The following is a 57,671-nucleotide window of genomic DNA, read 5'->3' as shown; positions in this document are numbered from 1 at the left end:
CGGCGAAGCGGGGGAGACGGTGCTCGTCGCCCACTGCTACGGCGCCTACCCCGCGCTCGGCGCCGCCGACCGCGAGCCCGGCCGCCTGGCCCGCCTCGTGTACGTGGACGCCGGCCTGCCCGCCGACGGCGCCTCCGTCCTGGACGCGCTGCCCGACCCGGCCGTGCCGGACCGGCTGCGGCGCCGCGCCCAGGAGCACGGCGACGGCTGGCGGCTGCCGCCCCCGGTGTTCGAGGAGACCGACATCTGGGGCAGCCTGGACGGCATCTCCCCGGAAGGACTGGACCGGCTGGCCCGCTTCGCCGCGCCCCAGCCGCTGGCCACCCTCACCCAGCCGATCCGGCTGACCGGCACCACGGCCGCGCTCCCCGCCACCGGCATCTTCTGCACCAAGAACGTCACCAGCACCGCGGCGCTCCGTGCCCTGGTGGACTCCGGCGACCCGCGCTTCGCCGCGTTCACCGACCCCCGGTACGGCTTCTTCGACCTCGACACCGGGCACTGGCCCATGCTGTCCTGCCCCGGCGAGCTGGCCGACCTGCTGCTGCGTGCGGCGGCGGACGAGGGGGAACGGCTCGGGGCGCCCGCCTGAGGCGCGTCCGCCTGAGCGTGTCCGTCTGAGGCGTGTCCGTCTGAGGCGCGTCCGGCCGGAGCACGCCCGGCCGGGGACGTACCCGCCCGGGGACGTACCCGCCCGGGGCGGCGCGGACCCGTCCCGTGCGCCCCGGCATGATGGGGACATGAACAACCGACCCGTACTCGTCTACGACGGGGACTGCGGCTTCTGCACCACCTGCGTGCGCTTCGCCGAACGCCGTATCCGCCCCCGCTGCACCGTCTCGGCCTGGCAGTTCACCGACCTGGAAGCGCTCGGCGTCACCCAGGAGCGGGCCGAGCACGAGGTGCTGTGGATCACCCCGGCGGGGTCCGTGTACGGCGGCGCGCAGGCGGTCGCCAAGCTGCTGATGAGCGCACGCGGCCGCTGGTCCGTCCCCGGCGCGCTGCTGACCCTGCCGCCGTTCCGCCAGGCCGCCCACACCGTGTACCGCCTGGTCGCCGACCACCGTCACCGCATGCCCGGCGGCACCGCGGCCTGCTCGCTCCCCGCTCACCTCAGGCCCTGACCGCCCCCGCCGTCGCCCCGGCCACCGTCGCCCGCACCCTTGTCTGACGGCCCGTCAGCCCACACCATGACCCCCAGCCGCCGACGACGGACCGTCGGCCGAGCGCCCGGGGGTGGACGCGGACGTGGACAGCACTACGGGAAGCGGCACACACGGAGACGACGGGGTGCGGGTGCTGCCCGAAGGGAAGCTGGCCTACGGCATCCAGCTCCCCGTCCAGTCGCAGAGCACCCTGTACACGGAACCGTGGGAGGCCGGGGCCGGCCCCGCCGACCTGGTGGAGATCGCCCGCACCGCCGACCGCCACGGCTTCGCCTACATCGCCTGCTGCGAGCACATCGGCATACCGCGCCGACTGGCCGCGGCCATGAGCACGGTCTGGTACGACCCGGTCGCCACCCTCGCCTACCTGGCGGCGGCCACCACCCGCGTACGGCTCCTCAGCCACATCGCCCTGGCCGCCATCAAGCACCCGCTGCTCAGCGCCAAGCAGTACGCGACCCTCGACCACCTCTCGGGCGGGCGGCTGATCCTCGGGGTCGGCGCCGGACACGTACCGGAGGAGTTCGACGCCCTCGGCGTGGACTTCACGCGGCGCGGCGCCCTGCTGGACGAGGCCATCGACGCGCTGAAGGCGGCGCTGGGCTCGGAAGAGTTCCCCTCCTACCAAGGGAAACGATTCGCCTTCACCGGTCTGGGGCAGCGCCCGCGCCCCGTACAGGCGCCCCGTCCGCCGGTCTGGGTGGGCGGCTCGTCGCCCGCCGCCCTCCGCAGAGCCGCCGTACGCGGCGACGGCTGGCTGCCGCAGGGCGACCGCAGGGACCAGCTCCCGGCGCAGCTCGCGAAGCTGCGGCGGCTGCGGGCCGAAGCCGGGATCGGCACGCCCGCCGAGGCCGGCGCCATCACCGAGCCGCTGTACGTCGGCGAGCCCGCGTGGGACACCGGCCGGCGCACCCTCACCGGGTCGCCCGAGCGGCTGGCGGAGTCCCTGCGCGAGTACCGGGCGATGGGGGTGCGGCAGATCCAGGTCCGGTTCCGCAGCCGGAGCCGTACCGAACTGACCGACCAGATGGCGGCGTTCGCCACTGGCGTGGCCCCGCACCTCGACAGCTGAGACGTACGGCGCTTCCGGAGGGACCGGTGCACATGGGGAAGCTGGACGGCCGAGTCGTCATCATTACCGGCGCCGCACGCGGCCAGGGCGAGCAGGAGGCGCGGCTCTTCGTCGCGGAGGGCGCCCGCGTGGTGCTGGGCGACGTGCTGGACGGCCCGGGGGAGGCGCTGGCGGAGCTGGGGGACGGCGCCCGGTACGTACACCTGGACGTGCGCCGGGAAGCGGACTGGGAGGCCGCGGTCCGGGCCGCCGGTGAGGCGTTCGGCACGGTCGACGGGCTGGTCAACAATGCCGGCATCCTGCGCTTCAACGAGCTGGCCGCCACCCCGCTCGCCGAGTTCCAGGAGGTGGTGCAGGTCAACCAGGTCGGCACGTTCCTCGGGATGCGGGCGGCGGTCCCGGAGCTGACGGCGGCCGGCGGCGGCACCGTCGTGAACACCGCCTCGTACGCCGCGCTCTCCGGCATGGCGTACCTGACCGCGTACGCGGCGTCCAAGGCCGCGGTGGTCGGCATGACGCGGGTGGCGGCGATGGAGCTGGCGGGCCGGGGCATCCGGGTCAACGCGATGTGCCCGGGGGCCGTCGACACCCCGATGGCGCGTCCGGAGCGGGGGCCGGCGGACACGGCGGACGCCTCCGACACCTCCACCGACTCCGCTCCGGACCTTGCGGCGTTCTACGCGAAGACCGTCCCCCTCGGGCGGATCGGTCAGCCGGAGGAGGTCGCCCGGCTGGCGCTGTTCCTGTCGTGCGCGGACTCCTCGTACATCACGGGCCAGCCGTTCGTCATCGACGGTGGCCGGCTGTCCGGCATCAGCCTGTACTGAGACGCGTACGCCCTTCCCGCGCCCGTACCTGATGGGCCGTCAGGTATTGACGGCCCGGGAGCCCGGTGCGAGAGTCGGACTCGATCTGACGGGGCGTCAGGTGGTGGCGCCAGGGCGGACGAGGGACGGTGAACCCCCTTGGAATTCGGGCTGTTCGTTCAGGGATATGTGCCCGCCGCGCGGGCGAAGGCCGACCCTCAGGCGGAGCACCACGCGCTGATGGAGGAGACCGAGTACGTCATCGAGGCCGACCGGGCCGGGTTCAAGTACGCGTGGGCCTCCGAGCACCACTTCCTGGAGGAGTACTCCCACCTCTCCGCCAACGACGTCTACCTGGGCTACCTCGCCCACGCCACCGAGCGCATCCACCTCGGCTCCGGCATCTTCAACCCGCTCGCCCCCGTCAACCACCCCGTCAAGGTCGCCGAGAAGGCCGCCATGCTCGACCACCTCTCCGGGGGCCGCTTCGAGTTCGGCACCGGGCGCGGCGCGGGCAGCCACGAGATCCTCGGGTTCATGCCGGGTGTCACCGACATGAACCACACCAAGGAGCTGTGGGAAGAGACCATCGCCGAGTTCCCGAAGATGTGGCTCCAGGACGAGTACCAGGGGTTCCAGGGGAAGCACTGGCAGCTGCCGCCGCGCAAGGTGCTGCCCAAGCCGTACGGGACCGCGCACCCGCCGATGTGGTACGCGGCCGGCTCCCCCGCCTCGTACGCGATGGCGGGGAAGAAGGGCCTGGGCGTACTGGGCTTCAGCGTGCAGAAGGTCGCCGACATGGAGTGGGTCGTCGAGTCGTACAAGAAGGCCGTCGAACAGGCCGAACCGGTCGGCGCGTACGTCAACGACAACGTCATGGTGACCTCCACCGCCATCTGCGCCGACACCCACCGGAAGGCCGTCGAGATCGCGGTGGGCGGCGGGCTCAACTACCTCCAGTCGCTGCTGTTCCGCTACCACGACACGTTCCCGCGCCCGGAGGGCATCCCGGAGTGGCCCGAGCTGCTGCCCGAGTACACCGAGGAGATCATCGAGCTGCTGATCGCCGAGGAGCTGATGATCTGCGGCGACCCCGACGAGGTGTTCCGCCAGTGCAAGCGCTGGGAACAGGCCGGCGCCGACCAGCTCTCCTTCGGCCTGCCCATCGGCGTCTCGCCCGAGGACACCCGCACCACCATCCGGCTGATCGGCGAGCACGTGATCCCGAAGATCGACACGGACCCGGTGCACCGGACGGCCCGCTTCCGGCAGAGCGCCGCCTGACCAAGGCCGTTCCGAGCGAAAGGGACTCCCCGGGGATGCTCGACCACCTGATCAAGGGCGCCACCGTCGTCGACGGCACCGGCGCCCCCGCGTACCAGGCCGACCTCGCCGTCCAGCACGGCCGGATCACCGCCGTCGGCCGGATCACCGACCCCGCCACGACCACCGAGGACGCCCACGGCCTCGTCCTGACGCCCGGCTTCGTCGACCCGCACACCCACTACGACGCCCAGCTCTTCTGGGACCCGTACGCCACCCCCTCCATGCACCACGGCGTCACCACCGTCGCGGGCGGCAACTGCGGCTTCACCCTCGCCCCGCTCAACCCGGACCGCCCCGGCGACGCCGACTACACCCGCCGCATGATGAGCCGCGTCGAGGGCATGTCGCTGGCGGCACTGGAGCAGGGCGCGCCGTGGAACTGGTCCACCTTCGGCGAATACCTGGACGCCCTGGACGGCCGGACCGCCGTCAACGCGGGCTTCATGGTCGGCCACTGCGCGCTGCGCCGCCACGTCATGGGCCCGGACGCCATCGGCGGACAGCCCACGGACGCCCAGCTGGACGCCATGCTCCGACTCTTCCACGAGGCCATGGACGCGGGTGCCTGGGGCCTGTCCACCACCCAGTCCTCGACCCACGCCGACGGTGACGGACAGCCGGTCGCCTCCCGCCACGCCCGCCCCGCCGAACTCCTCGCCCTCTCCCGCGCGGTCGCCGACCACGAGGGCACCCAGCTGGAGGCGATCGTCGCCGGCTGCCTCGACCGGTTCGCGGACGAGGAGATCGACCTGCTCGTCGAGATGTCGGCCGCCGCCGGGCGCCCGCTGAACTGGAACGTGCTGACCATCGACGCGGCCGTACCCGAACGCGTCCCCCGCCAACTGGAGGCGAGCGAACGCGCCCGTAAGGCGGGCGGCCGGATCGTCGCCCTCACCATGCCGATCCTCACCCCCATGAACATGTCGTTGGGCACCTTCTGCGCCCTCAACCTCATCCCCGGCTGGGGCGACATCCTCGCGCTGCCCGTACCGGAGCGCATCGCCCGGCTGCGCGACCCCGCCGTACGGGAGGAGATGCTGCGGCGCGCGGCGAGCAAGGAGGCGGGCGTCTTCCGGCGGCTGGCCGACTTCGCCCGGTACGTCATCGGCGACACGTACACCGCCGCGAACCAGGGACTCTCCGGCCGGGTGGTCGGCGACATCGCCGCCGAACGCGGCCAGGAGCCCTTCCACACCCTGGTCGAGATCTGCGCCGAGGACGGGCTGCGCACCGTCCTGTGGCCGATGCCGACCGACAACGACCCGGACAGCTGGGCACTGCGGCAGCGCACCTGGCAGCACGAGGACGTGATGCTGGGCGGCTCCGACGCGGGCGCCCACCTGGACCGCATGTGCGGCGCCCCGTACACGACCCGCTTCCTCGGCGACTGCCTGCGCGGCCGGAAGCTGGCCGGGCTGGAGGAGGCCGTACGGATGCTGACCGACGACCCGGCCCGGCTCTTCGGGCTGCGCGGCCGTGGCCGGATCGCCGTCGGCCACCACGCCGACCTGGTCCTCTTCGACCCCGAGCGGATCGACGCCGGACCGGCCCGGCTGGTGCACGACCTGCCGGGGGACAGCCCGCGACTGGACTCGGAGGCGGCCGGGATCGTGAGCGTACGGGTCAATGGCGTCGAGACGGTCCGGGACGGCGCGGTGACCGGGGCGGTGCCGGGGAAGGTCCTGCGATCGGGCCGGGACACCGAGACGGTGCGTACGCGGTGAGTACATCCTCTGGTGTGTCCCCCGAACGGCTGCTGATCGGCGGCACGTGGACCGCACCCGACCACGGCCATGACGAGGTGACCGATCCGGCGACCGAGGAGACCGTCGGGCTGGCGGCGGAGGCGAGCCGCGACCAGGCGTACGAGGCGGCCCGCGCGGCGCGCGAGGCGTTTGGGCCCTGGTCGCGCACGGCGCCCGAGACCCGCGCGCGGGTCCTGGAGCGCGCCGCCGAGATCCTGGCGCGCGACATCGGCCCGTACACCCGGCTCGCGCAGGCGGAGACCGGTGCGACGACCGGCACCGCCCGCGCGATGCAGGTAGGCGTCGCCATCGCCCGCCTGAAGCGGTACGCGCGCGGAGCGCTGGAGCCGGTGGAAACCCCCCTGCCGCCGCAGATCAACGAGGCGGGCCCCTTCGGGAAGGCCGCTGTCCTCGGCGCGCTCGCGGTGCGCCGCCCCGTCGGCGTCGTCACCTGCATCACCTCCTACAACAACCCCTGGGCCAACCCGGCCGGCAAGATCGCCCCCGCCCTGGCCATGGGCAACACGGTCGTCGTCAAGCCCGCCCCGCAGGACCCGCTCTCCGTCCACCGCCTGGCCGAGGCGCTCCAGGAAGCCCTGGACGAGGCCGGTGCGCCACCGGGCGTCGTCAATCTCGTGACGGGCAAGGACCCGGCGGTCGGCGAGGCCACGGTCGACTCCCCGGACGTGGACATGGTGAGCTTCACCGGCTCCACGGCCGTCGGGCAGCGCATCGCCGAAGTGTGCGGACGCGGCATGAAACGCCAGCTCATGGAGCTGGGCGGCAAGGGCGCCGCGCTGGTCTTCGACGACGCCGACCTGGACGCGGCGGTGGCCGGCATCGGCACCACGTACTCCTTCTACAGCGGTCAGATCTGTACGGCGCCGACGCGGGTGCTGGCCCAGCGCGGCATCCACGACCGGCTGGTGGAGCGGCTGGCCGCGTACGCGACACGCCTGAAGGTCGGCGACCCGGCTGCGGCGGACACGGCCGTCGGCCCGGTGATCTCCGCCGCACACCGCGACCGCGTCGAGTCGTACGTCGAACTGGGCCGGAAGGAGGGCGCCCGGCTGATCACGGGCGGCGATCGCCCGCCCCTCCCACGCGGCTTCTACGTGGCCCCCACCCTCTTCACCGACTGCACCCCCACCATGCGGGTGGCCCGCGAGGAGATCTTCGGCCCGGTGATCGTCGTCCTCCCTTTCACCGACGAGGAGGAGGCCGTCGCCCTCGCCAACGACAGCGACTACGGCCTGCTGGACTACGTGTGGTCCGGGGACGTGGCGCGCGCGTTCCGGGTGGCGGGGCGGCTGCGGGCGGGCGGGGTCGGCGTGAACACGGTCGGGCGGAACATGGAAGCGCCGTTCGGCGGCTTCAAGCGGAGCGGGGTGGGGCGCGATGTCGGCTCGTACGCGCTGCACGCGTACAGCGAGACGCAGGCGGTGGTGTGGCCGGGGTGAGGCCGGAGCGAGACGGCGCGGGAAAATTTTGAAACGGGACGAACCGGACGGGGCTGCGGTTCCCGCAGTCCGGAACTCGACCGTACGACCTTCAAGTTACCGCCCGTAACGCGCGGCACGCCTTGCAAACATCGCCCAAAAGCCGGTCCGACCCCACCCTCGTGAGGATTCCACGGCTCCCCAAGGGTGGATCTTCAGCCCCCCGATGCGGAAACAGCAGCCCTTAACGTCCTGTTCATGGTTCAGGTAGACCCCCGGCTCCCGGCCGGAGACACGGTAACGAGGGCCGCCGGTACGGCTGGTGGTGCCGCCGGTGGTGGCGCCGGCGGGACCCGCGGCAAGGGCCTGAGCGGCAACTCCGTGGGACTCCTCGGCAGCGCCGTCATCGGCGTCTCCACCGTCGCCCCCGTCTACTGCCTGACCTCGACCCTCGGCCCCACCGTCGGCGAGGTCGGCCTCCAGATGCCGGCCGTCTTCCTCGCGGGCTTCCTGCCGATGCTGCTGGTCGCCTTCGCCTACCGCGAGCTGAACAAGGCCGTCCCCGACTGCGGTACGTCCTTCACCTGGTCGGTGAAGGCGTTCGGCCCGCGCATCGGCTGGATGTGCGGCTGGGGACTGGTGATCGCGACGATCATCGTCCTCTCCAACCTGGCCGGCGTCGCCACGTCCTTCTTCTGGCTCCTGCTCGGCGAACTCACCGGCAGCGACGCCATCGCCGCCCTGGACGGCAACAAGGCCGCGCACGTCCTGACGTGCCTGGCCTTCATCGCCCTCGCCACCGCCGTCAGCTACCGCGGCATGACCGCCACAAAAGGCGTCCAGTATGCCCTCGTCGGCCTCCAACTGGCCGTCCTCGCCCTCTTCGTGGCCATGGCCTTCACCCAGGCGGGCTCCGGCGACTTCCCCGGCTCCCTCCCCTTCTCCCTCACCTGGCTGAACCCTTTCTCCATCCAGTCCTTCTCCGCCTTCACCGCGGGCCTGTCCCTCTCGATCTTCATGTTCTGGGGCTGGGACGCCTGCCTGACCGTCAACGAGGAAACCGCCGGCAGCGCCAAGACCCCAGGCCGCGCCGCCCTCCTCGCCATGATCGTCCTCATCGGCTCCTACCTGCTGACCGCCGTGGCAGCCCAGATGTTCTCCGGCGTCGGCACCGAAGGCCCCGGCCTGGGCAACCCCGACACCGCCGACAACGTCTTCGCCGCCCTCGCCACCCCCGTCATGGGCCCGGTCCTCGGCGTACTCCTCTTCGTCGCCGTCCTCGCCTCCGCCGCCGCCAGCCTCCAGACCACCTTCATCCCGGTGGCCCGCACGGTCCTGGCGATGAGCGCGTACGAGGCGCTGCCGCCGTCCTTCGCCCGCATCCACCCGCGCTTCCGCTCCCCGGGCCGCGCCACCGTCGCGGCGGGCGTCGCCACCGGCGTCTTCTACGCGGGCATGACCTTCCTGTCCCAGAACGTCCTCGTCGACACCATCTACGCCCTCGGCCTCATGATCTGCTTCTACTACGCGATCACGGCCTTCGCCTGCGCCTGGTACTTCCGCCGCGAACTGCGCCGCTCCGCCCGCGACCTGCTCTTCAAGGGCGTCTTCCCGGTGCTCGGCGGCGTGCTCCTCACCGCCGTCTTCACCAAGACCCTCATCGACATGTGGAACCCGGCCTACGGCTCCGGCAGCTCCGTCCTCGGCGTCGGCTCGGTCTTCGTCATCGGCGTCGGCCTGCTGCTGCTCGGCTTCGTCCTCATGCTGGTGATGCGGCGGCGCAGCCCCGCGTTCTTCCGGGGCGAGGTGCTGACGCGGTCGACGCCGGCGATGGTGGTGGAGGAGTAGGACGAAGCCGTCCCGCTGCCTTCGCACGAAGGCAGCGGGACGGCCGGGCCTGTTGCCGCTCAGCCTCTGGGCAGGGTGTGCCACCCGGAGGCGCACTTGTACGTGGACCCGCCCTTGGTGGTGCACTCCTGCACCTGGATCTTGACCACATTGGCGGCGAAGGTCCACGTGGTGCTCTTGGAACCGCCCGAGACGCTCAGGTTCTCCGCACGCGTCCCGCCGTCGTTGTAGCGGGCCTTGAGGTACACACGGGCGCCGTACGCGTCGCCGGGCTTGGAGTCCTTGATGTTGACCTTGACGAAGACCCGGGACTGGGCGTCGACCGACCCCCAGGCATGAGCGCCACCGATGTCCCCGGCCGTGTACTGGGCGTTCCACCCGACCGCCGCGTGGGCCGTGCCACCCGTGACCCCCACCAGCAGCGCCGCCCCCGCGGCGACGACGCCGGCACCTCGCACCACACTCTTCCCACTCTTCCTGCTCTGTCTCATGTGCTCGACCACGTGTACTCCTCGGTCTCGGTCGGATCGACGGTGCGTGATCACCCGGCAGGCGCGGCACGGCCTTGCACCCGCCCGGCCCCGGTGACGCACGTACGGCAGGACCACGAACACCATCCGGGCCCTCCGGCCACGGCGGACGGCTCTCGGACCAACCACCTGATCGCCGCGGCGGGACGAGACTGCGGGCCCGCCGGCCGGTGGGTCAACGGGGCGGGCTGTCCGGGACAGGCCGGATCGTGTCCGGGACAGGGTGGGGTATGTCCGGCCTGGTCAGGGGTGGTGTCCGAGCTTGCTGGGACGGGACGGGGCAGGACGGACGACGGGACGCGGGGCTCCGCTCAAGCCTTCATCGTCGCGACCTCCCGCACCCGTTTCCCCAGGGCGCGCACGGCTCGCGCGCGGTGGTGGGTGCGGAGGCGGGCGCGCAGCGTCGCGAAGTGGGCGTCGCCGCGGGCGGAGGAGATTTCCGTGTAGTCGTCGAGGAAGCGGTGCCAGGTCGCGCAGGCCGCGTCGAGGTGGCCCAGTTCGAACTGGCGCTGCGCGAGGAGAGCATGGGAGTGGACGCGGCCCTGCCGTTCCTGGCGGGGCTGGGATTTCAGAGAGCTGTTCAGGGCCTTGACCGAGCCGGGCAGGTCCTTGAACTCGTAGAGCACGTGCGAGACGTGGAAGAGGTACGCCGACGCGTCGTACCCGCCGATCGACTCGCGCCGGGAGTCCGCCTTGGAGAGCGCGGCCTCCGCCTCCCGGAGCCGGGTGATCGCCGTGTGCCGGTCCCCGGTCATCGAAGCGGCGTGTGCCTGCTGCCCGCGCAGAAAGGCCACCAGGCGCGGCCCGGCCGAGGGGGCGGCGGCCGCTGCCGAGTCCGCCAGCTCCAGCGCTTTCGCGCCGTAACCGAGACTGGACGCCTGGAGAGACATGCCGCGCAGCGTGCGGCAGTACGTGAGGTGGTCCTTCGCCTCACCGGCCAGGTGCAGGGCCTTGACGTAGTAACGCTGCCCGAGGCCGTGCGCCCGCTCGTACATCGCCATCCAGCCGGTGAGGTACGTCAGGTCGGAGGCCGCCGCGAGCAGGTCGTCGTGCACCTGCTCCGACGCGGGGGCCCTCAGCCACGGCCCCACCGAGTTCACCAGGAACGCCGCTGCCATCGGCCGCGCGTGACCGCCTCCGAACTCGTCGAGGATGTCCGCCACCCGGTCCGTCACCGCCCGGACCGTCTCGACCTGCGCCGGCCCGACCCGACTGGTCCGCCCTGGACGCGCTGTCGCCTCGGCCCGCCCCGAGAGATCGGCGAAGAGCGGCACAGCCAGGGCGGCCGAGTAGAGACCGGCCTGGAGGACGCTCCTGCGGGACGGGTCCATGTCGTCGCGGCTCAGATCGAGGAGTTCTTCGACCGTTGAGCTGCCGCCCGGTGCCGTACCGCCCGGCCTGGTGGGGAAACCGGCTTCGGCGTGGGTGACGGGACGTCCGAGGCGCCTGGCCAGGGCTTCCAGGACGACGGGCCGGGCCTGGGGCCTCGGCGTGGTGCCGGAGAGCCAGTGGGCGACGGCCGACTGCTCGTACCGGAGGGTGAGCCCCGCTTCCGCCCCCGCACGGTTCACCGCGTTGGCGAACTGCTGCTCGGTCCACGCGGCCTGCCGGATCAGGAGCGCGAGACTGGTGTTCGGTGTGCGCCGACTGGTCGCCATGCTCAACTCCTGGCGGCATTCATGACTTTCATGTCCCTGCCCGCCTCTCACGGTACCCGCGCGGGCGCCGCGCAGAGTTGTCTCTGTGCACGGACAGGGCACCACGCACGAGGTGGCCCGGTACCCAGGTGACGAGGAAGCAGCGGTGAGGGACATGGAGCCACGGGAGCAGGCGGGTGCGGCGTCGGCGGGAGTCGACTTCGAGGCGGCGCGCCGCACCATCGGCGTGATCAGGGAGCAGGTGCGGAGCTGCTCGGCGAGGGAGGACACGGCACGGCTGATGGGTGAGGCGCGGGACATTCTGTCCCAGCTGATCCCCCTGGTCGACGAGCATGTAGGGCGGCTGCCCCGCACATCGCTGGAGTGGGACCGGGGCTGCGACACGGTCGCGCGCGCCCGTACGGCACTGACCTGGACTCATACAGGCAACAGCATTTCGTACCTCGGCTACGTCGCCCACGTTGCCGATCACCTGCTGAGCTACTTCCCGGACCGGAGGCCCGGGGAGGGAGCGTGACGCCCGATGTCAGCCCCGCCCCAAGAAGATCGGATTCGTCATGGCCGCCATCGGGCCCGGCACCCCTGGTGTCGTCGCCGGATGCCGCACCTCGGCGCGTACATAGGCGGCGTTCGCCGGAGTGGTCTGCCACGTCGTGGCTTGCGTGGCGGGGGCCGTGAAGCGCTGGCCCTGGTCGGTGAGGAGGCGGAGGGTGCTGCCGGGTGGGGCGCCGGGTACGGCGAGGTGGAGGGTGACCAGGGTTGAGGGGGATACGGGGAGGCGGCCGCCGATGGTGGCGTGTTCGCCCTTGGGGCCGGTGGCGGTGAAGGTGAGGGAGAGCGCGGACGACTCGGCGAGGTAGGCACGGCCTGCGCGAATGCCGTCGAGGATGGCGGTGCGCGAGAGGTCGTCGGCGAGGACGACGGTCTGGGGGAGGCCGATGACGTCCGGGTCGCGGTGCGCGTCGCTGTGGCCGACGGCGGGGAGGAAGCGGCCCCGGCCGTGGGTGTGCGCCACGAGGGCGTTGTCCCATTCGGCGATGGCCACCTCGTCGTCGAGGGTGAAGGGGCCGTTCCAGACCTCGACCGCGTCCGCCTCCGCGTAGCCGAACTTCCAGTTGCAGCCGATGCAGGTGGCGTGCGGGTGGGCCGGGATGACGAGGCCGCCCGCACGGTGGATGCGCCGGGCGAAGCGGCCGAAGACGGCGTCGCGGGCCCGGTAGCGCCAGTCGATGAAGACGCCGGGGTCGGTGCCCATCGCCACCACGTGGCCGTTGCGGGTGGTGACCTCCTCGCCGGTGAGGATGAGCAGATCGTCGCCCCACAGGCCCTCCCAGGCCCGGTGCGAGGAAGTGGTGTTGTGCTCGGTGGTGGTGATGAAGTCCAGGCCGGCGGTGCGGGCGAGGGCGGCGATCTGGGCGGGGGTGCGCTTGCCGTCGGAGTGGACGGAGTGGAGGTGGCTGTCGCCCCGGTACCAGGAACGGCCGCGGCCCTTGGCGCGTTGGGGTGGGTAGGAGGGCACGGGCGGGGCGGAAGGGGGCCCGTATCGGAGGGTGATGGTCACTTCGTAGGTGAGGCCCTGCGTGGCGACGGTGTACGGGCCGAGGGCGATGTGCCAGGTGCCGGGGTTGAGGGGGCCGGGCAGGTAACCGGGCGTGGCGTCGTCGGCGCGCAGGAAGAACTCCGTACGGGCGCCGCCCGACCAGCCGCGGAAGCCGCGTCCGCCGAGGTCCGTGCCGCGTTCGTCGAAGATGCCGATGTCGCAGGCGTTGCCCGCGGTGCCGGGCGGGGTGGCGGGGCGGTCGTAGGTGTAGGAGACGGCGATCTCGCGTACGCCGTCGGGGATTTCGACGGGGAGGTGGACGTAGTCGGGGGCGCCGGTGGGGAGGTGCCCGGTGATCTTGCGCGTCGCCGTACGGTGGGCCTCGCCGGTCCGGCCGCCGTCGCGGCCCGGCCCGCCGCCGTTCTCGTCGGCCGCAGCGAAGCTCACACCGTTCAACGTAAGCGCCGCGGCGGCTCCCGTCACCAGGAGGGCGCGGCGTCCGGGCGAGCCGCTGGTTCTGTCGTCGTCGCACATGAGGCATCACTCCCGGGCAGGCGTGGCGAAACCGGCGTACGGAAACTCTCGTATTGAGCCGTGAACGGGCGGACAAGGGAAGGGGGCCGGACAGAGACGCTCTCGTGTGGCGCCCCACGTGGCGCGTTCCGTCGTCGCGTCACCGGCGCCTCATGGACGCTGCCCCTTCCCGGGGGTAGGAAGGGAGCACTGCCGACGCGGAGGTACGCCCAGTATGCGGATCTCGACCACCATCTTCCTGACCGACGAGACCGTCCGGCCCGACCGGCTGGCCCGGGAGCTGGAGCAGCGCGGGTTCGCCGGGCTCTACCTCCCCGAACACACCCACATCCCGGCGAGTCGCGACACGCTCGCCCCCATGGGTGAGCCGCTGCCCCGCGAGTACGGGCGCACACTCGACCCGTTCGTGGCCCTCGGGCAGGCCGCCGCCGTCACCGAACGGCTGACGGTCGCCACCGGCGTCACCCTCGTCGCCCAGCACGACCCGATCACCCTGGCCAAGCAGGTCGCCACGCTGGACTTCCTCTCGGGCGGGCGGTTCACGCTCGGGGTCGGGTACGGCTGGAACGTGGAGGAGGCGGCGGACCACGGCGTCGAGTGGTCCTCGCGGCGCGCGCTGGTGCGGGAGCGGATGCTGCTGATGCGCGCCCTGTGGGCGGAGGAGCCGACGGCGTACGAGGGCCGGTTCGCCTCCGTACGGGCCAGCCTGGCGCACCCGAAGCCGGTCAAGGGTGCGCCGCGCACGCTGCTCGGCGGAGCACCGGGGCCGCGGCTCTTCGCGGGCATCGCGGAGTTCGCGGACGGCTGGCTGCCGATCGGTGGCGCGGGGCTTGCGGAGGCACTGCCGGCCCTGCGGCAGGCGTGGACGGACGCAGGTCGGGACGGCGCGCCGGTGGTGGTGCCGTACGCGGTGCAGCCGTCGGCGGGGAAGCTGGCGCGGCTGCGTGACCTGGGGCTGGAGGAGGTCGTGGTGGGGCTGCCGTCGGCGGGGGAGGCGGAGGTGCTGCGGACGCTGGACGAGTATGCGCAGTATCTGTGAGAGGGATGGCTGGTCACTCGGTGAGGGACGGCAGGCGTCCGGCGGGGAACGGCAGGCGTCCGGCGAGGGATGGCAAGGCGTCCGGCGAAGGGGCTGGGCCAGGTGAGAGGCGGCGGGCCCCGGCCCGCTGAGCCTCCGCGCGCGGTCGTACCGCCCCCGCCCAGGCTGCCCGCCCGCAGCCCGGAGGGAACCTCCGTCTGACGTGATCAGTGGCACACCGGCGCAGGCCATCCGGTCGGCGGCACTGTCGGTGGTCGCTCGTATGCTCGTTGGATGACTAGCAGCGCGCAGGTACCCGGGCAGGGGACGGACCGGGTGGCGGTCCCCACCGGCACGCCCTCCTCCGCCACCGCCCCCACCGCCAACGCCATGCGCCGCGCCCTCAAGCGCGCCCGTGACGGCGTCGCGCTCGACGCCGGGGAGGCCGCGGTGCTGCTCCAGGCGCGCGGCGACGACCTGCGGGACCTGTGTGCGTCCGCGGCCCGGGTGCGCGACGCCGGCCTGGCGGCCGCCGGGCGGCCCGGTGTCATCACGTACTCCAAAAGCGTGTTCATCCCGCTCACCCGTCTGTGCCGCGACAAGTGCCACTACTGCACGTTCGTCACCGTCCCCGGCAAGCTGCGCCGCGCCGGCCACGGCATGTTCATGTCCCCGGACGAGGTGCTGGACATCGCCCGCCGCGGCGCCGAACTGGGCTGTAAGGAAGCGCTGATCACGCTCGGCGACAAGCCCGAGGACCGCTGGCCCGAGGCGCGCGAGTGGCTGGAGGCCGAGGGGTACGACTCCACGATCGCGTACGTACGGTCCATCGCGATCCGCATCCTGGAGGAGACGGGGCTGCTGCCCCACCTGAACCCCGGCGTGCTGTCCTGGACGGACTTCCAGACGCTCAAGCCGGTCGCCCCGTCGATGGGCATGATGCTGGAGACCACCGCCGAGCGCCTGTGGAGCGAGCCCGGCGGCCCGCACCACGGCTCCCCGGACAAGGAGCCGGCCGTCCGGCTGCGCGTCCTGGAGGACGCCGGACGTTCCAACGTGCCGTTCACGTCCGGCCTGCTCATCGGCATCGGCGAGACGTACGAGGAGCGCGCCGAGTCGCTGTTCGCGCTCCGCAAGGTGCAGCGCGCGTACCACGGCATCCAGGAAGTCATCGTGCAGAACTTCCGCGCCAAGCCGGACACGGCCATGCGCGGCATGCCGGACGCCGAACTGGAGGACCTGGCCGCCACCGTGGCCGTCGCCCGGCACATCCTGGGCCCGGCCGGCTGCCTCCAGGCGCCGCCCAACCTCGTCGACTCCGAGTACGCGCTGCTCATCGACGCGGGCATCGACGACTGGGGCGGCGTCTCCCCGGTGACGATCGATCATGTCAACCCCGAGCTGCCCTGGCCGCGGATCGAGGAGCTGGCCGAGAAGTCCGCCGCCGCGGGCTTCGAGCTGCGCGAGCGGCTCGCCGTCTACCCGGAGTACGTCCAGCGCGGCGAGCCCTGGCTCGACCCGCGCCTGCTGCCGCACGTACGGGCCCTGGCCGACCCGGAGACCGGCCTGGCCCGCCCGGACGCGAAGGTCGAGGGCCGCCCCTGGCAGGAGCCCGACGAGGGCTTCTCGATGAGCTCCACGGGCCGTACGGACCTGCACCGCACCATCGACACGGACGGCCGCACCACCGACCGGCGCAACGACTTCGACGAGGTGTACGGCGACTGGGACGCGCTGCGCGAGGCCGCCGCCCCCGGCATGGCGCCCGAGCGCATCGACACGGACGTCCGGGCCGCCCTCGCGCAGGCCGCCGACGACCCCACCAAGCTCACCGACGCCGAGGCGCTGGCCCTGCTGCACGCCGACGGCCCGGCGCTGGACGCCCTGTGCGGCATCGCCGACGACCTGCGCCGCGCCACGGTCGGCGACGACGTCACGTACATCGTCACCCGCAACATCAACTTCACCAACGTCTGCTACACCGGCTGCCGCTTCTGCGCCTTCGCCCAGCGCCGTACGGACGCCGACGCCTACACCCTCTCCCTCTCCCAGGTCGCCGACCGCGCCCAGCAGGCCTGGGACGTCGGCGCGGTCGAGGTCTGCATGCAGGGCGGCATCCACCCCGACCTGCCCGGCACCGCGTACTTCGACATCGCGCGCGCCGTCAAGGAACGCGTCCCCGGGATGCACGTCCACGCCTTCTCGCCCATGGAGGTCGTCAACGGCGCGACGCGTACCGGCCTGTCCATCCGCGAGTGGCTGAGCGAGGCCAAGGCCGCCGGCCTGGACAGCATCCCCGGCACCGCCGCCGAGATCCTCGACGACGAGGTCCGCTGGGTGCTGACGAAGGGCAAGCTGCCCACCGCCACCTGGGTCGAGGTCGTCAAGACCGCCCACGAGCTGGGCATCCGCTCGTCCTCCACGATGATGTACGGCCATGTCGACCAGCCCCGGCACTGGCTCGGCCATCTGCGGCTGCTCGCCGAGATCCAGCAGGAGACCGGCGGCTTCACGGAGTTCGTGACGCTGCCGTTCATCCACACCAACGCGCCCGTCTACCTGGCCGGCATCGCCCGCCCCGGCCCCACCACCCGCGACAACCGCGCCGTCACGGCCATGGCCCGCGTCCTGCTGCACCCGCACATCCCCAACATCCAGACCAGCTGGGTCAAGCTCGGCACGGAAGGCGCCGCCGAGATGCTCCGCTCCGGCGCCAACGACCTCGGCGGCACCCTGATGGAGGAGACCATCTCCCGGATGGCGGGCTCCGGTTACGGCTCGTACCGCTCCATCCAGGACCTGATCGCCATCGCGGACGCCGCGGGCCGCCCGTCGCGCGCCCGCACGACGATGTACGGGCCGGTGGCGGCGGAGCGGGAGGCGGCGGCGCTGGCGTCGGACGGGCATCTGCCGGAGTTGTTGCCGGTGGTGGAGTAAGGGGGAGGCCGGGGCTACGGTGGTGCCTCGGGCCCGCCGGGGGACGCGGGCCGGGAGGTGAGCGGTGAACCGCAGGCGGCTCTCGCGCCAGGAACTGATCCGCGCCCGGAGCGAGGACGGCTTCGTCGGCCGCGACGGTGAACTGTCCGCGTTCCGGGCCAATCTCGCCCGCGACCCGGCCGATCCGGACTTCCGCTTCCTGCACCACCTGCGCGGCCAGGGAGGCGTCGGAAAGACCTCCCTGGTCCAGCGGTTCGAGCACATGGCGCGTGAGCTGGGCGCGCTGACCGTGTACGTCGACGACTCGGTGCACAGCGTCCCGGACGCGATGGCCGTGATCAGCACCCGGCTGGGCCGCCAGGGCAGCCCGCTGAAGGCATTCGACAAGCTGCTGGCCACCTACCGGGAGCGGCGGCACGAGGCGGAGGCGGCGGCGCTCGCGGGGCCGGACGAGCCGGGCGGAGAGCCGCCGCCCTCCCCCGGCAGCATGATTGTCGCCAGGGCGGGCGTGGCGGGCCTGGGCCTCATCCCGGGCGTCGGGCCCTTCGCCGGCGCGCTGGACACCACCCACGTGGCCCGCGGCGCCGAACGGCTGCGCGGCCGGCTCGGCGCCCGGCTGGGCAGCCACGACGACGTACAACTGGTCCTGTCCCCGGTCGAGGTGCTGACCCCGGTCTTCGTGAAGGAACTGGGCGACGCCGCCGACGCCGTACCCCTGCTGGTGCTCTTCTTCGACACGTACGAGGCGACCGGACCGCTCCTGGACACCTGGCTGCGCGATGTCCTCTTCAGCGACCGCTACGGGGCGCTGGCGCAGAACGTCGTGGTCGTCCTGGCCGGGCGCGACGCGCTGGACCGCATCTGCTGGGCCGACCACCTCGACCATGTCACGGACGTACCGCTGGACGCCTTCACGGAGGCGGAGGTGCGGCAGTTCCTGTCGGCCAAGGACATCACCGACCCCGGTACCGTCGACGCCATCCTGCGGCTCTCCGGCGGCCTGCCCGTACTCGTCTCCACCCTCGCCGGAAGCCGGCCCGGCGCGGCGGACGCCGTGGACGATCCCAGTGACACGGCCGTCGAACGCTTCCTGAAGTGGGAGACCGACCCGGTACGGCGGGAGGCCGCGCTGGCCGCCGCCCTGCCGTGCCACTTGGACGAGGACGTGTACCGGGAGGCGGTCGGCGCGGAGGCCGCCGGTCACTTCGGCTGGCTGTGCGCGCTGCCGTTCGTGACCGGCCGCGGCGGCCGATGGCAGTACCACGAGGTGGTCCGTACGGCGATGCTGCGCCTCCAGCGCCGCCGCTCGCCGCGCGCGTGGGCCGAGCGGCACGGGCGGCTGGCGGAGACGGCGCGGCGGTGGGGGCAGGAATGCGCGGGAGGCCGGGGCGCGGGCGGGTGCCGCAGGGACGAGCGGTGGCGGGACCTGCGGCTGGGGGAGATCTACCACGGGCTGTGCGCCGATCCGCGGGGGTTCCTGCCCGAGGCGTTGTCCGAGGTGACGGCCACCGCCGAGCACGAGCCGTCCGCCGTACGTCTGGTCGCGGAGACCGTCCGGAAGGCGGGGGAGGACGCGGACGCGTCGGAGGTGCGCGACTGGGGTACGCGGCTGACGGCGGCGCTCGACGGAGCGGACGGGCTGGTCGCGGTACTGACGGCCCTGCTGGCCCGGCCCGGCCTCGACCTGCCGGAACAGGTACGGATCCACCGCCTGCGCGGCCGCGAACACCGCAAGGCCGAGTCCTGGCAACAGGCCCTCGCCGACTTCGACCGGTGCCTGGAGCTGGCGCCGGGTGATGTGCGGGGCCTCGTGGGGCGGGGGCTGACGTACCGGTACCAGCGGGACTTCCTGAGCGCGGCCATGGACTTACTCCGCGCCCGCAACCGCGAACCCGGCATGGTGTCCGCCGCCTTCCAGTTCGCCGAGGTCATGCGCCTGATGGGGTGGCACAAGGGCGCGCTGGCCGCCTTTGACCACACGCTGGAACTGGACCCGCGGCACGCGCCGGCGCACGGCAGCCGAGCCGTCTGCCTGCGCCGCCTGGGACGGTGCGAGGAGGCCCTGGCGGGCCTGGCACGCGCCATCGAGCTGCGGCCCGGATACGCCTGGGCGATGGCCGAGCGGGGCATGGCCTACTGGGCGATGGGCCGGTACGCCGAGGCGTTCGCGGAGTTCGACCGGGCGCTGGCCCGCAATCCGGAGTACGGGTGGGCATACGGGGCCAGAGGCAGCCTCCGCCTCGTGACGGGCCGGCTCGACGCCGCCTTGGCGGACCTCGACACCGCCGTCGGCCAGGGGGCGGCGACCGAATGGACCTTCGCCCGTCGCGCCACGGCCCACCTCCTCCGGGGAGCGGAAGCCGCGGCGCTCGCCGACTGCGACCGGGCCCTCGCCGCGGACGGGGGCGGGTCACCGGCCTTCCTCCTGGCCATGAAGGCCGGCTGCCTGCGCCGCGCCCACCGGCCGGACGCGGCGCGGGAAGCCGTCGAGGCGGCCGCAGGCCTGGCACCGGACCGGCCGGTGGTCCGGTACGAGACCGCGATGCTCGCGAGCGCTGATGCGGGCTTGCAGGGCGCGGCGTCCGCCTGGGAGGCCCTGCGGACCGCGACCGAGGAGTGCCGGCCGCCGGGGGTCAGTGACCCCGCGGGCGGGGCCAGGGCCGCCGTCGTCAGCAGGTGCGCGCTCGGTGACTGGGAGGGTGCGCGGGCGTCGGCCGCCGGGCTGCTGGGTGACGGGACGGCGTGGGAGCACGTGGCCGATGTGGAGTTCGGGATACGTGACCTGACGGCGACCTGGCCGGAACGGGACGCGACGGCCGACGGTGAGCTGGAGGCGGTCCGTCAACTGCTCCTGCACCGCATGGACGCGGCGGCCGCCGGCCGCTGACCCTCACCCGTCCCCCGTCTCCGCCTCCGCCTCGTGCTGGAGGATGCACTGCTGCCACTGCGCCAGCGCCTCCGCGCGGTCGCCGCCGGTGTCCTCGGCGGCGGAGATGAGGGCGTCGGCGGCCATCGCGGCCAGCCGGACGGTGATCTGGCACACGTCGCGCTGGGAGAGCGGCCGGAGGAGTTCCACGGCGCCGTCGCTGTCACCGGCCAGGGCGCAGGCCACGGTGGCCATGGCGGTGCGGTCCCACTCGAAGTCGGGCATGAAGGAAGCCTTCCCACGGCACGCCGGTCGTATGACCTCGGTACGCAGGGGTACGACTGTGCCGATCGGCGCCGGTCGGGACGCCGATCGGGACCGTAGTGATCAAAAGCCGCCTCCGGGGTGACTGTTCGCATAGCGTTCCTTGCCCTGAGTTGACTGTTCTTGGTCGATTACAGTGCTGCGGCAGGGGGAGCGTAAGGACCCCGTAAGGGAAGCGGTGGGCCACGGGGAGGGACGAGAGTGAGTACAGCGGCAGGCGGTACGGCCATCTGGGGCCGCGCCGAACAGCAGGACTTCCGCAGCCGGGTACGCGGCTGCCTGCTGGGCGGGGCGATCGGTGACGCGCTCGGCGCCGGCATCGAGTTCAGCTCGCTGGACGCGATCCGCGATGCCCACGGCCCGGACGGCGTGACGGACTACGTACCGGCCTTCGGGCGGCGCGGTACGGTCACCGACGACACCCAGATGACGCTGTTCACCGTCGACGGGCTGATCCGGGCCCAGGTACGGCGCGACACCGGAGCCTGGCACCCGCCCACCGACGTGCACCGCGCGTATCTGCGCTGGGCCGCCACCCAGCGCGACTGGGGTCCCGACGAACGCAAGAAGGACGACGGCTGGCTGGCGCGCGAGGAGTGGCTGTACGCGCAGCGGGCGCCCGGCCGGGCCTGCCTGTCCGGGCTCGGCGACGACGTGATGGGAACGCTGGAACAGCCCAAGAACCCCGCCTCCAAGGGCTGCGGCGCGGTCATGCGGTCGGCGCCCTTCGGGCTGCTGGTCGGCTGGGAACCGCAGCTGGTCTTCCAGCTCGCCGTCGAGTGCGCCGCCCAGACGCACGGCCACCCGACCGGCTACCTCGCGGCCGGCGCCATGGCGGTGATCACCCACGCGCTGGCCCGGGGCGACGACCTGGACAGCGCCGTACAGAAGTCCCTGGCGCACCTGGCCACCCGGCCGGACCACGAGGAGACAGCCGAGGCGCTCCAGCAGGCGCTGGGCGCCGTACGGCAGGGCATGCCCACGGCCGCCCGCGTGGAGTCGCTCGGCGAGGGCTGGACGGCCGAGGAGGCGCTGGCGATCGGGGTGTACTGCGCGCTGGTCGCCGAGGACGTCCGGCACGGGCTGCTGCTGGCGGTCAACCACGGCGGCGACAGCGACTCGACCGGCGCCGTCTGCGGCAACCTCCTGGGCACCCTGCACGGCGAGACGGCGCTGCCGCCCGTGTGGCTGGCCGAGGTGGAAGGCCGCGCGACGATCCTGCAACTCGCCGACGACTTCGCCATGGAGATGACACAGGGCCCGGCCCTGCACGGGCCGGGCAACTCCGCGCCGGGGTGGCTGGAGCGGTATCCGCGGGCTTGAGGGCGCGTGCTGCATGCCCGGCTAGTGGTGGTGGGGCGGGTGCTGCATGCCTAGCTGGTGGTGGTGGGGCGGGTGCTCCATGCCTAGCTGGCGGAGGCGGGGCGGGAGCTCCGTACCCGGCTGGCGGTGACGGGACGGGCGCTTCGTGCTTTGCTCGTGGGGGTGGGACGGGCGCTTCATGCCCTGCTCGCGGGGGTGGGGCGTGAATCGCGCCTCCACCGGGGCGAATCGAACGCGCGCATCCCCCCAGCAGGGGGTTACCCAAAGGGAGGCGCGCCGGAACCACGTCGCCCGCCCGCCCCGCCCGGCTTCCCTGCCTCGCCCGCCCAGTACTGCCCCGCCCGCCCGGCTTCCCTGCCTCGCCCGCCCAGCACTGACCCGCCCGCGCGTACCACCCGTACCACCCGTACCCCTGCGAACTCGACGCCGCCTCACCCCCGTTCGCATTGTCCCGCTTTGGGGGAGCCTCGGTCGACAAACCGGCCCCGCGCATGCGAGAACAGCCCAGAGAACAGCCCGGGGCCCGCAGTCGGCCCGTGCCGTAGCCGTACGAGGGGGAGAGACGTCATGGGCCGCTACCTGCTGCGCAGGATGGCCGGTTACCTCGTCCTGGTGGCCGTGGCGGCGTCCCTGACGTACTTCCTCGCCGGGCTGAGCCTGAACCCGCGCGCCCGGTTCGAGAACCGCAACCCGCCGCTGCCCGAGGCGGCCGTCACCCGCACCCTCGACGACGTCAACATGAACCCGGACACCCCGGTGACGACCCGCTTCGCGCGCTGGGCCGGTGACGTCGTCCACGGCGACCTCGGCCGGACCCTCTCCGGCGACTCGCTCAACGACGACTTCGGCCGCCGGGTCGGCGTCAGCACCCGGCTGCTGCTCCTGGCCACCTTCGCCGGCTCGGCCCTCGGCGTCGCCGTCGGCGCGTACGGCGCGATCCGCCAGTACCGGTTCTTCGACCGGTTCTCCACCCTGGCCTCGTTCTTCGTGCTGGCCATGCCGGTGTTCGTGGTCGGCGTCGCCCTGAAGATCGGCGCCACCGCCCTCAACGACGGTACGCAGACGATCAAGGTCCTCGGCGAGTACGACGCCCAGTACGCCGGCCGGTGGGACCCTGCCGCCCTGGTCAACCGCGCCCAGCACATGCTGCTGCCCGCCCTGACCCTCATCATCGTGCAGGTCGCCCTCTACAGCCGCTACCAGCGCAACACCATGCTCGACGTGCTCGGCGCCGACTTCCTGCGCACCGCGCGCGCCAAGGGACTGCGCCGCCGCACCGCCCTGTTACGGCACGGGCTGCGCACGGCCGTCCTGCCGGTCGTCCCTCTGCTCGTCTACAACATCGTGCTGCTCTTCGCCGGTGCCACCTTCGTGGAGAAAACCTTCGGCTGGCACGGCATGGGCGAACTGCTGGTCGACTCGGTCGCCGGTCAGGACGTCAACGCAGTCGCCGCGGTGGGTGTGTTCACCGCAGTACTGGTGCTGGCGGCGGGGCTGCTGTCGGACCTCTTGTACGCGGCACTGGACCCGCGCGTAAGGGTGCGGTGATGCGCCCCGCAGCCGGCGGCCGGGGGCCGTGGCCCGGCCGTACGTCATGGTCCGGTCGCCCGCCGCGTGCCGGTCGCCCGCCGCGTGCCGGTCGCCCGCCACGTGACGGCCGTACGCCGCGTGACCGCCACCCCTCGCCGCCCGGCCGTCCGCCACATGACCACCACCCCTCCCGAACCCGCCTCACCGCACGCCGCTTCGCGCGCAACCGGCTCGCGACAGCCGGACTGGCCCTGCTCGTCCTGCTCTTCCTCGCCGCGTACGTCGGCCCGCTGCTGAGCCCCTGGGACCACCGCACCCACGACTTCCTCAACTTCCTCTCCGGGCCGTCCGCCGAACACTGGTGGGGCACCACCCAGAGCGGCCTGGACCTCTACGCGCTCACCCTGCGCGGACTCCAGAAGTCCCTGGTCATCGGCATCCTCGTGGGAGTGGTCTCCACCTTCCTGTCAGCCGTGGTGGGCGCCTTCGCCGGGTACTTCGGCGGCTGGACCGACCGCGTCCTGACGGGCGCCGTCGACCTGCTGCTGGTGATGCCCGCGTTCCTGGTCGTCGCCGTCCTGTCGCCGCTCGTCCGCGGCTCCGGCTGGCCGGTCTTCGTCGTCCTGCTGGCCGCCTTCAGCTGGATGATCACCGGGCGGGTGGTGCGCAGTGTGACGCTCACGCTCAAGGAACGCGAGTACGTCAAGGCGGCCCGCTACATGGGTGTACCGGGGCCGGTGATCGTCTTCCGGCACATCCTGCCCAACATGGCCTCCCTGCTGATCATCGACGCGGTCATCCAGGCCGGGGCCGCGGTCATCGGGGAGAGCGGACTGTCGTACTTCGGGTTCGGGGTGCAGCCGCCGGACGTGTCGCTCGGCACGGTCATCGCCGACAACACCAACATGGCCGCGAGCTACCCGTGGCTGTTCTTCTTCCCCGCCGGGTGCCTGGTGCTCATCGGTGTCTCCCTCGCCTTCGTCGGCGACGGGCTACGGGACGCGCTGGACCCCGATGCGGCGGGGGCGCAGGCGCGCGCGAAGGGGCGCGGGAAGCGCGCCGCTGAGGAAGGCCGTCGCCGGTGACCGAACAACCCCACACCGGCCCGGAGGCGGCAGCCACCCGCCCCGCCCTCCAGGTGACGGACCTGCACGTCACCTTCCCCGGCGAGCACGGTCCCGTACACGCCGTACGCGGTCTGAGCTACGCCGTACGGCCCGGCGAGGTGCTCGGCATCGTCGGGGAGTCCGGCTCGGGCAAGTCCGCCGCCGCCCAGGCCGTCCTTGGACTGCTGCCGGACGGCACCGCCGTACGGGGCTCCGTCGAACTGGACGGACAGGAACTGCTCGGACTCGGCGACGCCGCGCTGTCCAGGGTCCGCGGCAACGGCATCAGCATGGTCTTCCAGGACCCGCTGTCCGCCCTCACGCCCGTCTACAGCATCGGCAGCCAGCTCGTCGAAGCGCTCCGCGTCCATCAGGACCTGAGCCGCAAGGCCGCACGGGCCCGCGCCGTCGAGCTCCTCGCCCTCGTCGGCATCCCCGACCCGCGGCGCCGCGCCGACGCCTTCCCGCACGAGTTCTCCGGCGGGATGCGGCAGCGCGCGGTGATCGCCATGGCCATCGCCAACGATCCGCGGGTCATCGTCGCGGACGAGCCGACCACCGCCCTGGACGTCACCGTCCAGGCGCAGATCCTGGACGTCCTGCGGACCGCCAGGGAGGTGACCGGCGCCGCGGTCGTCCTGATCACCCACGACCTGGGGGTGGTCGCGGGGTTCGCCGACCGGGTGCAGGTCATGTACGCGGGCCGGCCCGTGGAGGCCGGTACGGTCGACGAGATCTACTACCGGCCCAGAATGCCGTACACCATCGGCCTGTTGGGCGCGACGCCCCGCCTGGACGGGCCCACCGGCGTGCCGCTGACCCCCGTGCACGGCACCCCGCCGTCCCTGACGGCACTGCCGCCTGGCTGCCCGTTCGCACCGCGCTGCCCGGTCGCCGTTCCCCTGTGCCATGAGACGGAACCTGCCCCGGCGCAGGCCGTACCCAGGGAGGCCACGGTCCCCACAGCAGGCACGGCCACCACAGCCGTCACGAACGCTTCCCCGGTCGCCTCAGCCACCCCGGACACCTCGACCACCCCAACCCTTCCGGACACTCCAGCCACCCAAGTCCCCCCGACCACCACGGCCCCCGCCCACGCCGCCGCCTGCCACCGCAGCGAGGAGATCGCCTCGGGAGCGTTGCCGCGGGCGGGGCTCTTCGCGGGGGTCGGGGGGACGCCTTCGGACGGGGGCGGGACGCCCGCGGGCTTCCGCGGAACGGGCGCGGGCGGTACGGGCAGTACGGGCACGGGTGGTACGGGCAGTACGTGCACGGGTGGTACGGGCCCCCGCAGTACAGACACGGGCGGCACGGACACGGACGGTACCGGCGGTACGGATACGGGCGGCACGGACACGGACGGTACCGGCGGTACAGACACGGGCGCCACGGCCACGGACGGTACCGGCGGTACGGATACGGGCAGCACGGCCACGGACGGTACCTGCGGTACGGCCACGGATGGCACGGACCCCCGTCGGACCGGAACGGGCACGAACGGCACGGGCACGAACGGCACGGCCACGGACGGTACCGGCGATACGGCCACGGACGGCACGGACCCCCGTCGGACCGGAACAGGCAGCACCGACGCGGCCCCCGCCGGGACGCCCGCAGCACTACCCCCCACGGATCGCGCGCCTACCGGGGCGAATCGAACGCCCCAGGCCCCCCAGCAGGGGGTTACCCAGGGGCGGCAGCCCGGAACCGCGCACCCCGCTCCCGCACCCCCGCCCGCTCCCGCACCCCCGCCCGCTCCCGCGCCCCCGCCCGCTCCCACACCTCCCGCCGCCCCACCCTCCCCCCACCCCGCCATCCTGGAACTCGAAGGCCTCGTCAAACACTTCCCGCTCACTCGAGGCACCTTCGTCAAGCGCACGATCGGCACCGTGCGGGCCGTGGACGGCATCAGTCTCGTCGTACGGGAGGGGGAGACGCTCGCCCTGGTCGGCGAGTCGGGCTGCGGCAAGACCACCACCCTGATGGAGATCATGGACCTGGCGGCCGGGCAGGCGGGCACCGTCCGGCTCTTCGGCCGGGACGTACGCGACCTGGACCGCGCCGCGCGCCGCGCCCTGCGCCGTGACCTCCAGATCGTCTTCCAGGACCCGACGGCCGCACTGGACCCCCGGATGCCGGCCGGCGACATCCTCGCCGAGCCGCTGCGCACGCACCGCTGGCCCAAGGACCGGATCGCCGCCCGGGTCCCCGAGCTGCTGGAGACGGTCGGCCTGGCGGCCGCGGACGCGGGACGCTACCCGCGCGAGTTCAGCGGCGGCCAGCGTCAGCGCATCGCCGTAGCGCGCGCCCTGGCGCTGGAACCGCGGCTGCTGGTGCTGGACGAGCCGGTCTCCGCGCTCGACGTGTCCGTGCAGGCCGGTGTGCTCAACCTGCTGGACGAGCTGAAGACCCGGCTCGGCCTGAGCTACCTGCTCGTCGCCCACGACCTGTCCGTCGTCCGGCACAGCGCCGACCGGGTCGCGGTCATGTACCTGGGCCGCATCGTGGAGACGGGCGGCACCGCGGACGTGTTCGCGGCGCCGGCGCACCCGTACACCCGGGCCCTGCTGTCGGCCGTACCGCTGCCCGATCCGCGCAAGGAGCGGGCCAGGACCCGGATCCTGCTGGGCGGCGACCTGCCGAGCCCGGCGGACGTGCCGTCCGGCTGCCGGTTCCGAGGCCGCTGTCCGCTGTACGCGACGCTCGGCGCACCGGAGCAGCGGCGCTGCGCGCAGCAGGACCCGCCGTCGCGGCCCGTCGCCCCGGGCCACGAGTCGGCCTGCCACCACGCGGCGTACGGGCCGGACACACCCGCCGCAGGAGGCTGAAGAACACCTCCCGCACCACGCCCTCCCTGTGTTTTCGTCAGTCCAGTCGAGAAAGGGAACGTCTCCGCAATGAAGCACTCCAGAGTTCCGCTCGCCCTCGTCGCCACCGTCGTGGCGTCGTCCTTGGCGTTGACCGCTTGTGGTGGCTCGGACGACGAGGGCGGTGGCGGCGAGGCGAAGCAGCCGCCGAAGACCACCGCGCTGGACATCAACCGGACCGACCCTGCGCAGCTGACGCAGGGCGGCACGCTGAACTGGGCGATCGACCAGTTCCCCGTGCAGTTCAACGAGATGGAGACGGACGGCAACCAGGCCGCCACCAACGCCGTCGTCGAGGCCGTGCTGCCGTCGCTGTGGCACTCGGCGCCCAACGGCGAGCAGGTGCCCGACAAGGCGTTCCTGCTGGACGCCGCCAGCCGTACGGAGGGCGGCAAGCAGATCGTCACGTACCACCTGAACCCCAAGGCGAAGTGGTCCGACGGCACGCCGATCACCTACCGGGACCTGGAGGCCAACGTCCGGGCGCTGAGCAGCAAGGATCCGGCGTTCAAGGTCGGTTCTCCGGCCGGGTACGAGGACGTGTCGTCGGTACGCAAGGGCAAGGACGACCATGAGGCCGTCCTGACCTTCGACAAGCCGTACGCGGACTGGCGCGCGCTGTTCGGGGCACCCAACAACACCCCGCTCTACCCGGCGAAGTACATGGCCGACGCGAAGAGCTTCACCACCGGCTACCTCAACGCGATCCCGGTCACCGCCAACGCGTACAAGCTCGGCGGCATCGACAAGACCGCGCAGACCGTCACCCTCGTGCCCGACCCCGCGTGGTGGGGCGACAAGCCGAAACTCGACAAGATCGTCTTCCATGCGATGACGACCGAGTCGATGCCCGCGGCCTACGCCAACGGCGAGATCGACTACTTCGACCTGAACGCGAGCGTGGCCGCCTTCAAGCAGGTCTCGGGCGTGAAGTCGGGCGAGATCCGGGAGGCCGGCGGCCCCAACTACCGGCACCTGACCTTCAACGGCAAGAGCCCGAAGCTCAGCGACCCGAAGGTGCGCAAGGCGCTGTTCAAGGCCACCGACCGCGAGACGATCGTGAAGTCCGGTCTCAAGGGCCTCAACTGGACGGGCAAGCCGCTGGGCAACCACTTCCTCATGCCCAACCAGAAGGGGTACCGGGACAACGCCGGCGACCTGGGCACGTACGACCCGAAGGCCGCCGGCCGGCTGCTGGACGAGGCCGGCTGGAAGCTGGACGGCGGCAAGGTGCGCAAGAAGGGCGGCGAGGAGCTGAAGCTGCGCTTCCTGATCCCCACCGGCCAGCCCGCCGCGAAGAACGAGGCCACCATCCTCACCCAGCTGTGGGCCCAGGTCGGAGTCGAGCTGGACGTCCGGGCGGTGCCCGTCAACGAGTTCTTCGACAAGTACGTGACCCCGGGCGACTACGACGTGGCGCCCTACAGCTTCTCCCGTACGCCGTTCGCCGCGACCGGCTCCAGCGGCACCTACGCCCGCGACGGCGGCGGCAACGACTCCAAGACCGGCAGCGCCAAGCTGGACGGCCTGCTCGACAAGGCGGGCCGCAGCGCCGACCAGGCCGCCGCCCTGGAGGCCGTCAACGCGGCCGACGCGGAGGCGTGGCAGGTGGCCGGCGTCCTTCCCACCTATCAGCTCCCCGAGATCACCGCGGCCAAGAAGAATCTGGCCAACCTCGGCGCCCAGGGCATGGCCGACATCGCGTACGAGCGGATCGGATACACGAAGTAGGCCGCGGAGTCAGCAGCGGGGGCGGCGGGCCGCACGACCGGGTCACCGCGGCGCGGCACGGTGACCAGGCCCGCCGGTCCGCCCGGACACCGTGCGGGCGGCGGCGCTCGTACCACCGCTGCCGACGCCGTCCCTGCCACTTCCGCTCCCGCCCTCCCCTTCACCCCCACGCTCCTCCCCGTCCTCCCCGTCCTTGTCGTCGCCGGAGTTGATACGGGCGAGCACCGCGTCCCGCTCCGGGGTGTCCTCCGGTTTGAGGAAGCCGATCACGACGTACAGGACCAGCGAGGTGGCCACCGGCGCGACGATCTGGATCTGGAGCTGGACGCCGGCCGGCCCGTAGTTGGTGAGCCAGAAGGCGAACAGGCCCGCCGCCCAGGACACCAGCGCCGCGGTCGGCCCGGATCTGCGGAAGCGCGGCACCATGCCGAGCAGGAACGGGATGGAGATCGGCCCCACCAGACCGGCCACCCACTTGATGACGACGGTGATGATGTCCTTGAACGTCGGCGAGTTGACCTGGGTCGCGATGGCCATCGACAGGGCCAGGAAGGCGACGGTGGACAGCCGCGCGGCCAGCAGCCCCGCCCGGTGCGACCAGCTGCGGGCCCGCGCGCCCAGCTTCGGCAGCGCGGGCGCGATGTCACGGGTGAAAACGGCGGAGATGGCGTTGGCGTCGGACGAGCACATGGCCATCGTGTGCGAGAAGAAGCCGACGATGACCAGACCCAGCAGGCCGTGCGGCAACAGATGCTCGGTGAGCAGCGCGTACGAGTCGGAGGCGTCCGGTTTCTCGGCCTTCACCAGCAGCGGCGCGACCCACATGGGGAAGAAGAGCACCGCCGGCCACACGAACCACAAGGCGGCGGACAGCCGAGCCGAGCGCCGCGCTTCGCGCGCGCTGCGGGTGGCCATGTAGCGCTGCGCCTGGTTCCACATGCCGCCGCTGTACTCGAACGTCTTGATGAAGAGGTACGCGAGCAGGAACGTGAGCGTGTACGGGCCGACGGTCGGCTGCGCGTGGCTGTCGGGCAGCCGGTCCCACACCGTCCACAGCGCGCTGACACCGCCCAGCTCCGCCAGCACGGTCACCAGCATCGCCACGCCCGCCAGCAACTGGATGACGAACTGCCCGAGTTCGGTGAGCGCGTCCGCCCACAGGCCGCCGACCGTGCAGTAGACGCCGGTGACCACGCCGGTGATCAGGATGCCCTGGTTGAGGGAGAGACCGGTGAAGACGGACAGCAGGGTGGCGATGGCCGCCCACTTGGCTCCCACGTCCACGATCTTCAGCAGTACACCGGACCAGGCGAGCGCCTGCTGGGCGGGCAGGTTGTAGCGGCTCTTGAGGTACTCCAGGGGCGAGGCGACGTGCAGCCGCGAACGCAGCCGGTTCAGCCGCCCGGCGAACAGGCGCGCCCCGACGGCGATCCCCACCGCGATGGGGAAGGACCAGGTGACGTAGGACGTGACACCGTACTGGTAGGCGATGCCCGCGTACCCGGTGAACATCACCGCGCTGTACCCCGACATGTGGTGCGAGATCCCGGACAGCCACCAGGGCATCCGCCCGCCCGCGGTGAAGAAGTCGCTCACGTCGTCCACGCGTCTGTGGGACCACACGCCGATCGCGACCATCACACCGAAGTAACCGATGAGCACGGCCCAGTCGAGACTGTTCATGGCCCCTCCAGGGGTCCGCCTTGTGAACGGGAAACACGTCGCCGTACGTTCCGCGGGGCGGCGCCCCCGTGCGGGAGCGGGGACTTCGGGGATTGAACCGTTCATGGCGAGGGGCGGTCAAGGGTGCGGTGGTCAAGGATGTGAACTACTGACAGCTGGACGAACGATTCCGGGCCGCCGGGCCAGCGCCTAGCGCATGATCTCCCCGGCGTTCACCAGCAGCGACTGACCGGTGATCGCCCGCGCCCGGTCGGACGCCAGGAAGACCGCGGTCTGTGCGACATCGGCGTCCGTCGCCATCTCCGGCAGCGCCATCCGCGCGGTGAGCCGGTCCAGCACCTCGCGCTCCGGTACGCCCTCGGTGTGCGCCGCGTACCGGACGTACGCCTCGACCTGCGGGCCCCACATCCAGCCCGGCTGCACGGTGTTGACGCGTATCCGGCGCGGACCCAGCTCGCGCGCGAGCGAGTACATCGCCGAGACCAGCGCGCCCTTGGACGCCGCGTACGCCGCCTGCCGCACCTCGGACGGCGCGGCGACCGACGACTGCGTGCCGATCAGCACGACCGACCCGCCGCCGCGCTCCGTCATCGACGGCAGGCAGGCGCGCGCCATGCGCAGCGTGCCGAAGAGGTTGATGTCCACGACCCGCTGCCAGGCGTCGAAGTCCGCGTCCGTCAGCCCGCCGAAGTACGCGTCCAGTGCGGCCACCTGGATGACCGCGTCGACGCCGCCGAAACGTTCGACCGCGAGGGCGGCCAGTTCCGCGCACTGCTCCTCGTCCGCGATGTCCGTCACTCGCCAGGCGACGCGCTCGCCCGTCGGATCGGCCTGCGCCGCCGTCTCGGCGAGGCGGGACTCCGTACGGGCACCGAGCGCCACCGAAGCGCCGTCACGTACGCACGCCATCGCCACCTGGTGGCCGAGCCCGGCACCCACGCCCGAGACGACGACGGTCTTGTCCCGTAGCAGCATGCGCGCCTCCGGCCCGCGTAGATGTGACGGGCCGTCAGGATAGGCGTGCCCGCTCCCGATGGCTACGGACGCGGCGTCTTCGCCGGCCGATGGCTACGGACGCGGCGCCCGCAGCGTCTTCGCCAGCCGCAGCAGGCCCTCCTGGATCTCCTCCGGCGGGTGCGTCACGAAGGACAGCCGCACGGTCCCCACGTCGGCAGGTCCGGCGTAGAAGGGCGCACCGGGCACGTACGCCACGTCGTGCCGGACCACCTCGGGCAGCAGCGCCGTCGCGTCGTACCCGGCAGGCATCGACGCCCAGACGTACATCCCGCCCTCCGGCCGGTTCCAGCGCGAGCCCTCGGGCAGGGCCGCGCCCAGACCGTCCACCAGCGCGTCGCGCCGGGCGCGGTAGGCGCCGCGCACCCGCTCCAGATGGGCGTCCAGGCCCGGGCCCGCCAGGTACCGGGCGACGGCCGCCTGGTCGAGCGTCGAGGTGTGCAGGTCGGCCGCCTGCTTCGCGATGACGCAGGCCCTGCGCAGTACGGCCGGCGCGCGCAGCCAGCCCAGCCGCAGCCCCGGCGCCACGATCTTGGAGAAGGACCCGAGCAGCGCCGTACGGTCCTCCGCCCCGGGGAACGAACCGAGGTACGGCACCGGCTCGCCCTCGAACCGCAGCTCGCCGTACGGGTCGTCCTCGACGATCCACAGTCCGCGGCGGGCCGCCACCCGGGCCACCGCGGCCCGCCGCCCGGCCGGCAGCGTCCGGCCCGTCGGATTCTGGAACGTCGGCACGAGGTAGAGCAGCCTCGGCCGCTCGCGTGCCGCGATCGCGTCCAGCGCCTGCGGGTCCAGCCCCCCGTCGTCGGTCGGCACCGGCACCAACCGCGCCCCGGCCAGCGAGAAGACCTGGAGCGCCGCCAGATAGCACGGGTCCTCGACCAGCACCGTGTCACCGGGCTCCAGCAGAGCTGTGGCCAGCAGCGACAGGCCCTGCTGCGAACCGGTGGTGATCATCAGGTCGTCCGGCGCGGTGGCGAAGCCGCGGGCACTCACCCGGGCCGCCACGGCCGCGCGCAGAGCCGGGTCGCCCTCGGTCGTCGAGTACTGCAGCGCCTGCCGCGGCGCCTCGTCCAGGACGTGCCGGAAGGCGGCGGAGATGCCACCGGTGTCGAACAGCTCGCCCGCCGGCAGCCCGCCGGCGAAGGATATGACCTCGGGCCGGGCGGTCAGGGCGAGGATCTCGCGTACCGGGGAGCCGCCGGTCCGCGCCGTGCGCGCGGCGAGCGGCGGAGTGGGTCGGAAGTCTTCCGTCCTGGCGTTCTCCCGTCGTCGTACGGCCTGCGCCGCGGGCGCGCCGAACGGCCCGCCCTCGACAGGTGCAGGATGCAGGGAGCCTAGGCGGGGGCGCCAGGGGTGTGCAGGGGTGCCCGCATGGTGAGCCGGGAGGGGGAGGAGAGGGTGGGGGCGGGTGAGGGGCGGGTACGGGGTGCCGTCGGCTCCGCATGTCTCCCCAACTGATGCTGCGTCAGCTACACATCCGAGCATGACCCCGAAACCCGGCACGGACACGGACACGGTCGCGGACACGAACGCGGCGACGGACGCAGCAACGAACGCAGCAACGGACGCGGACACCCGCAGCGGGACCTACGCCGAACTGGCCGCCGTCGGCCCCTACAGCGTCCGTCCCGGGCACGCGCTCATCACCATGGTCGAGCCGCACCCCGGCCACGAGTACACGTACAACCGCTGGTACGAGGACGACCACTACCTGGCCGGCGCGACGGCGATGCCCTGGATCTTCGCGGGCCGCCGCTGGGTCGCCACCCGCGACCTCCAGCTGCTGCGCTACCCCGCGCGGTCGGCCGTCGCCCGGCCCGTCACCGCCGGCTGCTACCTGTCCACGTACTGGATCACCGAGGGGCGCTACGACGACCACCTGCGGTGGAGCGTCGCCATCAACCGGCGGCTGAACGCCGACGGCCGGATCCACCACGACCGTACGCACGTCTTCACGGCCTTCCACGACCACGAAGTCACCGTCTACCGGGACGGCGCTCACGGCCCGCGCGACTTCCACGCGCTGGACCACCCGTACACCGGGCTGGTCGTCGAGGTCATCGATGCGGCGGGTCCGGGCCCGGGCCCGGGTGCGGATGCGAGGGCGGGCGGGGACGCGTCGGCCGCGGCGGACGCTCCGGGCCGTACCGCCCTGCTGCGATGGCTGACGGAGGAGCGGCTGCCGCGCCGGCTGGCGGGCTCGCCCGCGGCCATGGTGACGGTCTTCCGGCCCAGGCCGCTGCCGGCGGACCGGATGGCGTACGTGCGGCAGGTGGAGGGCGTCAACACCCGGCTGACGCTGCTGTGGTTCCTCCAGGAGGACCCGCGCGCGTGCTGGGAGGCGTGGTTCACGGGGCTGGACGGGGAGGTCGCGGCCTCGGGGCTGGGACGGGTGGAGCTGGTCGCGCCGTTCGTACCGACGGTGCCCGGGACCGACCGGTACGTGGACGAGCTGCGCTGAGCCGGCGGGGAGGACCGTCGCGTGCGCTCGCGGGCAAGGCCGAGCCCCCTCGGCCGGGACGGCGATCCAGTCGAGAGGGCTCTGGGGTGGTGCTGATCATGCGGTGTGCGACATCAGGCCGGGACCGGCCGGATCGGACCAGGAGCGTCCGGATCAGACCAGAAGCGGTCGGATCAGATCAGGTCGTACGCGCCTTTGCTCACGTCCCCCACGAAGGAGCTCCACGCGGAGGTGTCGAAGGTCAGGCGCGGGCCGTCGGGGTTCTTGGAGTCACGGACCGCGATGGCCGCGGGCGCCGGCACGGCGACCTCGACGCACGCGCCATTGCCACCGGAGTACGAGGACTTCGTCCAGGAGAAAGCGGAATTGGGCTGAATGGCCATGTTCACTCCGACTCGATCTGGGTTGCACCGCGTTGCCGCGGATTCGGTAGTCCCGACGCTACGCGCCAACATCACCGGTGGCAGGAGTAGTTCACCCATCCGTATGGCATATTCCTTGATCTCTTTCCAAGGAGTGGCGTCTCGGTGTACGGTGCCGGACTTCCTTCCGGAATCCTGGATTCGGCCATCCTGGCGCCATGATCAGGCCATGCTGTCCGCGTGCCTCTTCGCCGCCGCGGCGATGAACTCCCTGCTCTGGTCCGCACTCAGCGCCTGGGCCCGCAGATGCTCGTACATGATCGTGTACTTGTGCACATCGTTGGTCTTCTCCAGGTACAGGTCGCTGGTGACGCCCTCGATGTAGACCACGCTCGAATCGGCCGCGTCGTCGAACTCCAGGATCGAGAAGGTGCCCGACATGCCCGCGTGCGCGCCCGCGTCGTACGGCAGCACCTGGACCGTCACGTGCGGCAGGTTGCTGACCTCCACGAGGTGGTCGAGCTGCTCGCGCATGATCAGGTGGCTGCCCACGACCCGCCGCAGCGCGCTCTCGTCCAGGACGACCCACAACCGCAGCGGACTGTCGGGGTGATTGACCCGCTCCTGGCGGCGCATCCGCACCTGAATCCGTTTCTCCAGCTGCTCCTGCGTCAGCTCGGGCACCGTCCCGGGAATGACGGCCTCGGCATAGCCGGGCGTCTGCAGCAGGCCCGGTACGAGCAGCGACTCGTACACCCGCAGCGAGGCCGCCTCGGTCTCCAGACCGATGTAGACGCTGTACGGGATGTCACCGAACGCGTGCCACCAGCCCTGCTGACGGGAGTCCTTGGCCATCTGCATCAGCGAATCCACGACCCGGTGGTCGTCGACCTCGTACACCCCGCACAGGTCCCGGACGTCCCGCTGGCTGATGCTGCGGCGGCCGTTCTCCAGTCGGCTGATCTTCGACTGGGACACGAGCAGGCGCTCGGCGACCTCCTCGGCCGTCATGCCCTTCAGCTCGCGGAGCCTGCGCAGCTCCTGGCCCAGCCGGCGCCGCCGGACGGTGGGATTGATGTTGGACGCCACGGGACGTGCACCTCCGGCTCCGTACTGCTGATTTCTCCTGCTCAGCAGATTGCCATCCCAGGTCCGCGCGGCGCAGTGGAATGGACACACAAGGCGAGCGGACGTGCGCGCGGGGTGGCGGCCCGGCCGTCGTCCGGAACGGCCGGTCCGCCACCCCGCGCTTGCTGCGGCTCCCGAACGGGACTGTGGGGACGGTGGTGCTGGTTCTGCTGGTTCGCTGGTCGTGCTCGTGGTGCTGGTCCTGCCGGCTCTGCTGGTCCTGCTGGTTCCGCTGGGGTGTGGGTGGTGCTTGGTGCGCCTGACACGCACCGAGCGTGGTGCTGCGTGGTGTGTCCGCGTTCCGCGGGAACCGCCGGTGCCGCCGCGGTGCCGGGCTCGTCGTCGAGGCTCGCCGACGCGGGACGTCAGCGGGCGCCGACGCGGGCCATGGCCCCGTGCCGCGGCGGTACCGGTACGCCCGCCGGCTCGGCTGCGACGCGGGACGCGGGCTGCCTGCCCGCACCCGGCCCGGACGCCGTTCCGGCCACCGCCACCGGTGCGCGCCTCGGCTGCGCCGCGACGCCGTTCTGCACATCCATGACGGCATGTGCGACCAGCCCGCCCATCGGGTCGTGCCGGATCAGGTCCCGGAGGCGGGAGCGCGAGGAGCGCCCCTCGTTCCCGGGATACAGGTGCTTGCCGAGACCGACCGCGTGGGCCAGAGCGGCGAGCGCCGCGGTCCGCGGGTCCGGCGGTACGCCGGTGCGGATCGCGTTGTCCAGCCGGTTCTTGATCTCCCGGCTGATGGCCGTGTCCGTCGCCTGGTAGCGAGTCGTCGGCAGCACCCCGCACATCTGGCCCGCCACGGCATGGACCATGCCGCACCGCTCCAGATGCGTGAGATACGTCTGGCGCAGCCCCAGCCGGGGCCCGCCGATCCAGTGGACGGCGCGCACCGGGCTGCCGCGTCGGCGCAGCAGTTCGAGCGCGGAGTCCAGAGTCGGATCTCCGGTCGGCCGTGGCAGCACCACGGCGATACGATCCCCGTCAGGGGCTATCCGTCCGGCCAGAGCCAGCTCTACTAGCTGGGCCCCGGCCAGACCGAGGTCGAGCGACTGCGGCTGCGCTGTGGTTCCCGTTGCCGGGTCCAAAGCGAGCAGCAGAAGCTCCTCCGGAATTGTTCTGCGGCTCCTGCCCATCCATGCCTCCCCGCGTGGATGAATGACAGGGTGACCCCTCTCACATTCATCTGTCGAGAGTGCCTGGGGGGTTAGGCAGGGAACCTGTAGGTATGTCGTTGTCGTCTAGCTCCTTGGCGACGCCTTCTGTGGGGCGGGGCGCCCAGCGTTTCGCGTGGCGGTGCGGACGTGCCTCGCGGACACAGGACACTTGGGAACACTGGGCCAGACAGAGCGCGACGTATCGCGGACGTGTGAAGGAGACATAGGTGGCGGGCGAGTCCCCCGGCAAGCCGGAGCAGAAGCAGTCGTCGGGGGAGACGGCGGGGAGCGAACGCGATCCGCGGCTCGCGGTCTTCCGCGAACCGAAGGCCGACCCGGCCGACCCGGAACCGAAGAACGGCACGGCGGACGAGGCCGGCACGGCGGACGACGCCGGGTCGAAGGCTGCGGGCGCGGACAAGGCCGCGGACGTGGACGCGGACAAGGCGGCGAAGGCCGGCAAGGCGGACGAGGTAGACAAGGCAGGCAAGGCAGACAAGGCGGGGAAGGCCGCTGCGGAGCCCGCCGGCGAGGGCCGTGACGAGCGGCTGCGGGAGGCGGTCGCCGCTTGGGTGGCGACCTCGGACGGCGAGGGCGCGTCCGAGGGGGACGCTTCCGGAGCCGATGCCGCTGGTGGCACCGCCTCCGGTGACGAAGCCTCTGGTGACGACGCGGAGGCCGGAGCGGAAACGCGTGCGAAGGCTGAGGCGGGCGAGACCCCGGTGACGAAGACGTCGAAGGGGAACGGCGAGGAGAAGGCCGGCGGTGCCCCCGAGGCGGCCCCCAAGACCACTCCCAAGGCCACCCCCAAGTCGACCCCTGAGCCCGCCCCCAAGGACGCCTCGAAGGCTGCTGAGGGCGCGACCAAGGGCAAGACCGGGGCTGAGCCCAAGAACGCCTCCAAGGGGGCGTCCAAGGATGCTCCCAAGGCCGGTGAGGCCGCGGCGAAGAGCACCTCCGGTGCGGCGGCCGACGACCGGCCGAAGGCGGGCGAGGACAAGCCGAAGGCGGCCGAGGAGCAGTCGAAGGCGGTGGACCAGCCGACGGCGATCTTCAAGATGCCGAGCGCGGACGAGCCTGCCGACGACGCGACCCGAGCGTTCTCGATCGCAAAGCGGAAGGGTTCGGACGACGAGGGTCCGGCGACGTCCGCCAAGGGCGCCGGCAAGGCCGGGAAGCCCGAGGCCGAGGACGCCGGGACCGACGCGAAGACGGCCCCCAAGGCCGGCACCGAGGCCGAGCCCAAGGCCGAAAAGCCCGGCAAGTCCGGCGGAAAGTCCGGCGACAAGCCGGGGGGCAAGCCGGAAGCCGACCAGCCCACCACCGCGATAAAGGTCGTACGGCCTGCCGGTGCCGCGGAGTCGGACGGCGAGCGCACCAGCCAGTTCGTGGCCCTGAAGTCCACCGACCCGCAGCCGATCAAGCCGCCGCGGCCCGTCACGGGCGACAAGCCGGGCAAGGCCGGCAAGTCCGCGGCCAAGGACGCCGCGAAGACCGAGGACAAGCCCGGCACCGGCACCGGCACCAGCGCTGGGACCGGCGCCAAGTCCGACACCGGGGCGGGTACGAAGGCGGGCGCGAAGCCCGCCGCCGAGCCGGACGTCGCGCCGGGCACGAAGTGGGGCGCGAAGGCCGCCGCCCAGACCGGGACGAAGGCCACCGCGCCCGAGGCGCCCGCCGCCGCGACGGCCACCGGCGCCACCGCTCAGCCCGGCGCGCTGCCCGACTCCGAGCAGACCAAGCAGCAGCCGTTGCCGCCGCTGGACCTGCTGGCGCAGCTGACCAACACGCCGCCGCCGCCCGAGACGCCGATGCGTACGGTCGCCCGCCGGTTCAAGATCTGGACTCCGCTGGTGATCCTGCTGGCGATCGTCTTCATCGTCGTCCAGCAGGTGCGCCCGCTGCCCGACCCGACGCTGGCGCTGGGCGGGAAGTCCTCGTACACCTTCGCGGGCGACGCGTTCCAGATGCCGTGGCCGGGTGAGGGCCAGGCGGCGGCACGGGTCGTCGGCGTGGGCGACGTCGGCACGTACGGGCCCCAGAAGCCGGTGCCGACGGCCAGTGTGGCGAAGGTGATGACCGCGCACCTGATCCTCAAGAACCACCCGCTCAAGCCGGGCGAGCAGGGCCCCAAGATCAAGGTGGACGCCACGGCCGTCAAGGAGTCGGGTGCCGAGGACGAGTCGCGGGTCAAGGTCAAGGAAGGGCAGTCGTTCACGGAGTTCCAGATGCTCCAGATGCTGCTCATCCCCTCCGGCAACAACATCGCCCGGCTGCTGGCACGCTGGGACTCGCCGCAGGACGAGCAGGCGTTCATCGGCAAGATGAACGCCGAGGCCAAGGCCCTGGGCATGTCGAACACCACCTACACCGACTCCAGCGGGTTCAAGGACTCCACGAAGAGCACGGCGGTCGACCAGCTCAAGCTGGCCGAGGCCGTGATGAACAACGAGGTCTTCCGCAAGATCGTCGCCATGCCGAACGCCCAGGTCCCCGGTCTCGACCAGCGGCTGGAGAACAACAACAGCCAGCTGCTGATCAAGGGCACGGGCGTCCTGGGCATCAAGACGGGGTCGAGCACCCCGGCCGGTGGCGCGCTGATGTGGGCCGCCCGGCGGACCATCGACGGCAAGCCGCACACCATCGTCGGGGTGACCATGGACCAGCACTTCAAGGGCCTGGACCCGAACGCCGAGAACAGCCTTCAGCTCGTCCGCGACCGGAGCTACAAGATGATCAGGGCGTTGCAGGACGCCATGACCTCTGCCGACGTGGTCAAGAAGGGCGACGTGGTCGGTTACGTCGACGACGGTCTCGGCGGACGGACGCCGGTGGTCGCGACCAAGGACTCCAAGGCGGTCGGGTGGCCCGGCCTCAAGGCGAAGTTCTCGATCGAAAGCGGCCGCACTCCCGTACCGCACGAGGCGAAAGCCGGCACGGTCGTGGGACAGCTGAACATCGGCAGCGGGCCCGGCCGCGCGACGGTGCCCGTCGCGCTCCAGAAGGATCTGGCCGAGCCGTCCTTCGGCGCCAAGCTGAAGCGCATCTCCTGATCGACGGACTGGCCGTCGGCCTGTCTCTCGGGCGGGCCGACGGCTGGCCCTCCGTCTGATCGCACGACCCGTCGAGGCCCCGGCAAGCATCTGCTTGCCGGGGCCTCGGTGTGCGGGGGCGGTGGGAAGAGGCGCCGCCTGGTCTCGCCGCCATGGAGGTAGGGCGGAAACATCGTCGCGCGGGCTGGTTCGACAGCGGCTGGAGCCACTGCGGCTGACGCCGTCCGGCCTGCCGACGGGCCCCCGCCTGCCCGTGAGCCGCGGCTGTCGTACGGTCTAATCGTGACCGCACAGTCCCGCCCCGCCCGCTGAAGCGGAGTCCGCCATCGACGTAGCGCAAACCGCATACGCGTCCCCCGCGCGCGCCAGAGGAATCTGGGCGTCGCGGGGGGCCGTCGCGTTGTACCCCGCCGCCTTGATGCTGCTGCTGGGACTGTGGGGCATCCGCCGTCAGGACAGCATGTGGCGGGACGAGGCGGTCACGTACGACATGGCGCACCGCACCTTGGCGGAGCTGTGGCCGACCCTTCAGACCGTGGACGCGGTGCACGGCCTCTACTACGTGCTCATGCGCGGCTGGTTCCTCGTCTTCGACGGGGGTGTGGTGGCCCTGCGACTGCCGTCCGTGGTCGCGATGGCGGCAGCCGCCGCCGGGGTCGCCCTGCTCGGCAGGCAACTGGCGGGCCGGCGGGCGGGGCTCTTCGCGGGCCTCGTCTTCGTCCTGCTGCCGATGGTGCAGCAGTACGCGCAGGAGGGCCGCTCCTACGCGCTGGTCTGCGCGCTGGTGGTGTGGTCCACCTACCTGCTGGCGCGGGTCACCGCCCGGCCCGGCAAGCGTCTCTGGGCGGGGTACGCGGCACTGTCGCTGGCCGCCTGCCTGATGCACGAGTTCGCCGTACTGGTCCTGCCCGCGCACGGCGCCGCCGTCGTCCTGTCCGGACTGCCGCGCGCGGTGCGCCGGGCCTGGTGCGTGGCGGCGGCCACGGTGGTCGTCGGCCTGGTGCCGCTGGCCCTGTTCAGCATGGGGCAGTCGGAACAGCTCAGCTGGTTGCAGTGGCCCAACCCGGTCCAGCTGGGCACCTTCATCACCCTGGTACTGGGCGGCCTGCTGTGCTCCCGCGCCCCGGTCGCCCGCGCGGGCCGGCAGCGGCTGCGGCTGCGGCCGGTCGCGTTTCCCCTGCTGGTCCTGCCCACGGCGCTGCTGGTGCTGCTCTCCCAGCTCAAGCCGATGTACGTGGACCGCTACGTCCTGTACTACGTGGCCGGCTTCGCCCTCATGGCGGGCGCGGCGCTCGACTGGCTGCTGCGCCCGCCCGGCCGCCGCGGCCAGTCCCGGCGCAGGGTGCTGTACCGGTCCGCGGCGCTCGTCGTGGTCCTGGCGCTGCTCGTCCCCGTCAACGTCTTCCTGCGCAGCCCGCAGAGCCGTACCGACGACGCGATCGCGGTCACCCAGGCCGTACGGGAGCTGTCGTCGCCCGGCGACGGCCTGCTGTTCCTGCCCGCCCGGCGCCGGGTGTGGGCGGCGGCCGCGCCCCACGAGTTCCACCGCCTGCGGGACCTCGCGCTCGACGAGAGCCCGGTGGCCTCCCACACGCTGTACGGCACCGAACTGTCCGGCGACCACGTCCACGCGCACATGATGCGGGCCCGCCGCATCGTCGCGGTCGGCGACGCGAAGGGGCAGCCGCTGGACCGGACCGATCAGGAGATCGCCAAGCGGACCACCTTGAAGTCCGCGTTCCGGGTGTGTGCGACGAGGGATGTGAAGGGCGCGAGCATCACGCTGTACGCGCGGCCCGGGTACTGCTCGGGAACGCCTTCGCCGTCCTCCCGCTAGAGCAGCCCCGCCACCCCGGCTAGAGCAGCCCCGCCACCCCCGCTAGAGCAGTCCTGCCCCCGGTTAGAGCAGCCCCGCCGCCTCCGCATCCAGTCCCAGCAGGTCACGCAGGGCAGCCGCCCCCGTGGACGTCAGCCGTACGGCCCGGCCACTGCCGACGCGCCGAATCCACGCCCGTTCCAGCAGCCCCGCGCAGAGCCGCGCGCCCGCCACGCCTGCCAGGTGCTGCCGCCGCTCGGTCCAGTCCAGGCAGCCGCGGGCCGTCGGGCGGCGGCCCGCGCGGAGCGTGGCGGTGTCGGTGGCCAGGGCTTCGGCGAACCAGGTGCGGCCCGCGCCGGTGAGCGCGAAGCCGCCGTCCTGGTCGATCAGTCCGCGGCCGGTCATCGCGTCCGTGACGGCCACACCCAGCCGCCCGGCCAGGTGGTCGTAGCACGTACGCCCGCGGGCCAGCGCGGCCGACGCGTTGACGGCACGCAGCCCGCTCGGCCGCTCGGCGGGCGGGTCGAGGTGCGCGGTCAGCCCCTCGATCAGTTCGGCGACGCGGGGGCTCGCGAGCTGCACGTACCGGTGCCGTCCCTGGCGGTGCTCCACGAGCAGTCCGCCCTCGGTCAGCCGCGTCAGGTGCTCGCTCGCACTGGACGGCGCGACCCGCGCGTACGCGGCCAGCTCGCCCGCCGTCCAGGCCCGCCCGTCCAGCAGGGCCAGGCAGAACGCGGCCCGGGTCCGGTCCGCGAGCAGGCCCGCGAGACGGGCGAGCCCGATGCTGTGCGCCGGGGCCGCGTCCGGTGGCGGTGCCTGTGTGGTCATGGATCCATTGTGCGCGGGCACGTTTCGGCCGGGCCCGAAACAAGGCGGTCCTACGGTCCTGCCATGCGGACCTTGGACGACATGGAAGACAGCGCACGCGTGGGCGTCGGCCCTGACCTGCTCACGGATCCGGGCTGGGTGGTGCCGCCGGTGCCGGAGGACGTACCCGAGGGCACGATGGCCTGGCTTCGGGCGCGGGTCGCCCGCTTCAGCAGCGGGGGCGCGCATGTGCGGCGGCGGGCACTGGCGGCTGAGGCGCTTGGGTCGCTCGGTGCGCTCGGTGCGCTCGGCGGGCCGGACGTGAATGCCGAGGCGTTGCGCGATACGGCGCGCATCCGGGCGCGGGAACTGCTGAGCGCCCCCGGCACCGTCGAGGTGATGACGCGGGTGGCCCGCGTGGTGCCCGCCGAAGTACTCGCCACGTCCCTCGGCCTGCGCGTCACGGCGGACACGGCCGCGCTGGTGGGGGACGTGGCCGGCGCGTACCACGCGCACGGCGAGACCGTCCCGGCCGCGGACCGAGCCCTCACCCGGCTCGTGGCGGACTGCGGCGGTACGTGGGACGAGGCCACGGCGGCCCGTATCGGCCTGCTGGTGCAGGCGTACGACGCCACGGCGGGACTGATCGGGAACGCGGCGTACCTGGCACTGACGGGACCCGCGCCGGGCCCTTCACCCGGGCCGCCCGAGGCCCCCGTCGTCGCCCCCACCACCGATTCCGTCGCCGACCCCGCCCCCGATTCCGTCGCCAACCCCGCTCCCGACCCCCTCACCGCCCCCGCCGCTGATCTCGCCGCGGACCTGTTGGCGCGGACCCTGCGCACCGATCCACCCGTACGGGGCACCCTCCGCGCCCCCGTGGACGGCGGCGAGCCGGTACGGGTCGGCCTGGTCACCCCCGACGGATCGCTGGCCTTCGGCGCCGGGGCGCACGCCTGTCCCGGGCACGCCCACGCCCGGGCCCTCGCGGCCGGAGTGCTGGACGCGCTGCTCGCGCTCGGCTGCCGCCTGGTCCGCCCCGGTATCGCGTACGAGCCGTCCGTGAACCTGCGGGTGCCGGTGGCGCTGGAGGTGACGTGGGCGTGAGTACGGACCGGAACCACCGCGTGAGTACGGACCGGAACCGCACCTTCCACGCGCTGCACCTCGCCGACGCGCCACTGCTGCTCCCCAACGCCTGGGACGCCGCCTCCGCCACCGCTCTCGCCGCCGCGGGCTTCGCCGCGATCGGCACCACGAGCTTGGGCATCGCGGCCGCGCTGGGCGAGCCGGACGGGCAGGGCTCGGCCCGCGTACGGGACGCCACGGTCGCCCTCGCGCGACGGCTCGGCAGTCGCCTGCCCTGTCCGTACACGGTGGACATCGAAGGCGGATTCGGTGGCGGGCCGGAGGAAGTGGGCGCCTTGGCGCGGGAGTTGGCGGAGGCGGGTGCGTCCGGTGTCAACCTGGAGGACGGACTGCCGGGCCGGACGGGTGACGGCCCGCTGGTCGCGGCCGGGCGGCAGGCGGAGCTGATCCGCGCGGTCAAGGAGTGCGCGCCGGACCTCTACGTCAACGCCCGTATCGACACGCACTGGCTCGTGGACGACCCGGCAACGCGGCCGCTGGACGAGACGCTGGCCCGCGCCGAAACGTATCTGGCGGCCGGGGCGGACGGAATCTTCGTACCGGGCGTCACCGACGAGCGGGCCGTCGCCACGCTCGTCGCGGGCGTCCCGGCGCCGCTGAACGTCCTCTACGCACCGGGCCCGGACGGGGGCCGGGGCCGTCTCGCCCGTCTGGCTGAGCTGGGCGTACGGCGCGTCAGCACCGGTTCACTGCTGTTCCGTTCGGCGCTGCACGCAGCTGTGACGCTTGCCGAGTCCGTACGTGCGGATGGGGCGGGTCGGGCGGACGGTGCGGGTGGGGCCGGTGGAGCGGGCGGCCTTGCCGGTGTGCCCGGTGTGTCCGGTGGAGCGGGCAGCCTTGCCGGTGTGCCCGGTTATGGGGAGGTGCAGCGGCTGGCGGAGTGACGGGTCCGGCGGGGCGGGGGAGAGGCGGAGCGGGCCGCGGGGCGGGGAGAGAAGGCGGACGTGCGGAATGTGGGGCGCGGGATGCGGGGCGCGGGGGCGCCTTCGGCCGCTTCGGCTCAGGCCTGCTGCGCCTGGCGGCGCCGGTGCACCGCGATGCCCACACCCGCCGCGCCGACTACCCCGGCCGCGCCCGCGATCCCGCCCGCGGGGAGCTTGCCGACCCGCTCGGCGATCCCGGCGAGACCGTCCTCGGGGAGCACGGCGGACAAGCGGCCCGACGCGTGCTGGGTGATGGCTCCGGTCTTGGCGTGGGCGTCGGCGGCGTCGGAGGTGCCGGCGGCGAACGCGCCGCCCGCCGGGAGGAGCAGGGCGGCCGCGACGCCGGTCGTGACGGCGGCGGTACGGATCACGGAGCGGCGCTTTGCCCGCATGGAACGACTCCTCGTCGTGGCGGCCCCGACCGGGCTGCCGTAGGTCTGCTGCTTCGAAGAAGAATGTACGAGGCGTCTTTCACGGCGATCCGTAGGTTGTGTAACAGCCTGCGCCATCTCTGCGGGCAGTGATGTCACGGCAGGGGCGCAGGTACCGTACGCGCGCCGCCACTATGGGTAACTTTGTCTCGTTACGTAGCTCTGTGTCCGTGTCCGTAAGGTCACGGGGACGCGTCGGACGGGAAGGCGGTGGGCCGTGCGGCGCCGGACGCTCCCGGCGGTGGCACTGTTCGTGGTGCCGCTGCCGCTCGCCCTGGCGGCGGGCTGCGCACCCGTCGCCGGACTGCACGACGACGGCCGGGCGCGGAACGTCACGGCGCCGCTCGCCCTGTGGGCGGACCGTACGCCCGCGCCGCGCGTCCGCGACGAGGACCCCGGCGACCAGCGCGCCGTACCGGGCCTCGCCCGCGTCCCCTCCGGCGACATGAAGGACACCGACCCGGCGGCCGTCGTCCGGGCCGACTTCGCGGCCGACGACGGCCGTCCGCCCCGCCCGGACACCGTACGCAGCCCGGTCCTCCACGACCTCACCGACGACGGAAAACCCGACCTGATCAGCGCCGTCGACCTGGACGGGCGCACCAGCCTGCTGCGCGTCTACAGCGTTCGCAACCAGGTCGTGACGCGCGTCCTGGCGATGCGCGCCGTCCTCGCGGGCGTCGAACTGGCCGCGGGGCACCTCGCCGTGCGCGAACCCACCAAGGACCCGCGCTACGTCAGCGTCACCGACTACGTATGGGACGGCAGCCGGATGGGCCTGTGGGACCTCACCCTGGACGACTACCGGACCCCGCAGAACCCGCTGCCCACGACGCCGTCGGGCGCGCCGTCCCCGGAAGCTTCCGCATGACCCGCCCGGTGCTCTCCCTCCGCTGGAAGATCGCTCTCACCGTCACAGCGGTGTGCTGCGCGGTCGCCGCCGTACTGGGCGTGCTGGTCCACAACGCCGTCGCCCGCCAAACCGTCGGCCAGGTACGCAAGGAGACCCTCACCGATCTCGACGACGCGCTGGACCTGTACGAGTACGGCACCTCCCGTGAAGGCCTCAACTCCGTACTCGACCCGGCCGAACTCCCGCCTCAGCTCCGCACGTTGGTGCACCATGACCGGCGTGGCAGCATGGTCGGCACCTACCACGGGCAACGCGTCATGTGGACGGCGGCGCCGGCCGGCGACCAGGTGATGGCGGTGTGGTCCCCGTACGAGAACACCCGCCGCTCCCTGGAGAACCTCGACACGGCCATCTTCGGTTCCGCCGTCCTCGCCGCCACCGCCGTCGCCCTCGCCGGACTGTTCCTCGCGCACCGCATCAGCCGTCGGCTGAGCACCACGGCGGCCGTCGCGCGCCGCATCACCGCGGGGGACCTGGACGCGCGGGCCGGCACCGAGGGGGAGGGGCGGCGGGGCCGGCCGGGGGCGCGGGACGAGGTGGCGGCGGTGGCCGCGGCGCTGGACTCGGTGGCCGGCTCCCTCCAGGGCCGTCTCCAGGCAGAACAGCGCTTCACCGCCGACGTGGCCCATGAACTGCGCACCCCGCTGACCGGCATCCTTGCCTCGGCCGAACTGCTGCCCGAGGGCCGCCCCAAGGAGATGATCAACGACCGGCTGCGGGCGTTGCACCGGCTCACCGAGGACCTGCTGGAGATCTCCCGCCTCGACTCCGGCGCCGAACGCCCCGATCTGGCCGCTTACGAACTGGGCGCGCTGGTCCGCGGTTCGGTGCGGGGCACGGGGCTCGACACCGAGGTACGGGTGGCGCGGGACGCGGTCGTACGGACGGACCGGCGCCGCCTGGACCGCATCCTGTGCAACCTGGTCCTGAACGCGCACCGGCACGGGCGGCCTCCGGTCGTGGTGACCGTGGACGTGCCGGACGGCGGGGCGGCGTACGGGGGCACGGTGTACGAGGGTGCGGCGTACGAGGGAATGCCGTACGACGGAACGATGCGCGACGCAACGATGCGCGACGGGACCGTGCGCGACGGGACACCGCACGACGGGGCGCACCGAGGCACGCCGCCCCCGGTCCCCGTGGTGGAGGTACGCGACCACGGCCCCGGCTTCCCGGACGAGTTGCTGCACCGCGGCCCGCAACGTTTCCGTACCGACGCGCCGGGCCGCGGCAAGGGACACGGCCTCGGCCTGACCATCGCGGTAGGCCAGGCGGCCGTCCTGGGCATCGAACTGCACTTCACCAACGCACCGGACGGCGGCGCGCGAGCCGTGCTCCGCCTTACCCCGCCCCTGCCTCCACCCCCGACCCGCTAGCCGTACCCGTACCTGTCCCCGTATCTGTCCCCGTTCCCGTACCTGTCCCCGTCCCCGTCCGACCGGTCCGGATCGCCAGGGCATACACCCGGGTGATCTGGTGCGGGCTGTTGTTGTTGTCCGACACGATGAAGAGCGGCAGCCGCCCCTTGTACGGGCCCGAGGCCAGCGGCGCGGTGCCGAGCGCCATTCCCTCGGCGTTCTCCAGCAGCGGGTTGGCCTGCGGCTGCGCGGCCGCCGAGCCGCCCGGTGGGCAGGTGACGAGGTCGACCGGCTCCCACTTCTTCGCGAACGCGTCGACCGGCTCCGCCTGCAACGAAGCGACCCGGGAGACGTCCTTCGCCCGGCTCAGGTCGGCCCCGAAGACGCGTACCGCGTTGCCCTGGCCCTCGGCGTGGTTGGTCTCCAGTACGAGCAGCCGGTCGCCGCCCAACGCCACCAGCTCCGAGACCCGCAGCCCGGCCGCCGACTGGTAGGCGAACTGCTTGTCCGGCACGTACGCGCCGCCCGGCGTCCCCTTGAAGCGCTGGATACGCAGCAGGCTGCGGCCGCGCGCCTTGCCGTCGCGGAAGAGCGGCGCCTCCAAGCCCGCGTACAGATACCGGCCGTCCGGGGAGGCGCCCAGCGCCTCCAGATTCTCCGGCCCGGCCCAGTCGACCAGGTTGCGCGGCAGCTCGATACGGCCCGTCTCCGCGCCGTCCGACACCCGGAACCTGCGGATCGACGGGCCCGCCTCCGAGGCGACCAGGACGGTACGCCCGCCCTTCTCCAGCACGAGCCCCTCACCGTCGAAGCGGCCGCCGCCGGTGGGGCGGAGGGTGCGCAGGTGGACGGCGCGGGCGGACGGTGGTGCGGCGCCCGACGTACCGAGGTCGAGGTCGAAGATCCGGCCCGGCGCGTTGTCGGCCAGCGCCCACGCCCGGGAGGGGCCGGACATGGCGAGGCCGGACAGGCCGTCCACCGGTACGGCACCCTCGTACTCGACGCCGTTGAGCGCGTCGCTGTGGCCGATCAGCGCCACGTCGGCCGAGCAGGCGCCGGAGGAGGGTTCGTCGTCCCGCCACTGCCACCACACACCGGCGGGGACCGCCACCGCCACCACCGCGACGCACAGGACGGTGATCAGCGCCCGGCGCCGGAGCTTCCGCGCCTCGGCGGCTTCCGGGTCGGGGGGTCGGGATGCGGGAGTGGGTGCGGCGCCCGAGGTGCCGGCGGGGTGCGAGACGCCTGCTCTTCCTGGTGGGCCGACGCCGGATTGGTCGGTGGGGCCGGTGTGACCCGTGTGACCGGGCTGACCGGAGAGGCCAGCATGGCCGAACCGATCGGTCAGTCCGGTCAGTCCGGTCAGTCTGGTCCGTCCGACCTCTCCGGTCTCTCCGGCCTCACCCGGTGGGGGAGCGGGGCGCGCCGCACGATTCCGTACGAACGGCAACTTCTCGATGCCGTTCTGCGCCTGCTGCTGCGGCAGCGGACGGTTCTTCTCGCGCAGGGCGCGGCGGACTTCCCGGTAGATGGCTTCGAGGCTGAGATGGTCGGGGGGCGGAGAACCCGCGGCCATGCCGGCTGCCGCACTCTCCGGACCCGGGCCCGGACCCGGACCCGAAGGCGGTTCCGGACGCGGGCCAGGGATCCCCTCCCGCAGCACCCGCAGGAACTCACCGGTGAAAGCGGTGTGCTCCTCACCCTCAGGCGCCAGCGCCTCGACGTTCCAAGGCGTCGAGGTGAGCAGGTACGAGACGCCCTCCAGGCTGTCCATACCCTCGAACAGAGCCTCGCCCAGCTGACTGGAAGCGTGCTGCGTGGCCGCCACCGTGGACATGGTGCCGCCCATGGTCCCGGCGGACATGCCCTTGATCACGCTGCCGCTGTAGCAGCAGTCGAGGATGATGATGCGGCGCTTGGGCGGCGTATGGGTGCCCAGGGCACTGCGCAGCCATGTGTACGGGATGCCGCTGTGCACCTTTCCCGGTTCCGTACCGGGCAGCGTGAGGTACAGGCCTTCCTGCCGCGAGTCGAGGAAGCCGTGACCCGCGTAGTACACGATCAGCGTGTCCCGCGCGGCCCGTACCGCCTCCTCGATGGGCTTCAACGCCGCGGCGACCGTACGGGGATTGGGCACGATCCGGCAGTTCTTCTTCGGCATGCCCCCGATGGTCCGGTCGGTCAGCGCGGCCTTGAGCGCCTTGAGGTTGTTACGGACCCCCGGCAGCGGCGGCAGATCGGCGTACCGGTCGACGCCGATGATCACACAAGCCGACTCCGCCGGATCGAACGCCGGCCCCGCTTCTCCCCCGGCCCCACCCATCCCGTCAGCCCCCACCCGTCCCGCCTTCACGTGCTTCTCCCGCACGCGGTCGCCCCGCGCCCTCTCCTCCCGGGAATCCGTCTCCCGCCCCCGTCTCCCCACCGCCCCCACCCCCTGCTCCCCCGTCCTCCAACCTCTCCAACTCCTCCAACGCGCGAAGAATGCTCCGGACACCGTCCGTGTCCGCCGTGGCGAAAGCGACCCGTACACCGTTGCGTTCGACCGTCACCTTGGGGCGCGCCGCGTACGCCCTGCGCCAGCCGTCGATGGCGATGGCGAGGCTGCTCAGCTGGAACGCGCTGTCGACGATCAACTGGACGGCGTCGAACCCCAGCCCCATCTCCCCGGGCCTGTTCTCCCTCTTCCGCAGCGAGACGTCCGCGCTCCGGCCCACGGCGGGATCGTCCGCCAGCCACTCGCACAACGACCGCAACTCCAGGTCGCTCTCCGCCTCGTCCAGCCTGACCTGGATTCTCATCAGCCCCCCATGTGCCGGTCCGGCCTCACACCAACTCTCGCCCCATACCCACCGCCTTCGCGGCAATTCCCGGAACAGCGCGCAATCACCCTGCGCGGGTGCGCTTCGACCAAACGGCTGTCATGGAGCTGGATGCACGACGGGCGGCCGTCTGCCAAGGCCCCCCACATGTCGAACGTTTCATCGATGACGTACCCCCGTATCGGCACGATCCTGTACCGAGATCGGCATGGTCTCCGAGGCACAGATGCACAGCACCCTCGCGGAGGCGGCCAATTACGCCGACGAACCGCTGGAGGAGCATGACGAAGCGGCGTGCGCCCTCGAAGAATTCGGCGTCGCGGTCTCCGTGCACGCCGACGACATCGACTCCATCTACGACGACTACGCCACCCTGCTGGAGGCCGCCGTGGCGGTCGCCGGCGGCAAGGTCACCATCGCCGACGTACGGATCGCCGAGGGCGAAGGCGACTTGGAGAACGGCCGCTTGGGCCAACTGGAGTTCGAACGGAACGGCAAGCCCGTCTCGATCCTGGCCGACCACCTCGCCGAGGACTACTACGACCAGGGCGCCGTCTGCGAGGCCCTAGCCGAGACCGCCCACGACGACGACCCAGCCCTCCCCCCGGGGGGCCCCTCACTCCTCCTCAACGGGCGGCTCCCCGCCCCAGTCCCACTCCTCCTCCGGCACCGACTCCTGCCCCTGCCCCGGCCCCGGCTGCCGCCCCGCGGTCGGTGCCGCCACCTGGGTCACCTGCTGCACCTGCTCTGCCGCCGGTACCGCCTGCTCCGACAACACAGCCAGAATCTGCTCGCCGTACTTCGCCAGCTTGTTCTCGCCCACTCCGTTCACGGAGCCGAGCTCGCCCACGCTCGACGGCCGGGCCGTGGCGACCTCCCGCAGCGTCGCGTCGTGGAAGATCACGTACGCCGGTACGCCCTGTTCCTTGGCCGTGCGCCCCCGCCAGGCGCGCAGCTCCTCGAAGACCGGCACCGCCTCCTCCGGGAGGTCCACCGGTGCCGCTCGCCGCCCCTTGGCCGCCTTCGCGGCCTTGGCCTTCACGGCCTTCTCCGGCTCGCGCCGCATCGGCACCTCGCGCTGCCCCCGCAGCACCTCACCGCTTGCCTCGGTCAGTACCAGCGTGCCGTAGTCGCCCTCCACCGCGAGGAGCCGCTGGGCGAGCAACTGCCGGATGACACCGCGCCATTCGGCCTCCCGAAGATCCTCCCCGATGCCGAAGACACTGAGCTGGTCATGATCGAACTGGATGACCTTCGCGGTCTTCCGGCCCATCAGGATGTCGATGATCTGCCCGGCACCGAACTTCTGCTTCCGCTCGCGCTGCAACCGCACCACCGTGGAGAGCAGCTTCTGCGAGGGAACCGTGCCGTCCCAGGTCTGCGGCGGCGTCAGGCACGTGTCGCAGTTCCCGCACGCGCTGCTCTCCTGCCCGAAGTAGGCGAGCAGCCGCACCCGCCGGCACTCCACCGTCTCGCAGAGCGCGAGCATCGCGTCGAGGTGCGCCGACAGCCGCCTGCGGTGGGCGTCGTCCCCGTCCGAGCCGTCGATCATCTTCCGCTGCTGGACCACGTCCTGCAGTCCGTACGCCAGCCACGCCGTGGACGGCTGGCCGTCCCGCCCGGCGCGTCCCGTCTCCTGGTAGTACCCCTCCACCGACTTCGGCAGGTCCAGGTGGGCCACGAACCGTACGTCGGGCTTGTCGATGCCCATCCCGAACGCGATGGTGGCGACGACCACCACCCCGTCCTCCCGCAGAAAACGGGCCTGGTGCTCCGCGCGCATCCGGGCGTCCAGCCCCGCGTGATACGGAAGCGCCGGGACGCCGTTCTGCACCAGGAATTCGGCGGTCTTCTCCACCGAGGCCCGCGAAAGGCAGTACACGATGCCCGCATCGCCGGCGTGCTCGGTGCGCAGCAATTCCAGCAGCTGCTTCTTCGGGTCACTCTTTCCGGCGATCCGGTACTGAATGTTCGGCCGGTCGAAGCTGGCCACGAAATGCCGGGCGTTCTCCATCCCGAGCCGCGAGGTGATCTCCTGGTGGGTGGCTTCCGTGGCCGTCGCGGTCAGAGCCATCCTCGGGACCTCGGGCCACCGCTCCCGGAGCATCGACAGGGCGAGGTAGTCCGGCCGGAAGTCGTGGCCCCACTGCGCGACACAGTGCGCCTCGTCGATCGCGAAGAGCGAGATCTTGCCCCGGTCGAGCAGGTTCAGCGTCTGCTCCACCCGCAGCCGCTCCGGCGCCAGATACAGCAGGTCCAGCTCCCCGGAGAGGAACTCGGCCTCCACCAGCCGCCGCTCCTCCAGATCCTGCGTGGAGTTGAGGAAACCGGCCCGGACCCCCAGCGCCCGCAGCGCGTCGACCTGGTCCTGCATCAACGCGATCAACGGCGAGACGACCACCCCGACGCCCGGCCGCACCAGGGCCGGAATCTGGTAGCACAGGGACTTTCCGCCGCCGGTCGGCATCAGTACGACCGCGTCGCCGCCCGTTATGACGTGCTCGATGATCGACTGCTGTTCCCCGCGGAACGCGTCGTACCCGAACACCCGCCGCAGCACGCTCACCGCGTCACTGACGTCGCCCTCGGTTTCCCCGGCACCGGAAGCCATCTCCACCTCGCTCATGCCTGCAGCGTACGAGCTATCCCGCCACCCGCGCTCAGCCCTGTGGATAACTCCGCGCCGGACCGCCCTCCTCTGCTACTCCCGATCCGGGCACGTCGCGCTTCGTACGACCTTCGTACGACCTCCGTACGACCGCGCACGGGCCCAAGCAGCCCCGTATCGCCTCGCGCCACACCCCGTACAACGAAAACCGCCGTCCGCCCGTCTCACAGAAAGACGAGGAACATCACATATCGCGCCCCGCGAACGCCACGCCGCGCCCTCTTTCCGCCCCCTTCCACCGCCCAGGCCTGGCCCCTCCTCCCTCCGCCGCCAAAACCGCAGACAGGACGGAGCCCCACATGCACGACCACAGCCCCTCACCCCACCCGACTCAGACCTCCCGCTCCACCCACCTCACTAACCCCACCCACTCCATCCGCCCCACACCCACAAAGCGCCACCACTCCGCCAGGACCGCCACAGCCCTCCTCACCACCCTCACAGCCACAATCGCCACCCTCGCCACTCTCACCCCCACAGCCTCAGCAACCCCTTCAACCGCTCCCACCACCTCCACCACCTCCACCACCTCCACCATCCCGCACTGCACCGAAGCCGCCCTGACGATCAAGGCATCCATCCCCGCTCCCCAGCACCCCGACGTCCTGCGCATCAGTGCCACCAACCGCACCACCAAACCCTGCGTCATCGACCGTATCCCGACCGTCACCTTCGGTGACCTCGACGGCGCCGCCGAACCCGACCCGCCCACCGAGAGCGCTCCGTACCGCCTCGCGCCCGGCTCCACCGCGTACGCCACGGTCCGCACCGTGACCGGCCGGCCCACCCCGTCCGCCCGTACCGTCGACTTCATCACCGTCGCCGCAGATCCGTCACACCACGGCCGCCGCTTCGACGCCACCGCCATCGGCGCCCCGCCCGCAGGCATCTGCGTCTGGACCCCGACCACGACTTGGTGGCGCCCCACGCCCACCTGACGCCGACAGGGCAACGCGCCACCGACACCACCAAGTCCCCGCCATCGGGGGCGGGGTATGCCGAACCGCCCGCCCCCGATATCCCCGTCCGCCAAAGTGAGCGCATGAGTCTCACGACCGCCGGCGAACCGCCAGGCCCCGTACGTTTCTTCCTCATGTGCGACCGTCTGGGCTGCGGCGCCCGCGCCGTCCTCGACCTGGTCGTCCCCGATCAGCCACCGGACATCGAGACGGACCTCTTCGGCCACCTCCTGCACAGCGCCAAGGCGGCCGCCCCGCGCATCGCCGACATGGGATGGACGTACTTCCAGGGCGACGGCTACTGGTGCCCGCGCTGCTCGACCCCACGCTCCCAACGCCCCCGAAGAGGCCGCACCCGCTCCTCCTGACCACCACGGTCCCGCCGGCACACGCCCCTCAACCGGCGCCTACGGCCTGGTCATCTCCCGGGCCACCCCCCTAAAAGCAGCCCACTCAAGGCACTTCATAGCGGACCAACGCCCGCGCGAACGGCTCCCCGGTGGACCGCGCGTAAGCCATCCGCTCACGCACCTCCCTGAGAGTGCGAGGACGGTAACCGGGCCCGCCGCAACAGCCCATACGAAAACGGACGCCGGCGTGCAACAGCACGGAGAGCGTGCGCCAGGCGGCGACATCCCGCCTCTTGGGCGCCGCGAAGGCGGACCCGACGTAAAAGAGCGGCGCGGTGCACCTGGGGCAGGTCCGGGCGTGGTCGTAACTGCGAGGGGAGGGCTGCTTGTACGAGACCCGGCAGGGCAGGCATACGTACGAGGTCTTTCCGTGGGCCATGCCGTAAGAGTAGAGCTGTCGAAAGCCCGATTCGACAGCTTTATGCAGGCTGCGCGAGCTGCCGACCAGGTGGCTTTCCGGCCGCCGCGCAGCGGATGTACGTCATGGCATGCGGCTGCCGCGAACACGAGAGCCCCTCCGCCCACTGGACGGAAGGGCCTCTGACCTGCTGCTTTGCTGTGCCCCCGGCAGGATTCGAACCTGCGACACCCGCTTTAGGAGTTTTTCCTGGGCAGGGTCGTGACCTGCGGAAACGTAGACGGCAGGGCGTGTGGCCTGGGAAAACACCGCTCCGTAGTTCTCACGTGTTTACGGGGTTTCCCGGCCTCATGTGTGCTGAATCCGTTTCAGATGACCAGGCAATGCCTACAGGCGGGTAGCGCCGGACGGCCGTGACGGTAGTCGTCGTCGATGGAAGGACGCTCAGCTACTCGCGCCGGGATGGCCTCTGGATGTTCACCCTGATGTGGAGGCTGCCGACCAGGGGTGCTCCGCCAGCGATCGCGGCGACTGCTGCGGCAGCGGTAGTGGCGCCAGCCCATGCAAGGATCGATGCAGCGATGACAGCGATGAGACCGGTGAGCGCGGTGATCCAGTTCAGGGCTGCGGATGCGGTCATATGTCGATTGCGCGTTTCAGTCGATGGCACGGTAAAAAACCGGTCCTTCCGCATCGCAGCTCCCAGCCCGACAGCATTGGGCTACGCCTGTCCGACGTTCCTCCTTGCTGACGTAGCGCTTCAGTCGTGGCGCGAGATCCTGCTCATTGAGTAGATAGCGCGCCTCCTCAGAGGGGAGGATCCGACATGGACGGGGATCTTCATCGTTTCCGTTCGTGAAGGCCGCCAGGTCCAGCAGGAGTTGCTGTGGGGTCGGAACGCTTGTGCGTAGTGCCAGGTCGAAACGGTTGGGCAGATGGAAACGCGGCTGCGGCTCCTGTTGCTCGCGTCCAGCCGGGATTAGGTGCATTTCCCAGCCGCTGCGATCAGCCGGCGAATAGACCCTGTTGCTCCAATAGAGCTGGTGGAAATCACAGCCATGCTCGTCGCGGAAGCTGCCATCGAACCAGATGCCGCCCCATCGATCTTCTGCCGTTCCGCCGGCCCTCCAGCCGATGACAGGGACGCCGTGCTTCGCCCAGTGGGTGGCAACGGATCGAATGTAGGGGTGGTGGAGTGCGTTCCGCTGCCCACTGGCAGGGGACGACCTGCCCATCCTGCGCGCAACGGAGTACGGCTGGGTCTGCTCAGCCTGCACACATCGCGCAGCGCGCTTCCTCGTGGCGTGCCTGACCATCAGTTTCCGAACCGGCAGTTACCCACACCCTGCCTGCACTGAGCGCCAACCAGTGTCGCGCGATCCACTAAGGACCTTGGCCAGGATGATACGACGTGGTGTGGGCGCGACGTATTGGCTCGGGCGGCGCTGCTGCCAGAGCACCAGTGTAGCAACGGCCCGCGGTCGGCGTAGGTGACTTCCAGGCAGCTACGCCTTTAGAGAGGGCTGCTGCCTGTTTCGGTATCAACGGCCTGGGGAACTTGATCGTTCCAAGCTCCTGAGGCTCCGGCTTCGACTGCGAAGGCCCTCCCGTCCGTAGGACGAAAGGGCCTCTGACCAGGTTTTTCTTTGTGCCCCCGGCAGGATTCGAACCTGCGACACCCGCTTTACGAGTTGGTGCGTGATAGCGGGCGGGCAAGCTCTGGTCGTGAGGACGCCATTTCGTTTGGTGTGATCTTGCGGCAGTCTGGAACGGTGACTACCTCGCTTGTTGAGCGGATGGCGCCGGATGACCTGTGGGAGTTGTTCGAGCGGGTGGTTCCACCAGCCCCGGAGCGCCCGCAGGGCGGTGGCCGGCGGCGGCACGGGGATCGGGAGGTGCTCGCCGCGATCATCTTCGTGGCCACTTCGGGCTGCCCCTGGAACCAACTGCCGCCCGGTTTCGGCCCCTCGGGAGTGACCGCGTTCCGCCGGTTCACCGAGTGGTCCGATGCGCGGGTGTGGGCCAAGCTCCACCGCCTGGTCCTCGACGAGCTCGGCTCCCGGGGGAGCTGGACTGGTCGCGTTGCCCGATCGATTCCGTGAGCCTGCGGGAGGTAAAAGGGGCCCGCTGACCGGACCAAATTCGCTCGACCGTGACAAATGCGGATCGAAAATCCACCTGATCACCGACCGCAACCGCCTGCTCATGTCCCTGGGCATCCCCGTTGCCAATACTCGCGACGGTCTCGGCCTGATGCCTCTCATGAAGGGCATACCCCCCATCCGCTCCCGCTGCGGGCCACGGAGCCGACGGCCGCCCAGACTGCATGCCGACAAGGGATACGACTACGCCCACCTGCGGGCATGGCTTTGTCGACGCGGCATCCGTCACCGCATCGCCCGCAAGGGCATCGAGTCGCCCCACCGGCTTGGCCGGCATCGCTGGGTGGTCGAGCGGATCGTGCCACGGCTCGGCGGATGCCGCCGCCTGCACCGGCGCTGCGAACACAGGGCAGAGCACTTCCTCGCCTTCGTTGCCCAGCCGTAGCCCTCGCAGGGCCAACGCAGGCCCATCGGCGGAGGCAGGGCCTCAGGTGCGACGGCCGGTGACAAGAACGTTTCGTCGGTAGCCGGTGGTGTCAGGGGCGTGTGGGGCCGGGGTCTGTGGGTGGGGGCAGGGTGGTGGTGCCGTCGATGATGTCGCGGGCGAGGTCGGCGAGGCGCAGGTGGTGGTGGCGGGCGTGGGCGCGCATTCGATGGAAGGCGGTGTCGGGGTCGGTGGGGTGGTGGGCGGTGAGGAATCCTTTGGCCTGTTCGATGATGGTGCG

At 72.0% G+C, this 57,671-nt stretch carries 44 protein-coding genes and 1 pseudogene (1 of these 45 running past the window's edge); 27 read left to right on the top strand and 18 right to left on the bottom strand.

Annotated features, from left to right (window positions below; genetic code table 11):
* The 8 genes from JXZ78_RS32975 to JXZ78_RS32940 form a co-directional block, all read left to right on the top strand.
* A protein-coding gene (locus JXZ78_RS32975) for an alpha/beta fold hydrolase (protein ID WP_030021914.1) crosses the window boundary here: on the top strand, positions 1-592 show its 3' portion. It extends 212 nt beyond the left edge of the window; only the last 592 of its 804 coding nucleotides appear in the window; its start codon lies off the left edge, out of view; its stop codon occupies positions 590-592.
* A gap of 148 nt (positions 593-740) precedes the next feature.
* Complete coding sequence (locus tag JXZ78_RS32970; RefSeq protein ID WP_030021913.1) at positions 741-1,124, top strand: thiol-disulfide oxidoreductase DCC family protein; 384 nt, start codon at positions 741-743, stop codon at positions 1,122-1,124.
* 166 nt (positions 1,125-1,290) lie between these two features.
* Positions 1,291-2,238 carry a TIGR03619 family F420-dependent LLM class oxidoreductase gene (locus tag JXZ78_RS32965; RefSeq protein ID WP_030021912.1) on the top strand — a complete coding sequence of 316 codons (948 nt, stop codon included), beginning with the start codon at positions 1,291-1,293 and terminating at the stop codon, positions 2,236-2,238.
* Positions 2,239-2,270: 32 nt separating this feature from the next.
* Positions 2,271-3,065, top strand: a complete 795-nt coding sequence (locus JXZ78_RS32960) for an SDR family NAD(P)-dependent oxidoreductase (protein WP_030021911.1) — start codon at positions 2,271-2,273, stop codon at positions 3,063-3,065.
* Positions 3,066-3,203: 138 nt separating this feature from the next.
* Entirely contained in the window at positions 3,204-4,328 is a 1,125-nt protein-coding gene (locus JXZ78_RS32955; protein ID WP_030021909.1) for an LLM class flavin-dependent oxidoreductase, read from the top strand.
* 35 nt (positions 4,329-4,363) lie between these two features.
* A complete protein-coding gene (locus JXZ78_RS32950) occupies positions 4,364-6,094 on the top strand; it encodes an N-acyl-D-amino-acid deacylase family protein (protein WP_030021908.1) in 1,731 nt (576 codons plus the stop codon).
* On the top strand, positions 6,091-7,575 hold the full coding sequence (locus JXZ78_RS32945; RefSeq protein ID WP_030021907.1) for an aldehyde dehydrogenase family protein: 1,485 nt from the start codon (positions 6,091-6,093) through the stop codon (positions 7,573-7,575). The genes JXZ78_RS32950 and JXZ78_RS32945 overlap by 4 nt, the downstream gene beginning before the upstream one ends.
* A gap of 237 nt (positions 7,576-7,812) precedes the next feature.
* The gene (locus JXZ78_RS32940) at positions 7,813-9,402 is read left to right on the top strand and encodes an APC family permease (protein WP_030021906.1); all 1,590 of its coding nucleotides are present in this window, start codon (positions 7,813-7,815) and stop codon (positions 9,400-9,402) included.
* A 59-nt stretch (positions 9,403-9,461) separates the two neighbouring features.
* Here the strand turns inward: JXZ78_RS32940 and JXZ78_RS32935 are convergent, their stop codons facing one another.
* Complete coding sequence (locus JXZ78_RS32935; protein ID WP_030021905.1) at positions 9,462-9,863, bottom strand: hypothetical protein; 402 nt, start codon at positions 9,861-9,863, stop codon at positions 9,462-9,464.
* 380 nt (positions 9,864-10,243) lie between these two features.
* Entirely contained in the window at positions 10,244-11,590 is a 1,347-nt protein-coding gene (locus tag JXZ78_RS32930) for an NsdA family TPR-like regulatory protein (RefSeq protein WP_030021904.1), read from the bottom strand.
* Positions 11,591-11,735: 145 nt separating this feature from the next.
* On the opposite strand from JXZ78_RS32930, the gene JXZ78_RS32925 reads away from it, so the two are divergent.
* Positions 11,736-12,107: a DUF6415 family natural product biosynthesis protein gene (locus tag JXZ78_RS32925; protein ID WP_030021903.1), complete on the top strand. Its 372-nt coding sequence runs from the start codon at positions 11,736-11,738 to the stop codon at positions 12,105-12,107.
* Positions 12,108-12,116: 9 nt separating this feature from the next.
* Here JXZ78_RS32925 and JXZ78_RS32920 read toward each other — a convergent pair whose 3' ends face one another.
* Positions 12,117-13,664 (bottom strand): CehA/McbA family metallohydrolase, encoded by a 1,548-nt coding sequence (locus JXZ78_RS32920; RefSeq protein ID WP_030021901.1) that lies wholly within the window; start codon positions 13,662-13,664, stop codon positions 12,117-12,119.
* A 214-nt stretch (positions 13,665-13,878) separates the two neighbouring features.
* Here JXZ78_RS32920 and JXZ78_RS32915 point away from each other — a divergent pair, with 214 nt between their 5' ends.
* The 3 genes from JXZ78_RS32915 (at position 13,879) to JXZ78_RS40890 (ending at position 20,506) form a co-directional block, all read left to right on the top strand.
* Complete coding sequence (locus JXZ78_RS32915; protein WP_030021900.1) at positions 13,879-14,703, top strand: TIGR03619 family F420-dependent LLM class oxidoreductase; 825 nt, start codon at positions 13,879-13,881, stop codon at positions 14,701-14,703.
* A gap of 273 nt (positions 14,704-14,976) precedes the next feature.
* Positions 14,977-17,619: a bifunctional FO biosynthesis protein CofGH gene (locus tag JXZ78_RS32910; protein WP_030021899.1), complete on the top strand. Its 2,643-nt coding sequence runs from the start codon at positions 14,977-14,979 to the stop codon at positions 17,617-17,619.
* Between the two features lie 64 nt (positions 17,620-17,683).
* Positions 17,684-20,506: a tetratricopeptide repeat protein gene (locus tag JXZ78_RS40890; RefSeq protein ID WP_050502717.1), complete on the top strand. Its 2,823-nt coding sequence runs from the start codon at positions 17,684-17,686 to the stop codon at positions 20,504-20,506.
* A 3-nt stretch (positions 20,507-20,509) separates the two neighbouring features.
* On the opposite strand, the gene JXZ78_RS32900 is transcribed toward JXZ78_RS40890, so the two are convergent.
* Positions 20,510-20,770 (bottom strand): hypothetical protein, encoded by a 261-nt coding sequence (locus tag JXZ78_RS32900; RefSeq protein WP_030021897.1) that lies wholly within the window; start codon positions 20,768-20,770, stop codon positions 20,510-20,512.
* A gap of 240 nt (positions 20,771-21,010) precedes the next feature.
* Here JXZ78_RS32900 and JXZ78_RS32895 point away from each other — a divergent pair, with 240 nt between their 5' ends.
* The 5 genes from JXZ78_RS32895 (at position 21,011) to JXZ78_RS32875 (ending at position 29,366) form a co-directional block, all read left to right on the top strand.
* Entirely contained in the window at positions 21,011-22,132 is a 1,122-nt protein-coding gene (locus tag JXZ78_RS32895) for an ADP-ribosylglycohydrolase family protein (RefSeq protein ID WP_030021896.1), read from the top strand.
* A 567-nt stretch (positions 22,133-22,699) separates the two neighbouring features.
* Complete coding sequence (locus JXZ78_RS32890; RefSeq protein ID WP_030021895.1) at positions 22,700-23,680, top strand: ABC transporter permease; 981 nt, start codon at positions 22,700-22,702, stop codon at positions 23,678-23,680.
* The gene (locus JXZ78_RS32885) at positions 23,680-24,747 is read left to right on the top strand and encodes an ABC transporter permease (protein WP_238783530.1); all 1,068 of its coding nucleotides are present in this window, start codon (positions 23,680-23,682) and stop codon (positions 24,745-24,747) included. The genes JXZ78_RS32890 and JXZ78_RS32885 overlap by 1 nt, the downstream gene beginning before the upstream one ends.
* Positions 24,744-27,596 (top strand): dipeptide ABC transporter ATP-binding protein, encoded by a 2,853-nt coding sequence (locus JXZ78_RS32880; protein WP_238783529.1) that lies wholly within the window; start codon positions 24,744-24,746, stop codon positions 27,594-27,596. Before JXZ78_RS32885 ends, JXZ78_RS32880 begins: the two co-directional genes overlap by 4 nt.
* Before the next feature lie 69 nt (positions 27,597-27,665).
* Positions 27,666-29,366: an ABC transporter family substrate-binding protein gene (locus JXZ78_RS32875; protein WP_030024583.1), complete on the top strand. Its 1,701-nt coding sequence runs from the start codon at positions 27,666-27,668 to the stop codon at positions 29,364-29,366.
* 42 nt (positions 29,367-29,408) lie between these two features.
* Here JXZ78_RS32875 and JXZ78_RS32870 read toward each other — a convergent pair whose 3' ends face one another.
* The 3 genes from JXZ78_RS32870 to JXZ78_RS32860 all read right to left on the bottom strand — a co-directional run bounded on the left by JXZ78_RS32870 (position 29,409) and on the right by JXZ78_RS32860 (position 33,551).
* Positions 29,409-31,049, bottom strand: coding sequence for a sodium:solute symporter family protein (locus JXZ78_RS32870; RefSeq protein WP_030024584.1), 1,641 nt, complete (start codon positions 31,047-31,049; stop codon positions 29,409-29,411).
* Between the two features lie 189 nt (positions 31,050-31,238).
* Positions 31,239-32,024, bottom strand: coding sequence for an SDR family oxidoreductase (locus JXZ78_RS32865; protein WP_030024585.1), 786 nt, complete (start codon positions 32,022-32,024; stop codon positions 31,239-31,241).
* Between the two features lie 93 nt (positions 32,025-32,117).
* Positions 32,118-33,551 carry an aminotransferase-like domain-containing protein gene (locus tag JXZ78_RS32860; protein WP_238783528.1) on the bottom strand — a complete coding sequence of 478 codons (1,434 nt, stop codon included), beginning with the start codon at positions 33,549-33,551 and terminating at the stop codon, positions 32,118-32,120.
* Here JXZ78_RS32860 and JXZ78_RS32855 point away from each other — a divergent pair.
* Positions 33,550-34,527: a hypothetical protein gene (locus JXZ78_RS32855; RefSeq protein ID WP_238783527.1), complete on the top strand. Its 978-nt coding sequence runs from the start codon at positions 33,550-33,552 to the stop codon at positions 34,525-34,527. The two genes, JXZ78_RS32860 and JXZ78_RS32855, sit on opposite strands and share 2 nt — an antisense overlap.
* 173 nt (positions 34,528-34,700) lie before the next feature.
* On the opposite strand, the gene JXZ78_RS32850 is transcribed toward JXZ78_RS32855, so the two are convergent.
* The 3 genes from JXZ78_RS32850 to JXZ78_RS32840 form a co-directional block, all read right to left on the bottom strand.
* The gene (locus JXZ78_RS32850; RefSeq protein ID WP_030024589.1) at positions 34,701-34,910 is read right to left on the bottom strand and encodes a DUF397 domain-containing protein; all 210 of its coding nucleotides are present in this window, start codon (positions 34,908-34,910) and stop codon (positions 34,701-34,703) included.
* Between the two features lie 201 nt (positions 34,911-35,111).
* Complete coding sequence (locus JXZ78_RS32845) at positions 35,112-35,978, bottom strand: helix-turn-helix domain-containing protein (protein ID WP_030024591.1); 867 nt, start codon at positions 35,976-35,978, stop codon at positions 35,112-35,114.
* Positions 35,979-36,382: 404 nt separating this feature from the next.
* Entirely contained in the window at positions 36,383-37,156 is a 774-nt protein-coding gene (locus tag JXZ78_RS32840) for a GOLPH3/VPS74 family protein (RefSeq protein ID WP_030024592.1), read from the bottom strand.
* A 248-nt stretch (positions 37,157-37,404) separates the two neighbouring features.
* On the opposite strand from JXZ78_RS32840, the gene JXZ78_RS40885 reads away from it, so the two are divergent.
* A complete protein-coding gene (locus JXZ78_RS40885) occupies positions 37,405-40,230 on the top strand; it encodes a hypothetical protein (protein ID WP_030024593.1) in 2,826 nt (941 codons plus the stop codon).
* Positions 40,231-40,648: 418 nt separating this feature from the next.
* Complete coding sequence (locus JXZ78_RS32830; RefSeq protein ID WP_050503039.1) at positions 40,649-42,067, top strand: glycosyltransferase family 39 protein; 1,419 nt, start codon at positions 40,649-40,651, stop codon at positions 42,065-42,067.
* A gap of 63 nt (positions 42,068-42,130) precedes the next feature.
* On the opposite strand, the gene JXZ78_RS32825 is transcribed toward JXZ78_RS32830, so the two are convergent.
* Positions 42,131-42,874 (bottom strand): ArsR/SmtB family transcription factor, encoded by a 744-nt coding sequence (locus JXZ78_RS32825; protein WP_030024595.1) that lies wholly within the window; start codon positions 42,872-42,874, stop codon positions 42,131-42,133.
* A gap of 63 nt (positions 42,875-42,937) precedes the next feature.
* On the opposite strand from JXZ78_RS32825, the gene JXZ78_RS32820 reads away from it, so the two are divergent.
* Together JXZ78_RS32820 and JXZ78_RS32815 are read left to right on the top strand one after the other, a co-directional pair.
* Positions 42,938-43,960 carry a cytochrome P450 family protein gene (locus JXZ78_RS32820; protein WP_238783526.1) on the top strand — a complete coding sequence of 341 codons (1,023 nt, stop codon included), beginning with the start codon at positions 42,938-42,940 and terminating at the stop codon, positions 43,958-43,960.
* Positions 43,957-44,886, top strand: a complete 930-nt coding sequence (locus JXZ78_RS32815; protein ID WP_238783525.1) for an isocitrate lyase/PEP mutase family protein — start codon at positions 43,957-43,959, stop codon at positions 44,884-44,886. Before JXZ78_RS32820 ends, JXZ78_RS32815 begins: the two co-directional genes overlap by 4 nt.
* A 116-nt stretch (positions 44,887-45,002) precedes the next feature.
* On the opposite strand, the gene JXZ78_RS32810 is transcribed toward JXZ78_RS32815, so the two are convergent.
* Complete coding sequence (locus tag JXZ78_RS32810) at positions 45,003-45,317, bottom strand: hypothetical protein (RefSeq protein WP_030024601.1); 315 nt, start codon at positions 45,315-45,317, stop codon at positions 45,003-45,005.
* 280 nt (positions 45,318-45,597) lie between these two features.
* Between JXZ78_RS32810 and JXZ78_RS32805 the strand changes: the two genes are divergently transcribed.
* Together JXZ78_RS32805 and JXZ78_RS32800 are read left to right on the top strand one after the other, a co-directional pair.
* Positions 45,598-46,227, top strand: coding sequence for a hypothetical protein (locus JXZ78_RS32805; RefSeq protein ID WP_238783524.1), 630 nt, complete (start codon positions 45,598-45,600; stop codon positions 46,225-46,227).
* A complete protein-coding gene (locus tag JXZ78_RS32800; RefSeq protein ID WP_033040081.1) occupies positions 46,224-47,645 on the top strand; it encodes a sensor histidine kinase in 1,422 nt (473 codons plus the stop codon). Before JXZ78_RS32805 ends, JXZ78_RS32800 begins: the two co-directional genes overlap by 4 nt.
* Here the strand turns inward: JXZ78_RS32800 and JXZ78_RS32795 are convergent.
* From JXZ78_RS32795 to recQ, 3 genes are all read right to left on the bottom strand, one after another.
* Positions 47,611-49,893, bottom strand: coding sequence for an esterase-like activity of phytase family protein (locus JXZ78_RS32795; RefSeq protein ID WP_050503035.1), 2,283 nt, complete (start codon positions 49,891-49,893; stop codon positions 47,611-47,613). The two genes, JXZ78_RS32800 and JXZ78_RS32795, sit on opposite strands and share 35 nt — an antisense overlap.
* 61 nt (positions 49,894-49,954) lie before the next feature.
* Complete coding sequence (locus tag JXZ78_RS32790) at positions 49,955-50,428, bottom strand: effector-associated constant component EACC1 (RefSeq protein WP_238783523.1); 474 nt, start codon at positions 50,426-50,428, stop codon at positions 49,955-49,957.
* Positions 50,429-51,065: 637 nt separating this feature from the next.
* Positions 51,066-53,060 carry a DNA helicase RecQ gene (gene recQ / locus JXZ78_RS32785; protein ID WP_078624690.1) on the bottom strand — a complete coding sequence of 665 codons (1,995 nt, stop codon included), beginning with the start codon at positions 53,058-53,060 and terminating at the stop codon, positions 51,066-51,068.
* A gap of 356 nt (positions 53,061-53,416) precedes the next feature.
* On the opposite strand from recQ, the gene JXZ78_RS32775 reads away from it, so the two are divergent.
* Both JXZ78_RS32775 and JXZ78_RS32770 read left to right on the top strand, forming a co-directional pair.
* Positions 53,417-54,055, top strand: coding sequence for a DUF4232 domain-containing protein (locus tag JXZ78_RS32775; protein ID WP_078624687.1), 639 nt, complete (start codon positions 53,417-53,419; stop codon positions 54,053-54,055).
* Positions 54,056-54,159: 104 nt separating this feature from the next.
* Positions 54,160-54,444: a hypothetical protein gene (locus JXZ78_RS32770; protein WP_030024608.1), complete on the top strand. Its 285-nt coding sequence runs from the start codon at positions 54,160-54,162 to the stop codon at positions 54,442-54,444.
* A gap of 85 nt (positions 54,445-54,529) precedes the next feature.
* Here the strand turns inward: JXZ78_RS32770 and JXZ78_RS32765 are convergent, their stop codons facing one another.
* The gene (locus tag JXZ78_RS32765) at positions 54,530-54,865 is read right to left on the bottom strand and encodes a deoxyxylulose-5-phosphate synthase (protein WP_078624688.1); all 336 of its coding nucleotides are present in this window, start codon (positions 54,863-54,865) and stop codon (positions 54,530-54,532) included.
* A 635-nt stretch (positions 54,866-55,500) separates the two neighbouring features.
* Positions 55,501-56,121, bottom strand: a complete 621-nt coding sequence (locus JXZ78_RS32760; RefSeq protein WP_157851752.1) for a hypothetical protein — start codon at positions 56,119-56,121, stop codon at positions 55,501-55,503.
* 495 nt (positions 56,122-56,616) lie between these two features.
* Here JXZ78_RS32760 and JXZ78_RS32755 point away from each other — a divergent pair.
* Positions 56,617-57,391, top strand: a pseudogene (locus tag JXZ78_RS32755) (IS5 family transposase).
* A 91-nt stretch (positions 57,392-57,482) separates the two neighbouring features.
* Here the strand turns inward: JXZ78_RS32755 and JXZ78_RS32750 are convergent.
* Positions 57,483-57,671 (bottom strand): ANTAR domain-containing protein (locus JXZ78_RS32750; protein WP_238783522.1); only part of this gene is annotated, 189 nt, incomplete at its 5' end.

Origin of the sequence: Streptomyces monomycini (assembly GCF_022271435.1) — a bacterium.
Taxonomy (GTDB): Bacteria; Actinomycetota; Actinomycetes; order Streptomycetales; family Streptomycetaceae; genus Streptomyces; species Streptomyces monomycini.
Note: the sequence above shows the minus strand (reverse complement) of the source record. Positions and strands in the feature narration are given on the sequence as shown.

Bases quoted from the DNA above. Each gene is read 5' to 3' on its own strand.
- JXZ78_RS32970 (WP_030021913.1), top strand. From the start codon at position 741: ATGAACAACCGACCCGTACTCGTCTACGACGGGGACTGCGGCTTCTGC.
- JXZ78_RS32960 (WP_030021911.1), top strand. From the start codon at position 2,271: ATGGGGAAGCTGGACGGCCGAGTCGTCATCATTACCGGCGCCGCACGC.
- JXZ78_RS32950 (WP_030021908.1), top strand. From the start codon at position 4,364: ATGCTCGACCACCTGATCAAGGGCGCCACCGTCGTCGACGGCACCGGC.
- JXZ78_RS32940 (WP_030021906.1), top strand. From the start codon at position 7,813: ATGGTTCAGGTAGACCCCCGGCTCCCGGCCGGAGACACGGTAACGAGG.
- JXZ78_RS32930 (WP_030021904.1), bottom strand. From the start codon at position 11,590: ATGGCGACCAGTCGGCGCACACCGAACACCAGTCTCGCGCTCCTGATC.
- JXZ78_RS32920 (WP_030021901.1), bottom strand. From the start codon at position 13,664: ATGTGCGACGACGACAGAACCAGCGGCTCGCCCGGACGCCGCGCCCTC.
- JXZ78_RS32915 (WP_030021900.1), top strand. From the start codon at position 13,879: ATGCGGATCTCGACCACCATCTTCCTGACCGACGAGACCGTCCGGCCC.
- JXZ78_RS32910 (WP_030021899.1), top strand. From the start codon at position 14,977: ATGACTAGCAGCGCGCAGGTACCCGGGCAGGGGACGGACCGGGTGGCG.
- JXZ78_RS32900 (WP_030021897.1), bottom strand. From the start codon at position 20,770: ATGCCCGACTTCGAGTGGGACCGCACCGCCATGGCCACCGTGGCCTGC.
- JXZ78_RS32890 (WP_030021895.1), top strand. From the start codon at position 22,700: ATGGGCCGCTACCTGCTGCGCAGGATGGCCGGTTACCTCGTCCTGGTG.
- JXZ78_RS32885 (WP_238783530.1), top strand. From the start codon at position 23,680: ATGCGCCCCGCAGCCGGCGGCCGGGGGCCGTGGCCCGGCCGTACGTCA.
- JXZ78_RS32875 (WP_030024583.1), top strand. From the start codon at position 27,666: ATGAAGCACTCCAGAGTTCCGCTCGCCCTCGTCGCCACCGTCGTGGCG.
- JXZ78_RS32870 (WP_030024584.1), bottom strand. From the start codon at position 31,049: ATGAACAGTCTCGACTGGGCCGTGCTCATCGGTTACTTCGGTGTGATG.
- JXZ78_RS32865 (WP_030024585.1), bottom strand. From the start codon at position 32,024: ATGCTGCTACGGGACAAGACCGTCGTCGTCTCGGGCGTGGGTGCCGGG.
- JXZ78_RS32855 (WP_238783527.1), top strand. From the start codon at position 33,550: ATGACCCCGAAACCCGGCACGGACACGGACACGGTCGCGGACACGAAC.
- JXZ78_RS32860 (WP_238783528.1), bottom strand. From the start codon at position 33,551: ATGCTCGGATGTGTAGCTGACGCAGCATCAGTTGGGGAGACATGCGGA.
- JXZ78_RS32850 (WP_030024589.1), bottom strand. From the start codon at position 34,910: ATGGCCATTCAGCCCAATTCCGCTTTCTCCTGGACGAAGTCCTCGTAC.
- JXZ78_RS32840 (WP_030024592.1), bottom strand. From the start codon at position 37,156: ATGGGCAGGAGCCGCAGAACAATTCCGGAGGAGCTTCTGCTGCTCGCT.
- JXZ78_RS32830 (WP_050503039.1), top strand. From the start codon at position 40,649: ATGCTGCTGCTGGGACTGTGGGGCATCCGCCGTCAGGACAGCATGTGG.
- JXZ78_RS32825 (WP_030024595.1), bottom strand. From the start codon at position 42,874: ATGACCACACAGGCACCGCCACCGGACGCGGCCCCGGCGCACAGCATC.
- JXZ78_RS32820 (WP_238783526.1), top strand. From the start codon at position 42,938: ATGCGGACCTTGGACGACATGGAAGACAGCGCACGCGTGGGCGTCGGC.
- JXZ78_RS32810 (WP_030024601.1), bottom strand. From the start codon at position 45,317: ATGCGGGCAAAGCGCCGCTCCGTGATCCGTACCGCCGCCGTCACGACC.
- JXZ78_RS32800 (WP_033040081.1), top strand. From the start codon at position 46,224: ATGACCCGCCCGGTGCTCTCCCTCCGCTGGAAGATCGCTCTCACCGTC.
- JXZ78_RS32790 (WP_238783523.1), bottom strand. From the start codon at position 50,428: ATGAGAATCCAGGTCAGGCTGGACGAGGCGGAGAGCGACCTGGAGTTG.
- recQ (WP_078624690.1), bottom strand. From the start codon at position 53,060: ATGGCTTCCGGTGCCGGGGAAACCGAGGGCGACGTCAGTGACGCGGTG.
- JXZ78_RS32775 (WP_078624687.1), top strand. From the start codon at position 53,417: ATGCACGACCACAGCCCCTCACCCCACCCGACTCAGACCTCCCGCTCC.
- JXZ78_RS32770 (WP_030024608.1), top strand. From the start codon at position 54,160: ATGAGTCTCACGACCGCCGGCGAACCGCCAGGCCCCGTACGTTTCTTC.
- JXZ78_RS32765 (WP_078624688.1), bottom strand. From the start codon at position 54,865: ATGGCCCACGGAAAGACCTCGTACGTATGCCTGCCCTGCCGGGTCTCG.